The organism is Opitutia bacterium ISCC 52 (assembly GCA_014529675.2).
In the GTDB taxonomy this organism is placed as follows: domain Bacteria; phylum Verrucomicrobiota; class Verrucomicrobiia; order Opitutales; family UBA2995; genus UBA2995.
This window is the reverse complement of record CP076040.1, coordinates 1,960,831-2,018,501: the sequence shown is the minus strand read 5'-3', so window position 1 is coordinate 2,018,501 and position 57,671 is coordinate 1,960,831. Positions and strand designations below refer to the sequence as shown.

Genomic DNA, 57,671 nt, shown 5'->3' with positions numbered 1-57,671 from the left:
AGAATGGGACTCCCGCGTTAAGCGTATCAGGCACAGTTGCAGCCAGCATGTTCACCACGTAACCACCAAAACAAAAACCCACAGCACCCAATTTTCCATTACTCAAATCATGGGTTTTAAGAAATTTAGCAGCTGCAATAAAATCCTGCTCAATCTTGCTACGATCTAAGCCGCTTTGCAGTTTGCGGCCCTCATCATCATTTCCAGGATATCCACCTGCTGGGTGAAGTGCATCCGGAGCCAAGGCGACAAACCCGTCCTTGGCAAGACGTCGAGCGACATCCTTAACATAAGGATTCAAACCGCGATTCTCATGCACCACCAAAACTACAGGAGCTTTGCCTGATAGCTCACGTGGCATTACCAAGTATCCCCGACCTTCACGATGTCCTTTCGGAGAAGGAAAAGTAACATAATTGGCCTTAATATCCGGATCGTTAAAGGACACCTGTTCTGCCGCAAGATAGTCAGGCATCAAGGTCCCAAGTAACACACCCATCGTTAAGGCACCCGTTGAGATCGTTGCCAGTCGAGCCATAAACGTTCTACGATCAATGAAGCCATGGGCATATTCATCATACCAATCAAAGGCTTCCTGAGGAATAGGATGTGTTGTTGGGGTAATTTCTTTTTCAGTAAGAGACATAATAAAAACCAGGGTTGATTTTGATTAATGAAAGGCTAATTCGGTCTATCTAAGCGACAAGAATCATCACGTCAATGCATAGCGGAAATCCTAACGAAACTCACTTCACAATGAACTACTTATTTTCCAGAGGTGAGGGTGTGAGCGAATGTAGATCGCGTCGTCGACGATCGCAGGCGAAGCAAGAGCTTCTTCCTCCAGATCGTTTTCGGCAATAATCGTGGCTCCCGCCCGGTCAACATCGACCACAAAGCAACGGCCTTCTTCGCTCATAATGTAAAGGCGATTTCCAATCTGAACGGGTGAAGCCGAGAAGGTGGCTTTCAAGGATTCCATCCAAAGATGTTCTCCTGTTTCGGCATCGAGACATTGAAGCCGTCCAGCATCTTCCAGCGTAATGATCGTTCCATTCACATAATTAGGAGAAGGTGTCTTGGGCATACTTTTGTGATACTGCCACTCGACATGAGTATCCGTGAGGTCACCTGTTGCTCCATCGACACGTATAGAGTAGAAACTTGGTCGCCCAAAACCCGTGGCCATGTAAATGTGGTTGTTCACAAAGATGGGCCGAGTGGACATTGAAAAGCCCATTTTGTAGCGCACGATCCACATTTCCTTCCCATCACTGGGACGGTAAGAACCTACCATACCACTTCCGGGACTGATGATCTGTGTTTCCCCCTGATAATTAATCACCAGAGGCGTACCGTGAGAGAAATTGTTTTTCACCTTGTGGCTGCGTTCGGTGCGCCAGGCAATTTTACCCGTAGCCAAATGTAATGCCGTGACAACCGGTTCTTCAAAACTATCAGTCGTAAATACCAGCAAATCATTCACTACTACCGGGGAAGCACCATTTCCATTTTTTGCGGTATACGAAATCTTCTGTTTCCAGATCGTTTCTCCCATTTCAAACTTTAATGCGACGGTCCCCATATGCCCAAAGTGAGCGTAAACAACGCCCTCATGAACCACCACAGTCGGACTCGCCAAGCTGTTCTTACCATTTCGATCGGCCGCTTCTTCTTCGGTTCCCTGCAACACGGTTTTTTGCCAAACCACTTCTCCCGTGTCGGCATCCAATTGAAGCACTAACAAATCGTGCATACCATCCACCGGCTCTTCTATCCCGGAAGTCAGCATGATCTTTCCATCGATAACAACCGGGGATGACCAGCCACGTCCGGGAATCTCTATTTTCCATAAAACATTCTCTTCCCGATTCCAGCTCAAGGGTGGGTTCTTGGCCTCGGAGATACCTTGGCCCGTTGGCCCTCTGTAATCTGGCCACTCAGTTGTGGACGCATTGAGTAAGTTAGACTGTAGAAATAGAAAACCTAGGAGTAGAAGGAAGAGGCGTTTCATAAACAAAACTGACTGAAGATGAGAAATTGTTCGCAAGCAAGCCAACAGCTAGATTTTGTGAATCTAAACCATGAAAACGACCCCCGTTACTCCATCTGACCTTAGTGGCTCCGTGCTTTCTGTTCCACCACTTGCTTGGCACGAAGACCTCTCTCCCAATCACGAACAGAATGATAGTCTGATCAAGCATATCGAAGCCGGAGGAGTTACCACTCTGCTTTACGGCGGAAATGCCAATATGCACAACATTGGCCTGACCGGACTAGCAGACCTTTTGCAGCATCTAATTGTAGCCGCTGGTTTTGATAGCTGGGTCATCCCTTCAGTCGGACCAGATTACGGGGGCATGATGGACCAGTTACCCGTGATCAAGGAGCTAGAGTTTCCAACTGCCATGGTATTGCCGATACAGTTCCCTGCTACACCGTCTGGTATCGCAACAGGCATTCGCAAATTTTCCGAACAACTTGGCAAACCCATCATCATTTACATCAAAACCGAGAATTACCTGAGTGTTTCAGATTTGAAGCGTTTGTCAGACGATGGACTACTCGCTGCTATTAAATACGCAGTTCCTCGAAATGATCCCAAGGAAGATGACTATCTCGATTCACTCTGTCAGACCATTGGTCCTATGAATATTGTGAGTGGCTTTGGCGAGCGACCAGCCATTGATCATTTGAAAACCTTTAAATTAGCTGCATTCACGTCCGGCTGTGTTTGCATAGCACCCACTCTTTCGATGAACCTCCTCCGCGCCATCCAAGCGGAGAATTGGGAAGAAGCAACCCGGGTTCACTCTATGATCATGCCGATGGAGGATGAGCGCGAACGCGTAAGTCCAATTCGAGTACTCCACGATGCCATCACACTATGTGGTCTCGCAGACATGGGCCCCATTTATCCCATGCTAAGCGGCATAGAAAAAAGTGCACACGATACCGTTGGCAAGGCGGCCAAGGAACTGCTGGCGCTGGAATTGGACACGAGAAACATTACGCAATGAATAAAGCACCTGATTTCTGCGGGACGATTGGCAACACGCCGCTCATCCGTCTCAATAAACTATCTGAACTCATTGGCTGTGAAATTCTGTGCAAAGCAGAGTTTCTAAACCCAGGAGGATCCGTTAAGGATCGCGCCGCTCTTGGCATCGTAGAAGATGCGGAAAAACGTGGACTGCTAAAACCCGGAGGAACGATCGTAGAAGGAACGGCCGGCAATACCGGTATAGGTCTCACCTTGGTCGGAAATGCGAAAGGCTACAACACGATCATCATTATCCCAAACACTCAGTCTCCAGAAAAAATGGAGCTCTTGAGCAATATGGGCGCCGAGGTTCGGCCAATACCTCCGGCCCCTTTTAGTGATCCTGGAAACTACAATCACATCGCCAAACGTGTAGCCGAGGAAACGGATAATGCTTATTGGGCAAATCAGTTTGATAACACCGCGAATACTGAGTTCCACGCAAAAACCACTGGCCCTGAAATATGGGATCAGACAAAGGGAAACATTACCGGATTTGTCACGGCTATCGGAACCGGAGGAACTCTAGCTGGCGTTAGCTCTTATCTGAAGTCCCAAAATGAAAACGTTCAAACCGTGTGCGTAGATCCTTATGGAGCCTCTATGTGGTCATGGTTCAAACATGGACATTTGGATATCGATGACGGCGATTCAATTGCCGAAGGCATTGGACAGGGTCGAGTTACCGACAATGTGTCCCTCGCAAACATTGATGAAGCCTTTCGCTGCCACGACCGACACATGATGGCTATTTTACGCCACCTGATAAATGAGGAAGGACTCTTCTTAGGCGCTTCTTCTGGCATCAACGTGGGCGGAGCCGTAAAGACCGCCCTGGCCGGAGGCCCCGGTCAGACTATCGTGACCATTCTTTGCGATACCGCACAGAAATATATGTCCCGTCTTTTCGACCAGGATTGGCTGACAGAAAATGATTTACCCCCTGAAAACCTGACCATTCAGGGCATGATAGAAGAAATGAAAGCCGAGCTTTAAAGCTTCGCAGCGATAGCCTTATACCCATCAGCCTGTTCGCTGTTTCCATGCTTCTCCAAACCCTGCGCATAGATCAGGCACTTTCGCTTTAGTTGCCTCTCAGCTAGCACACGTTGTTCATCATTCAAGTGCTCTTCCTCTAGTAATTTTTGCAGCGCCTGAATGCGCCACTTATCAAGCCCCCATTGAGACGACAGTTGATCCTGATGACCTCCATGCTTTTCAATCAAAGCTTCTTTCACTAGCAGTACCGGCATCCGTGAGCAGATCCGCAACCAGAGATCATAGTCTTCACATGCGGGGAGTGTTTCATCAAACAAACCGACTTCCTCAAAAACCGTTTTATGTATCAATACCGTGGATGGAGAAATAGCACAAACTGGCAAACATCGTTCAAAGATCCAACCACCCTGTTTAACATAAGGAGCGGCCACCGGTTTATGCTTTCCTCGATATACCCATTGCTCCTCGGTGTGGCAAACTCTGTAGTCGGGAGACTCTTCAAGCGCACCCATCTGTCTCTCTAGCTTTTCAGCCATCCAAAGGTCATCCGAGTCAAGAAAAGCAATCCAGTCCGTAGTGACTTCCTGAATACCAGCATTTCTTGCTGCACTGACACCTTGATTTCCCTGCTCCAGTATTTTTATTTGCGGATATTCTTTTCGCGCCCAATAAGCCGTCCCATCAGTTGACCCGTCATCAACAAGGATGATTTCTGCAGGGGGAAGCGTTTGATTTATCAAAGAATCCAAGGCCTGCCCAAGCGTCTTCTTCCGATTGTATGTTGGGATTACGACCGTGATTGACATCTATCTAATCAAGAGCCCCAAAGCTACTCTTACTGTCGATCAATCGACCCCAAGCTCTATTCACAATAGAAATCCACTGAGTTATTTTGATAGATCAAATGCCCTGAGTTCTTGGTCATTCCTGACAAAGATATGCTTGTTTGCGTAGGCCGGATGAGACCAAAGGATGTTTCCACTTCGACGAGGAAGAAAGGTAGTCGGCTCGATAAGATGGGTAGAAGATATGCGCTCCCAACCCTTAGGTGATAAATTGGCTATAATCAGCTCTCCTTTTTCGGTGAAGATCCACGTGCGCTCGCCATTCTGAACTAGGAATGCTGTCGCCCAGCGACCCTTTTCCAAGAGCGTCTGATCATTCCAGACACGATCACCGTTGGTGAGATCGAGACATCGAAACTCACCGTAGCTATCAATGCCATAGACATAATTCCCGCGGATTACGGATGTACTGATAATACTGTGAAGTGCATCGGTTTTAATTTCACTTCGCCCGCGACGTTCCCAGATTAATTCACTTTCAAAGGAATCATCCTTTAGCTGGTAGAAATACGATCCGTCGTAAAAGGACGAAAGAAAGATGCGTTGATTATCTGTATCCAAGATGGGATCAGCCACATTGATAGGCATTTTTGCGCGATCGAAGACGTGTTTCCATGCTGGACTGCCATCATCAGGATTTAATGCGGCAAACCAATCCCCCGTCCAAACAAGTACCAAACGTTTTCCAGTTTGCTCAATAAACTTGGGAGCTGAATAAGAAGCCAAACCATCTAAAGCCCTCCAGCTTTCCTCACCGGTATCTTTTTCAAGTGCAACAATACAGGCATCTGGCTGCCCACCCACTTGTAGGTAAACATTCTGATCATCGATAAGTGGCGAAGAAGTAATGCCCCAGACCGGGTTGTTGGCATCGTATTCTTCCAGTAAATCCTTCTTCCAGATCAATTCCCCAGTGCTGGCATCCAAGCAATGAAAGTTGCCCATTGCTCCCAAGGCGTAGGCCTTCCCATCATGAATGGCTACTGCCGCCCTGGGACCCAACGGATAGCTGAGATCTTGGTAAACACAGGGATAGACATATTTCCAAATCTCCTTGCCCGTTTTCTCATCGACGCAATGAATTTGCTCAAGTTGGTCCGGCTCCTCCAAATGACTGGTGAGATACACCCGCCCATTACTCACCGTAGGCCCTGAATAACCGGATCCGACAGGTGTCGACCAAACAGGCTCCAATCGATCGGAGGGAAAAGAGTCAACAATACCAGTCTCTTTCCAGGTGCCGTCACGATCTTGGCCTCGCCACTGTGGCCAGTCCTCAGAGGAGAGAGAGCTAGTAATAAATATAAGAGTAGATACAGTCAGAAACTTGTTCATTTGAAAAATTCAGTAATTAAACGGATTTCAAGAATGCACAGGCGGGACGGCGGTGCTACTCTAATTTTCAGGTGTTAGCCGAAGTACTGCATGTGGATTATTTGTTAGTACGTAAATGGCGCCATCCGGCCCGGTTTTGATGTCACGGACACGACCTTGATTCTTCATTAGGACTTCCTCGAATGCCACCTGATTGTTATGAATTTCCACCCGTTTGATTTCTTCGTAAGCCAAAGCTCCTATCAAAGCCTGGTGTTTCTATTTTCCAAACAACTCCCCCGTGTAGAATTCCAAAGGACAAATCCCGGGAGAAGGAGTCCAATGCGTTACGGGTTGCTCCATGCCTTTCCGTTCAATGGGAAACGGTTCTCCATCGTAGCTTTTTCCGTGGGAAATAATGGGCCAACCATAATTTCTGCCCGAGCGAATAATATTCATTTCGTCTCCCCCCATAGGCCCATGCTCGGTGGCCCAAATTTCATGGGTAACAGGATTTTGGTCTAGGCCTTGAATATTGCGATTGCCAATTGAGAAAATTCCTTTGAGCGCTCCTAGATTCCCAACAAAGGGATTACCATCAGGTATTGTGCCATCAGGGTTCAATCGAAACGCCTTTCCTTGAGGTTTATCCAGCGACTGAACCTTATCAAGATTTGTGCTATCACCTATAGAAAAATATAAGTACCCATCATTAGCAAAAAGCAAACGACTCCCCCATGGCCCCTACCCGGCTGTATATAAAGCTCTACAGTTACAATAAAAATAGCTTCCTGATCCACCCACTGATGTCCTTTTATTCGTCCGCGAATAACCCGCGTTGCCGCAGCCGCTTCCCTTGAATCAGGATCATCTAAAGGATGAACATAGGCAATGTAGATCCATCCATTCTTCTCATAATCAGGGTGCAAGGCCAAATCAAACATCCCTGAATCTCCATAATGGGTTGCTACAGGTATTCCCCGAATGGGCACATCATCCATTACTCCGTCCACCATCCATCGAAGCCCTTCACGACGTTCCGTGATCAACGCTCGCCGTTCGTCCACGAACTCAATACCCAGGGAGCTGAGTCAAATCAGGTTTCAACAAGCACCTCTACCTTGATAATATGATCTTTGGTCTCGAGTGTTTTTGGAAAAGCTCGGTAGTTGGTCGGTGGTTTTTCCTGAGCAGCGATGATATAATCAAGTAACGCCTCGCAATCATCTTCTTTAAGGACCGAACTCCAGGCAATCATGTCTGTATTGGGAATTCCATACATGATGTTCCGCAACATGCGAGGACGATCTCTGCCTTACAGCCAATTATCTTTTATAAGTGGTGCAGATTGCGCTCATTCCATCTTTTTTCCATGACAATTTGCACAGTGAAGCTGATAGAGCTGCTCAGGTGAAAACGACTCTTGCTCAAAGGATCTGCCGCAAAAAGCAAGGAGCAAAGTGGCAACAACCGGAAACGAAGAAAGGAGTCTGGTAAACACGGTCAGATATGAATACCTATATTTCCGGTGTAAGTCGAAGAATGGCATGCGAATTATTCAGTACTACATAAATAGCGCCGTCGGGTCCTGTTTTAATATCACGAACACGGCCGTAAGTTTTCAAGATCACTTCTTCGGACAGTACCTTGGTTTCTCCTACCCGTAAGCGTTTAATTTCTTCAAATGCCAAAGCGCCGACTAGAATATTGTTTTTCCATTTTTTGAAAAGATCTCCGGTATAAAATTCAACCGCGCTCAATGCGGGTGAAGGTGTCCAATACTTGATAGGCTGCTCCATGCCTTCATACTCAGTCAATTCAGTGACTTTGCTCCCGTTGTAGTTGATTCCCCAACTAATAACCGGCCAACCATAGTTCTTGCCGAGCCCAAGGATATTCAGCTCATCACCCCCCATTGGACCGTGCTCTGTCGCCCAGATGGCTCCGTTATCAGGATGCTGATTGATACCCTGCATATTTCGATTTCCAATGGTATAAATGGCTTCTATGGCATCCGAATAACCAACATAGGGATTGTCGGGAGGAATAGAACCATCAGGGAAAATGCGATAGATTTTACCACCTGGTTTTGTCGGGTCTTGAACCTCGTCATTTCGACCCAGGTCACCAATTGAGAAATAGAGATATCCGTCACGATCAAATAACAAGCGACTTCCCCACCGAGTTCCCCGTGTCACATGTTCAGAATCCGGAAGAGCAAATATCACTTCTTCATCCATCCAATTGTGATCTTTTATTTTGCCACGGACCACGCGAGTCATAGCAGGATCCTCACGGGTGTTTGGATCGCCCAAAGAATGAACATAGGAAAAATAGATCCATCCATTGGTAGCATAGTCTGGATCGATCGCGATGTCATACATTCCACCATCCCCTTGCTGGAGAGGCTTGGGAGTCCCCTCAATCGGCTTTGAATTCAAAGCACCATCTACCATCCACAGCAAGCCTCCTCGCCGTTGGCTGATCAGAGCCCTTCGTTCGTCAATAAATTCAATGCTCCAAGGAGAGGAGGTAAATCCTTCCGTAGCTAATGGCTCCACTTTGACAACATAATCCGTCGTCACTAAATGCTTCGGATAAGCTCGCGACACATCAGGGGAAAGATCCTGACTGGCCAGTATATAATCGGTCAGTGCATATCCCTGATCAGAATTAAACACCTGAGACCAGGGAATCATATCCGAATTCGAAATACCATTCATGATGGAACGGTAGATCCGAACCCGATCTCTGCCATAGAGCCAATCCGCCTTTCTGAGTGGTGAGTATTGTGCCCCTTCCATGTTGATGCCATGGCAGGATGCACAATAAGTTTGATACAGCTCAGAGGCGTTGATTTCGGAGCTTTTCTTTTCAGTTACTGGGCTTTGTCCAATAACGGGTAAAGATGTGAACAGAAGAAGTATTAATCGCTTCATGAATCTAGGAAGACAGCGAGAACATTAACGAAGGAATCAGAACTATTAGGAAATTTTCAATCAATGGTGCATATTCTAACAGACGGGACGAGTTCTTTTGAGTTTGCCAATTGATCTCTAAACGAACTTGTTGGCAGCCGAGTGAGTGATCAAACCAGGCCACCAGACGCCAAACGTCAGCACATAGAGCAAGTCACGTATTTCTGGGACAGGATTCGGGGCATTTCTGCGGGTGTTAATGATGCTGTTTTCAGCACCTTTATTCTACTCATTGCCATCCGCGTGTTCGATGCATCCAGCACTCAAAAAAGTATAGTCGCTTCAGCCTTATGGGCAGGCATGTTTCTAATGCCTGTGTTCCTGTGGATGGCTTCCTACTTTAGACTTAGGTGCAATATCGCCTGTGTCATCTACACTTCAACGACGGCTGTCTGTTTTACCGCTAGTGTATTTGCTAAAACCACTGAATATTTCGTAATCGCAGTCACCATATCGATGATCATTGGGGTTCAGGGCTTCACGCTATTACCAAGAATTCTCGCCGAGAATTATCGACCCGAAATTCGAGGCAGAAAAGTGGGCACTACGGTCATGATTGGAGGGATAGTGTTTTTAGTCTGCTCTTTGTCTTTCGGCTACCTAATGGATGCCAGTTTGAGGAATTACGTATGGGTTCTGGCTTCAGCTGCAGCCGCTTATTATCTGGTTGCATTTTGTTACTTCAATTTACCATCCCCTAGATTGAGACGACCTAAAAGCCGTTTCCCCTACCACACGGTTCAGCTGTTCTGGAAAAACACACATTTTGCCAAGCTTTCGCTTCTCTGGTCATTACTGGAATTGGGAAACTACATAATGCTCCCCATTCGAATGGAGTACCTGGCAAATGAAATATATGGAATAAACTTAACTAACAGCCAGATCACCTGGTTATTTGCTATACTTCCGATGACCGTTGCTTTGATAAGTAGTCGGACTTGGGGAAGGCTATTTGATCATTTTCGCCTGGAATCAACTCAGGCCATCATGGGTGGACTCATGATCGTTAGCACCCTGCTCTTTTTCTTCACTACCAATTATTGGATCATGCTTTTGGCGATGGCTATTTTTGGCCTCTCGATGGGCGCGCAGAAAGTCCACAATCACTTATGGATTACTAAGGTTGTTCCCAAGCACACCATCGCAGACTACATCAGCGCGTTTTCACTGCTCAACGGTTTACGAGGTATTTTAGCTCCTGTATCAGCTTATTGGTTACTAAGTGTGCTACAGCCGAACCAATCGGCCTACGTAGCCGTATTTGTCATTGCTGCTGGCACAGCCTGCTTACTGCTAGCCCGAAGATCAACTGCAAGGAACTAAAACCCAGAATTCGGCCGACCGAAAATACCATTCGCCCAAACGCTTAAAAAAATTGAGCTGCCGTGCAACAAGCTGAAGGAGCCAATGGACTTCAATCCAGAAGTCTAATCCAAAGACTTTGCGAACCTTGAGTTGAGGGGATGTTTGTCCAAAACTATCCTACTTTACGTGGATAGTAATCTTTTCCGACATCACAGGTGGGTTGTGAGGCAAATGGATCTTATCGGCAAATACCAGCTGAAGCGTATGCTTACCTGGAGATAATTCCAAAACGGTTTCAGTCTGGCCTTTTCCAAAATGCACGAGGTTTTCAGATGCTGCCAAAGGCAAATTGAAGTCAGGGAGCTCATCCATGTCGATAAGCAGGTGATGATGACCCGTATCTGGAAGATCGATACCAGCTGGAGCAATACCCATGCCTTTTAAGCCAAAGCGTACTGTCAATTTCTCTTTAACTGACTTACCGTCTTTAAGGCCGATAAAATACACCTTAGCTCCTTTTGGTGAGGGAGTTTTTGGCAAGTCGGCAGCAAAAACTGAAGTTGAAAACGCGAGTAGAAGGATAGCACTTAGTAGTTTCATAAAATGTATTTAGAAAGATTGATTCTACTTTGGAGCATATGTTCCTTAGTTTTGAAAGCAAACTAGAAAAACTAAGAACCTCATCAGTCCTCCTTATCTTCAGCCGGATATAGCTCCAGTCGCATGGGGTTTAGGGGCTTTTTCTTTTTCTTGAGCAAATACCTACCCTCTTCGATTTCTGGTGGATATTGATTGTTTTTCAAGTTGGCGTCCGCAAATGCGTTATCCCGGTCCAGAGTCATACGAACGACCTCCTTGTCAGACAGGAAAGGTATCTTAACCACCTCATCATCATAACGCCAGACCTCGACAGGCACCTCAAGCCTGCGGGAATCTCCCTTTTGGAACTCGATATCAAAAACCAATGGCATGACCATTCCACCCTTGTTTCGCACGGAGATGACGTAGGCTAGGTCAGCGAAATCTAGCAACTCCTTCTGCCAATCCTCTAGCTTCTCGATGGTCTTTTCGTAGCTTCCAATTTCCGCACCTGTAGCCTCAAATTTGTCGTAGGTTGAATACCAATCCTGAAGATGACTGTGCTTATCGGCCACAGTATCTATTTCAGCAAGGAAGCGTTCGTAGGGAGTATCAGGTATGGCTTCCTCTTCTTCCTTGCTTAACTGCTTACTTGTTTTCGGGTTCCCATCGTCGAGCCGATAAACATTCACCGATTCAAGCTCCATATCGACATGATCATTTCCATAAAACCAACCACGCCAAAACCAATCCAGATCCACACCACTGGCATCTTCCATCGTGCGAAAGAAATCGGCAGGAGTCGGACGCTTAAAGGCCCAGCGTCGGCCATATTCCTGAAAAGCAAAGTCAAAGAGTTCATGTCCCAGAATACTCTCACGTAGTAAATGCAATCCCAAGGATGGCTTAGAGTAGGATTGGAATCCTCGAGACGTTTGCAAATCAGCCGAGACCATAATGATGGGGTCATCGGAGCCAGCCATGGTCCGGACGGTTCTACGATCTCCCAGAAGATTACTCTCCTGAAGTCGCTTATCCATTAAATTGCCAGCCCGATAATCGACATAGCTATTCAAACCCTCATCCATCCACATCCAATTCCGTTCATCATTATTTACGATCATGGGAAACCAATTGTGCCCAACTTCATGAATAATGACTGAGATTACATAATTGCGGTGACCTTCTGGATAAGTTCCCTTGCCGTCTATATCCCGTGACGTTTGGAAGGAAATCATCGGATATTCCATGCCTCCTTCAGGACCCCAGGCAGACCAGGCCACCGGATAGGGATAGGGAAATACAATTTCAGAATAGACACGGAGTGTGTGCGCTACCGCTTCAGTAGAATAACGCTTCCAAATGGGAACGGCTTCGGCAGGGTATACACTCATCGCCATCACTGTTTTTCCATCCACGTCTACCCCCATGGCATCCCATTGATAGGCACGAGATGCACCAAAAGCAAAATCCCTCACATTCTTTGCGACGAACTTCCAGGTTTTTTGAGAGCGCGGCTTATCGCCGATCTTTTCTTCCGCTTCTTTCGCGGTCACGATATCAACCGTACGAGAGCTATCTCCAGCGTATTCCAAACGATCCAGCATAGAGGCGCTCAATACCTCTGAAGCATTCGCCAATTCTCCAGTGGCAGCGACGATGTAATCACTCGGAACCGTAATTTCTACTTCGAAGTCACCAAACTCCAAAGCAAACTCACCCTGCTTTATGTAGGGCTTTACCTGCCAACCTTGCTGGTCGTAATAGGCGCAGACTCTCGGATACCATTGGGCAAGGTGATAAACATGCTCCCCGTTTTTCAGCTTTCGTTTTCCATGCCGGAAATCGAGCGCTTCGTCTACAATCGAAAATGACCACTCAATGTTAAAAGCAAAAGAAGCTCCTGGAGTTAGATCATTCTCCAAATCGATCCGCATGTTAGTGCCAACGACCGAGTAATCCAGGCTTTCGCCATTCACTCCGCTTACGGATTTCAGTTCATACCCACCTTCAAATTGCTGATTATAGAGAAACTCCCTAAAACCTTCATACTCTAATTCGGCGGGTTTACCGGCAACAGACTCCATATTGGGAGCCTGCATACTTCGCTGACGAATTGAATCTACAGCCAGTGCATTCTGGTCCAATTGCACCCAGATGTAACTCAGCGTGTGCGGAGAATGATTGGTATACTCTATCGTCTCCGATCCATGAATACGGTGATTCTGCTCATCGAGCTCAACAAGGATCTTGTAGTTTGCTTCCTGCTGCCAATAGGCAGGCCCGGGCGCTCCAGATGCTAATCTTGATTCATTGGGAGTTGGTAGCATTTCACCTAATTGTTCAAACAACTCCGCTTGCTTACCAAGCGAATTAGATACGAAAATGCTGAGAAAGAGAAAGGTAAGGAATCTAGCCCTGAGAAGTTGTGATGGAACTGACATTGATAATAGAAGGCATTTGAAGTTGGCAGCGAAACTTTTCTAAATGACCCTAAAAAGTCAATTTATCCCAATCTCGCCTTTGATTTCGACCTAAATCCACAGGAAATATCACGCTCCGTATGCCATTTCATCCCACGCACCCATTCTTCATTTCTTCGCTCTTCATGATTGCTGGAAGCCAAGTCCTCATGGGGCATGATCTATTCCTCAGACCGGAATCTTACCAGGCAAAGCCGAACGATCCATTAAAGGTCATGGTACTAAACGGTTCTTTTGCCGAGAGCATCAACCCGATATCCGCCAGAATTGTTGAGGAGATTCTTATCAAAGGAGCATCTGACGTCACTTCAAACTCAAAAGACACTTGGGACGAAACAAAATCTGAAACGAGCTTTTGGCGCAGGTTTTTAGAATCGAATTCAATTAACCTCAAACACACCAATTCATTCGACGCAGAATTCCCGACCCATGGAACTTGGTCTCTTGGAGTTTCCCTACATCCATCGAGAATAGCGATGGAACCAGAAGAGTTTTTGAACTACCTCAAAACGGAAGCTTATTGCGAAATCAACTTAGCCGACTACGGGATAATCGATGAAGATGACTTGGTAAGAGAGCGTTACATCAAAAACGCAAAGACCATCATTCAGGCTGGCAACAGGCACTCAGAGCAAGTCACTCAGCCACTAGGCCAAAAGGCCGAAATTGTCCCCCTGACAAATCCTTTTGATGCTAAACCTGGCGATATTCTAAGATTCAAGATACTTATCGATGGACATGCAGTTGAAGGGCAAACCGTTGCAGCTGGCAGATTACAGGACAGTGACGAAAAAACGGATGGAGACCGGGTCATACTAACTTCGAACGCCTCAGGAGTTATCGAGCTGCCGGTGACCCAATCTACTGTATACTGGCTCAAATTCATCCACCTTCAGCCTGCTCCTGAGGAAGATACAATGGACTTTAACTCGTTCTGGGGTTCGTTGACCTTCGAGGTGCTTTAGAATTCCAATAAAGCTGATTCGACGACGTCTCAGCTCCTATACAGGTGGGGAACTCCACCTGGGCCCGATACCTGAATCGCAGGCTTTAGTGTATTTGAAGTTACAAGTTTCACCCAAACAAACTAATAAGACAATTTAATCGAATATCATGCTCTAGATGAGATGCTTAGAAGATTTTTAGCCAAATTCCATCATTTAATGGCTGCGAATCAATTTTGAATCAGATATATGGTTTACTCTATAGATCTGTAGGGGGATACCTGATTAATTGAATCGCCCAAAATATAGTAAACTTCTGCCATAAGTCTTCTTACAGCATTTTAATGAAGATGTGATGTCCGTTTTACCCATCATCAGGAAACACTTCCAATAACCACATATGCTAAGGTCTACTCATATACTACTATTCGTCAGCATATGGATTAATTCGCTCCAAGCCCACGAAACTTTCCTTCGCCCCGATAAACACAAAATTGAACCCGGGGAAGCTTTGGGTATGACTGTGGTTACGGGTACTTTCGATCGGAGCGTATTTCCTCAGCCTATCACGACGGTTGATAAACTCAAATATCACTCGGCGAACGGCACTTACGACGTAGATTATAGCGATTGGAATAGCACCAACAGTACGTCAAAGATCTGGAGATTCAAAGAACGCGTGGCCTCTAAACTAGGCGGAACAGATTTAAGAGATACCAGCTCATTCTCATTTACTCCCCAAAATGCAGGAACGCTGATTGTGGGTATAGACTTCAAGCAAGAGCGCATTGCTCAGGATTACGAAGCATTCAATAAGTACATAACAACCGAGGCTCACTCAGATCTGTCAGCTGAAGTGCTGGGCTTCAACGAGCCTTCAGATATAATCGTCGAGGGCTATACGAAAATCGCAAAAACGATCATTCAAGTAGGTGACGAATACACTGAAAACGTTACACAACCCATAGGTCAGCGAATAGAAATCGTACCTTTAATGCATCCATCACGTACCAAAAAAGGCGATACACTTAAATTACAAGCCCTTCACCTTGGCATCCCCCTACAGAACCAATCGATCCTTGTTAGCAGAAAACCGGGAGCATTGAAGAAAAGTATGGACTTGATTACAGTATACAAAACCAACGATGCAGGGATTATCGAATTCCCAGTAACGGACTCAGGGATTTGGTGGGCAAACACAATTTTTCTCGAGCCAACATCAGAGAACCAAGATTTGAACGTATTATCCTTGTGGGGATCTCTGACGTTCGAAATCAATTAACAAATACCATTGCGAAAAATGTGGAACACGAAACTAAATACCAAATTCAGCAGGACATTCTCTAGGATTAGATGTTCAGCATTATCAAGCCCTCTTCTACTCGTCGGCATTCTCTTTTCGGGCAATTGCCTTTTTGCTCATCAACCCGGCAACAGTTCTCTTGTCCTGGAACATCAAGAAAACTCTACTTTCAAGGGAGAATTCCATGTAGCAAATGTAGATGTGGTATCCATTGATTTGATGCTTGAAGACACTCTGCTCCAAACACTTGGAGACAACGCCGTTTTTGATAAAAGTAGCCGAGGCATAACCAAGCTTCCTTTCTTGAAGATAGAATCGGACGGAGCCGAAGTTCCCTTTACGACTTCCTCGCCCGAACAAGTAACGACCGAAGATGGAGTCCACACCATGATCCCTTTCACTACGGGACCAGTAAATGTAGATGCCTTAAGGGTCACCTTCAGCGAATACTTCAAATTCGATCCGCAACATACGATTAACATTGAACTCGAGTTAGCCGAAGAATCGAAGGTTGGTATTATTTCTCTGGATAATAATTCCTGGAAACCAGCAGAAAGCGCTTTCGAACAATTCATTGTATTCACAATTGAAGGAGTTTGGCATATCTGGATTGGTATTGACCATATCCTATTTCTTATCGCCCTCCTTTTGCCATCCGTTTTGAGATTGGAAAAAGGGAAATGGGTTCCTGTTCTAAATTTTAAAGCTGCTTTCTATAACGTACTAAAAGTAGTCACAGCATTCACCATCGCTCACTCTGTTACCCTGACCCTAGCTACCCTAGACATTGTCACGCTCCCTTCTAAATGGGTAGAGGCAGTCATTGCACTCTCGGTCGTATTAGCTGCGCTCAACAACATATACCCCATGGTAAGTGATCGAGTTTGGGCAGTTGCACTGGGATTCGGCTTCATTCATGGATTTGGGTTTGCCAATGTATTGGCAGACCTGGAGCTACCGACTGGAACCCTCGCAATCGCATTATTCAGCTTTAACATAGGAGTCGAGATCGGACAACTAGCCATTGCAGTTGCCTTCTTCCCTCTTATTTTCTTGCTGCGAAAACAGGCATTTTACCAGCCCATAAAATTACGACTGGGATCAGCCGTCATTGGGGTCATTGCCTCACTTTGGATTGTGGATCGTGTCTTCGAACTCGAATTTATGCCCTTCTAAAGCTATACTTTTTTTCGGATCGAAAACCATAGGATATGGCTGGAAAAACAATTAAGCTTTCTGAGATTTTAGAGGGACTGAGGAGTGAATACTCTGATTGCTGCCTACATGAGTTAATTGCCAAAGCAAGCAGACAGCACCCAGATTCTATTGCTGTGCTTTATGAGGGGTCTTCGCTTACTTACCAGGAGCTTGAAACCAGGGCATCGATCCTTTCTTCCAATTTGCTAAAACAGGGGGCAGGTCCCGAAATAATCATCCCAATTTGTTTAGACCGCTCACTTGAAATGATTGCTGGGATCTATGGCATCCTAAAGTCGGGGGCAGCTTATGCACCCATTGATCCAAAATTTCCACAATCAAGAATCGATTACATTCTGAAGGATCTAGACTCCGATATAGGAATAACAACGACTCCACATCTTTCCAAGTTTGAGTCTATCGAAACAAAAATAGATTTACTAAACTTACCTGTACAAGTGGAGGTCGATGGGAAAACTGAATGTCAACAAGTAACCCCAAACAATCTTGCCTACATCATCTACACAAGTGGATCTACAGGTAACCCCAAAGGAGCCTGCATAGAACACAGGAATATAGTCTCATATATTTATGCCCTTTGCGACAGGTTGTCAGTGAGGAGTCCTTAGATTCATGCACTTGCATCTTCCATTGCAGCAGACGCCGGCAATGGACCCATTTTCTCAGCACTGACAACTCGAGGAGCCCTGCATATTCTCTCAGAAGAGCAAACAACCAATTCTCAAAGGTTTGTCGAATACCTAGAGACATATCAACCAGACACCCTGAAGATAGTCCCCTCTTTGTTGGCTACCCTGCAAGGAGACCTAAACCCAGGACAGGTACTCCCAACGCAAGTGCTAACTCTCGGAGGAGAATCCTCCAAGCGAGAATGGGTAGTTGCCTGGAAAGAAGCCGCCGCTGGGTGTGAAATATTCAATCACTATGGACCCACCGAAACCACCGTCGGCGTTGCGACCTTCCAAATCGCAGATGAGATTCCGCAAACCGAAAGCAATTCTTTGCCAATCGGAAAAGCTCTAAACGACACCCAACTCTATATCGTAAATGACAAAATGAAAATCGTCACAGACGGTTCACCCGGCGAATTGCTGACCGGAGGCAGTTTAGTTGGGAGAGGTTATTTAAACAATCCCGAAAAAACAGCGGAAAGTTTTATCCCAGATCCATTCTCAAAAAAGATGAATAAAACGAATACTCGAGATCCTAGACCGGGAATCACGTATTCAGATATGGGTCAAGTTGAGCAAAGCTTCTATCAACTCAGCTAGAAGCTCAAAAACCTGGTGATTTTATAGAAGGCAATTGAATTTCCAATATTGCCCCCATCTACGATTACCATCATAGTTAGAGTTTCATAAATTCTATCATATCAACTATGCCCTTAAAATCGCTTATCGTTGTAGTTTCACTATTTGTTGGATCCTTTGCATATCCCGTTTTAGGGGATACAGATAAACTGAAGAGCCAACTGCAATTATCAATTGATCAATCTTCAGAGAAATATGCAGAAATCGCTCACAAAATATGGGAGTTGGCTGAAGTCGGATACCTCGAAACGGAAAGCTCCCAACTCCTTCAGAAAGCTGCGGAGGAATCTGGATTTTCAATCAAACAAGGAGTTGCCGACATACCCACTGCATTTGTGGCTACATACGGCAGCGGGAAACCTGTCATAGGTATCATGGCTGAATTTGATGCCCTACCCGGCTTATCTCAAACAGCTACTACAGAACGCGACCCACGTATTGATGGAGCTGCAGGCCATGCATGCGGACACCATCTGTTTGGCGCCGCTTCACTTGCAGCAGCGGTTGCGATTAAAGAACAGATTCAAACCGGAGAACTAAAGGGAACCATTCGACTCTACGGGACCCCCGCGGAGGAAGGTGGTTCAGGAAAAGTTTATATGGGTAGAGCCGGTCTCTACGACGATATCGATATCATGCTACATTGGCATCCCAGTTCATCCAACAATGCTTCTGCAGCAACATCTCTGGCAAACAAGTCAGCAAAATTCCGATTTTACGGTGTCGCCGCTCATGCAGCTGGCGCACCCCATAAAGGCAAGTCCGCACTGGACGGAGTTGAAGCGATGAACTACATGGCCAACCTCATGCGTGAACACGTACCGGAAACAACACGTATTCATTATGTGATTACCAAAGGCGGCGAGGCTCCCAATATCGTTCCAGAATTTGCTGAAGTATTTTATTACATCCGACATCCCGACTATCATGTGGTCAGAGAGTTATTTGAGCGACTCGTCTTGACAGCTGAAGGAGCCGCAAAGGGAACGGGCACTGAAATGGACTACGAGGTAATTCATGGAAACTACAACTTACTCCCCAACGAAACTTTAGCGTCCATGATGCACGATAACCTGCTTAAAGTAGGCGGCGTCCACTATTCCAAGGAAGAAACCGCATTTGCTGAAAAACTCTACAAAACCCTGGTACAACCGGAACAATCGGTTGGAGCAGAAAAACAGCTTGCAGAATTAAAACTAAACCACGGTCGAGGTTCAACTGACGTAGGAGATGTAAGTTGGTTGGTCCCTACAGCAGGACTAAGAACCGCTACCTGGGTTCCGGGCACCTCAGCCCATACCTGGCAGGCAGTAGCTGCAGGAGGAACCAGCATAGCTCACAAAGGCATGATCAATGCGGCCAAAACCTTGGCAATGACCGCAGCAGATCTTTATCAGAATCCAAAACTTATTAAAGCAGCCCGAAAAGAATGGAACATGGCTCGCGGCCAAGACTTTGATTACTACCCACTCTTAGGGGACCGCGATCCCCCACTCGATTACCGTAAATAAAATATTCAAGCATGAAACTCTTACTTAGGCTCCTACTCTTTATACTACTTTCAGCATCCATCACCTTCGCCCAGAATCGGGCAGGCAATAAAGGTGCAGGTATTCCTCCTGAAGTTCTTAATACTTATGAGGCCCTTGATTTCAAAGGAATGCCCTATAGATTTCTCCTACCGGATAATTATGACCCTAAGCAGAAATACCCTCTCATTCTCAACCTTCACGGAGCTGGTGGCGTTGGAGATGACAACGAATCTCAAATGCGTAATTGGACTGAAGTCTTTGTCGATCAGTCATGGCGTAAAAAATATCCCTGTGTAGTAGTTGCTCCTCAATCGAGGAGTTCCTGGGCTCTTTTTAATGAGAAGATTCCCAAATTTTCTACAGAGGAGATCAGAAACTTTTCACCGGGATGGAAAGCACTTTTTGAAAGCGGACGCTATTCGTCAGATGCGGTATCAACTGGAAGCCTAACCATGGCCTTCCTTCTTATAGAGCAAATCGCCCGTGATTATTCCATCGATACCAAACGTATTTACGTCATGGGACATTCTTTGGGTGGCATAGGAGCCTGGAATGCTATTTGGGCGGAACCCAATAAATTTGCCGCAGCTATTCCAAGTGCCGGCGGGTTAATGCCTTTCAAAAATATGAGCGCGTTAAAAAGCACACCCATTTGGGCCTTTCACGGCGACGTTGATCCCGTCGTGCCGTTTGATTTTTCCAGCTCTATTTTCGAGAAAATGAAGAAACAGAATGGGAATATGAAGTTCACCATCCTCAAAGACGTGAAACACAACGCCAGCAATTTTGCTTTCTACTACAAAGGTGATAACCAGGAAAAAGGTTACATCACCCACATGAGCAGCGATCGCTGTGATCCTACACCTAGTGTATGGGATTGGTTATTTAGGCAGAGGATTAAGTGATCACCGAGTCGCCACTCCCCCCACCCAGATGGGACTCGACCAAGCCATGGCATCGTTGGCCTGAACGACACGGACGTAGTAATAATCACCTTGCATTTGGCTTTCGTCGGCCAGAGCAAATTCAACGACCTTTTCACCTGTGTTAATGACCCGTCGAAAGGTTACTCGATCCCGATAGACATCCAAAGGAATCGCTTTGCGGGCTTGGCCTTTTTTCAGGTCATCGAAAGACAAAGTAACCGAGGCTCTACCAATTCTGGCGGCGGGTCGAAATCGAGTTGGACTCCCCTGCTCTCTAGCAGGATTGAAACTCAGCTTCACCTGCGCACCGCGTTGGATGTTCGCTAGCTTCAATTTTATAGAACTGGTATCACCCCGCGTTCCCGTGGCGAATAATAGCGCATTCATTTTGTCAGGATCCCGCTCCAGATTACTCACCTCCGGATGAAGGAAATCGCTTCCTTCAAAGGAAAGAATATCTGCCCCTTCTATTTCCAAACGGCCATTCCATCCACGTGTTCCTCGCGGATTATCTTGCGGGTGCATAGGAAAGGATTCGCTGGAAAAGGTAATGTAGAATTCTTCCTCATCCACAAAGTTGCCCGACTTAACCGTTAGGTAATCTTTGTGCCAAATTTCTTCGTCGTTTTTGACAACCGTAATCGAGCTGATGGGTACCGTTCCGATGACCTTGCCTTCGATCTTTCTATTTTTCTGAAAGGGAATCCGCTGTCCCATGCCCTGATTATTTATTGAGACATCGAGAATAATTTTATCACCACTGGTCGCATACGCCTGCAATGACTTCATAGCATCAAAAATACCATCGCGTGATTGATCATTCGTTAAGACTGCGGCCAAACCACCTCGCTGAGAATGATAGTTACCTGACGGAGCGGTATAACCTGGTTGACTCAGGTGATCATCGCTCGCCGCAATAAACCCGACTTCGTGCCCATGATTCAAATACATACGACCAAACCATTCAAAGGTGCCGTGCTTGGACATTATTTCAACCAAGGTCTGCAACTCAGGATCACTCTGACGATAATCTCCTGCCTGGTGTGCATGAGGAATTACCAATACGTCTTTCATCGAGAAGTTCTCGCGCAGCCCTTGGTATAGACTGGAAAGCGTTGGATAGATCTGGTTGGGGATCCGGAAATTATTGTCGGGCGTTCTAAACAGCACATTGTGATGACCACCGAATCGATTTTGAGTCGTCCACTCATAGCCGAGGTAAGCCACGAACCGTCCTGGCTCCGAATAGTCCTTTACGTTGGCTACCAGCTCGTTCCACTCAAAATCATCCATCCAGATATCGTGCTCCGAATGGGTTACAAACTCCAGCCGAGCATCCTCCTTGGCCCATTCCATAAATCGATCCGGCGTACCTATCCCTTCAGCAAACCCGGAATGACCATGGGTGTCTCCCCAAGCAATTTTGGTGGCTGTCTCGGAAACGAGTATCGGATTCCCGGCCCCTTCAATAGATCCATCCTCCGAAACTGCAGTGACATGATAGACACCGGCCTTTTCGAATGCCTGATTCGCAATCACCGTGATCGCCTGGTCCGAAGCACTGACCGTTTGCCATAACTTGCCGTTAGCGTAGACCTTAAATCCTGGAATGGGTCCCTTGGCACGGTTGTAGAATAAATCCTGAGCCCTAACCGAAATATCAAAGGTTTCACCCGGTCGAACCACAGAAGGAGCAAACACATGAACGCCTGCGATCTCCGATCCACTCACAGCAATAGGTTGAATCGGCAAAGCGTAACAATGATCACTGCCATCGAAATCGACATACAAAGGAACCGGTAAGAAATCCGTTGAAGCGCTCCCCATCAGTAAGCCACGACCTCCTCCTGATCGATCACCATAGGTAACCGTAACCACATCCCCTGGATTCAGAGTTCCTTTTTCCACTCTAAAAATAAGCGCCGGGGCCGTACCGCGAAAGGCTCCATGCATTCCGCTCATCGGGAAACCAGCATTCTGAAAGGATACGTCCGGATTCGAACTGCTTATCGAGATATAGTTATCACCAGAAGGATCATCCACTTGGTAAGGACCGTATCCTGGCATGAAGTGCCTGGCGACCAGAATCCCTCCACCTTTCTCAATCGGCTTTGATCCGACATGAAATTCCTGTTTAAACGTTACATAAGTCCTGGCTTCGAAGGGGCCTAGATCAGCCACCACTTCTCCAAGCGCATCGGGCTCCTCATCTACTAAAGTAAGTTCCTTCACGTAGTAGTCTATTGCCGTTGCATTCCTTCTTGATGGAACTGTAGGAAGCACCGGCCGAACGGCGGTCGTGAGATTCACTGGCAGAAATCCCCCTGAAAGCGCATAAGCATTGGACCAGTCCCATAAAATTCTGGCTCGCGGTGTGTAGGTTCGTGGAGTGGTTGGATTTTGCTGAATAGATTGCTTCAACTGCTCAACCTGTTGTCGCAACTCAGGAGTTAAGTAATCCTGGTTGGCCATCTGAGCCGATAACGAATCGTCCAAGAAAATCGCAGATAAAAAGGCAAAGAGAAGTAACCGTGTCGCTGTCACCCCATCAGCATCAGAATATTTACCAGGACTGACAAGCTTTCTTATTTTATGCGTTCAGCAATTAATTTGTAGGAGCTGCTTTAGCTGCGAATCTGAGAAATCAATTTAACCGCAGATGAACGCAAATGGACTCAGATAACTCAGAATTTTGTAACTTTGTATTCCAGTATTCATGCCGGCAACACTTCGGTTGTGTTTTTATGATTACATAAAGTCGCAGCTAAAGCAGCTCCTACATTTTACTCCAACCAACGCACAAGATCAGGATCCTCTAATCCAGGATCGTTTGTCAGGGTGAGCCATTCCTTCAACTCAACCGTAAGTTTACTCACAACCGATTTATAGCTCGCTTCCGAGTAATAGTTCGTCAGCTCATTCGGATCCTTTTCTAGGTCAATCAGCCAGGGCATTTCGTTTATACCGATTACCAGTTTATAGCGATCTGTGATAGCCGCCAACCAACTAGATTGAGTAGTTCCAATACTAAACTGAATAAAGGACCATGGGGCTCTAACCAAGGGATTTTACTTCTGGAAGCATTCCATGCTCGTCCAATGGCAACGGTCGTGGCTCCACTATAATTTCCAAATTATTTCTCTCCCGAGCTTCATCCAGATAGGCGACCGAACATTCCAGCTCCGATACATGAAGCGTATCCTGAATCCACATCAGCTTGGCATTTTCAGGATCGGTCAATCCGATGAGAGGTAGAGCGTTATCGAGTACTTCGCTGTCTGTCGGATAATGGATGGGAATCGCTGCTCCAGCGGCTTCTCCGCCCGTCAAACAATTGATGCGCGTAATCTTCAGGTCTATCTGATCAATCGCTCTTGTGAGCGAAAACTCAACATTACCGACTCCACATCCATTCCCATGAGTTTCTTCAGTTAAACCACGCATGCCAATCAAACGGGTTTGTGGAATCTCTTTTGGACCTGATTTATGATAGCCGTCTTTTCTACCCACTACATTGGTATCAAAACCGGTTCCACTGATGTTTTTCCCGATTTGGTCGATCAACAGTAAATCGATCTGGTCGAAAGGAAGACGAGGCAGCCAACTTCTTGCCAATGCCAATAGTTCTTTCTCCTCTTCTTCAAAATCTTCCGGGGCGACCGCTTGCAGCTTACCCGTTTCATCATAGGCGTTTTCAACAATGGCCAGTCCAGCCACTACACTGCATTTAGCGAGCACTTCGCGCCCTACGCTTCGTACAATCTGACCGAATTCAAAGTCCTTAATCGCACGATGATAGATCTTGGCACCGTTGTGCTTACCAAGACCGATAAGCATCATTTTCATGAGCCCGCTTTGGATATCACCAAAGAAATTGGTATGAGGCTTCACCCGACCACATACAATTACGTGATCCGCCTCAGAGGCATGTTTATCAAAGTGAACCGGAAACCCTTCAGCAGCTTCGCAAACAATGATCGTCTCCATGCTAGCCTTGATGGGGCAGCCACAAAAATCTTCGGTAATACCGTAGCCCTCAATGATACCGCGCTGTCCTTCTGGCGTTCCACCCCCATGACTTCCCATAGCCGGAACAATGAATGGGCTGCCGCCCAAGCTTTTCACATGATCCACAATGCCCTTGATCACCAAATGGATGTTGGCGATGCCGCGGCTACCCGCGGTGATCGCTACCGTTTCGCCAGGTTGAATTTTTTTACCTAAAGTGAGGCTCGATAGCTGAGCATCTACTTCAGCAGCAATATCCTCAACAAGAGGGCGTTCAAAGGTTTGGCGGACACGAAAAATATCTGGGTATTGAGACATGAGTGTATTCTTTAAAGTCAGTTCGTTGGATTATGAGCGAGGATTAAAACAGTTTATATGGCCTAGCCAATCTTTGTTTTTGAGGCTCAGTGATGGAGGGCTAACAGGGGCGTTTTATTTGAACAGAAGGAAACGGAGAAAACGGAGGAGCCAGCAGCGACGTACTTTTAACCGCTAATCTGCGCTTATTTTCGCTGATGTGGTTTAATAAGAATCAGTCATAGAATGAAAAATTTAACTTTTTTACCTTGGTTATCTTCTGTTTAATTTCCCACATTCAGATACTCCTACGGATGCAAGATGCTTAGTTTAAGCCTTCATCCTTCCGCCATCAGCCTCTAAATATGTTGTTCAGGTTCTGCTTCGCAGCCCGGTCTTGTCGCTTCGCTCGGAACTCTTATAAAAGTGCCATTTATTCTCCGCTACCTACGCCATATGGAACTCAAGCAAAAGGCAGGGCGATACCTCCTCTACGCTATCGGGGAAATTTTCCTCGTCGTGGTGGGCATTCTCATCGCCTTGCAGATCAACAACTGGAATGAAGGGCGAAAGCAGGAGCAACAGCGCTTGGAAGTGATAGGGAATCTTAAACGGGATTTTGCTCTAACTTTCGAAGGAACCAGTTAAACATTGGAACAACTAGAAACTATCACAACCAAGTTTGAAGAATTTCTTGAGGCCGCTGGTAGCAATCATACAGACCTCAGTGCCAAAGAACTAAGGACCATAATTGAAGCTGCACTAAAAACAATCGAATATCAGCCCGTTCTTGGTACTTTAAATTCAGCTCAATCAACCGGCGAGATTGGTCTTATCAAGGATTCTGTATTCATCAATTTAATCGCTAGGCTCGAAAGCCACCTCCGAATTTGGAATGACCTTTCTCGAGTATTTCGAGATCAGCGTTTGCTGCTTCAACAACCACAGCTGCGAAAAAAGTTCGGTAGCTTAAGTGGAACCATAAGGACCTCCACGCACTTTAATCCACCCAGATACGCTCTGTCAGAGGAGGAATTTTTTGAAATCATTTACGACAAAGAAGTTTACGCAACATTTGAAACTTTTCATATCTTAAGAATCGCGAACGCCAGCACTCTTAATAAGATAAAGAAAACTACGAAAGAAATACTCACCCGACTGGAGGAAATTTAGTGTAGCACAGGGTTCCTAGCCTTTGTAACCGCAACAAATAAACACTGGCTGGGAAGCCTGATACTATATCATTAAGCGTAGATAAACGATCTAAAATTCTATCACGCAATTATATCATGTACCACATTACCAAATACATCGGTAAGACGGAAGTCTCGACCTTCGTGGCGGTAGGTCAGTCGCTCGTGATCCATACCTAGCAAATGTAGAATGGTGGCGTGTAAATCGTGCATGTGAACGGGATTCTCCACGGCGTATTGACCAAACTCGTCGGTGGAACCGTAAACCATACCAGGTCGAACGCCACCTCCAGCCAGCCAAATTGTAAAGCCAGTTGGATTGTGGTCGCGTCCATCGCCATTCTTTTGGGCGTAAGGGGTACGTCCAAATTCTCCCCCCCACCAGACGAGTGTATCTTCAAGGAGACCTCGCTGCTTCAAATCAGTTAGGAGCCCCGAAATGGGCTTATCCACCGCCATGGCATGCTCCTTGTGCTCAGGCATGTCATTGTGCTGATCCCAAGCTGGGTTATTGGAGTTGTCTGCGTAGTTAACTTGGATGAAACGTACGCCTGATTCGGCCATACGACGAGCCATGAGGCATTGACGACCGTAGTTGTCGGTATGCTTCTCATCGATACCATAAAGTTTCTTGGTTGCCTCAGACTCTTTGGAAAGATCAAGCACCTCCGGTGCATTCGCCTGCATTCGCCAAGCTAGCTCGTAAGAATTGATAACGGCTTCAAGCTCCGTGTTGACTGGTTGGTTCTGACACTGCTCGTGGTTCATGGCCTGCAGAAGGTCAAACTGCTTGCGCTGCTGATCAGGACTCATCGAGGCATTCTGCAAATTATTGATACCGAGATCGCTTGCTTTCATCCCTGCACGTCCCAGTGCGGTGCCTTGATAAACAGCTGGGAGAAAGGCGTTGCCGTAATTGCGAGGTCCACCATTTCCCATAGCCGGACTTAAGCTGACAAACCCTGGAAGGTCTTCGTTTTCAGTTCCCAGACCGTAATTGACCCAGGCCCCGACAGACGGACGAATAAAATTCAGGGAGCCCGTATGCATAAAGAGCGTCGCTGGACCGTGAGCCACCCCTTCGGTATGCATGGAACGAATGATACAGCTATCATCCGTGTGCTTCGCCATCTCAGGAAACAGATCAGATACCCAAGCACCATTTTGACCACGTTGCTTGAAGTCCCAAAGAGATTGCATCACCCGCTGATTGGAACCCATGCCTGTCTTGGCCAGAATTCGCTGGTCAGTGAAGTCGAGCATGCGGCCATGATCTTTGGCTAATCGTGGCTTGTAATCGTAACTATCAACCTGACTGACCCCACCTGCCATGAACAAGAAAATGACTCGCTTGGCTTTTGGAACCAGATGAGGAATCTTTGCCGCTAGCGGATTCGGAACCGAAGCAGCAGCAGCTTGTTGAGCGATTCCCGCGGCTGCCATGTAGCCAAAACCGCATGCCAAATTTTTCAAGGCATTGCGGCGTGACATGGGTTGCGGACAGTTATTCATTGGAGGTATCTAAAATCAATCGTTCCAAATAGAGTTTGAAATACAGAAGACCATTCTTCAACAGATTCACTGGAAAGTCCATCCTGAAGGTATCCACTAATCAAAGTCCGTTCTTGAGCAGAAGGTGTTCGGCCAAGCGTTTGAAGAAATGCTGTGTTTAAGCGGCCTTCAGGATCTTTCTCCTGTTTAAGCAGGTTCTTGGCCGCGTCCCTTGATTGTTCTAGAACAAATGGATTATTCAATAGATAAAGTGCCTGAAGCGCGACGGTGCTCACGTTTCTTTGACCGAGAGAAAAATTGATATTTCCAAAATCAAAGAGCTCAAACAGCTCGTGTCTTTTTACCCGAAATGCCGGTGTATACACACTCCGTCGGGTATCTTTGAATACGTAGTTGTACTCTACGTTCTGAGCGGCAGTATTGTTGGCATTAATTTCACCCGCTCCATCGATGTTGGGGCCAAACATGGTGAGATCTAGGTTTCCATTCACTGCGAGAATGGCATCACGCAATTGCTCCGCATCGAGACGTCTTCGTGGATAATACAAAAGGAGACGATTATCGGGGTCTAATTTAACGGCCTCTTCATCGGGTAACGTCGAAAGCTGCCAAGTTCTTGAGAGAACAATCTCTCGCACCATCGCCTTAATGGACCAATCATTGTCATGAACGCGTGCAGCCAAGTAATCGAGCAATTCCGGGTGTGAGGGCGATTCGCCGGTCGTGCCAAAGTTGTCTACGCTTCGCACAAGACCCGCGCCAAAAAGCCACGTCCATATCCGATTGGCAATGACCCGCGAAGTAAGGGGGTTGTCGGGGCTTACCATCCACTCTGCTAATTCCAAGCGACCGCTAGTAGTGTCGGGTATCGAAGGTGCTTCTCCGAGGGTAGCCACTTGTAAAAATCCACGTGGAACGACCTCACCCTTGCGGCTTTGAATACCACGAATGCGAATCGCTGAATCTGTTGGCTCAGGATCTTCCTTCACAGTCATGGCCAAAGGCCTAGACTTCAGTTTCGCGCTAATGGGCTTAAGCTCTTTCTCCAAGGCCACGATTTCATTCTTTAAATCAGCATAGTATTGCTTGCTCTCTGGACTTTCAGGATCAGTGTCATCGATCAAGAACCATTGCACAGCATCCACCACCACGTAACCATCGGTATCCTTATTGGTGATACGCAGGAAATTGTGGTCACCAGGCTCCAATTCAAACTGCCCGATGGAGCGAAATCGCCCATACTCCGTTAAAGGGTCCCGTTGATCCATCAGTACCTCGGTCTCACCACCTGCATGTCGGATGGTAATCGGGGTTTTACTCGACCTCGTTGCAGCCGGTGAATAGGCGATACGAATATCATAAAGACCAGGGATTGGAATCTTAGGCCTAAATGTCAGCGAAGCTTCACCTTTACTGGAATCCCCATCGTGGTAGTAGCCTTCACCGATGTAGTTTTGAAAGAACTGCGAGAACAACCAATCGCCTTCGACCTCGGCTGAACGCTCATCCAAAATGATTCCTGGAAAGGATCGGCTGGACTTTGGAAGACCTGGAGATGGAACATTCACCGTATGTTGATTACATAGCTTCTGCTCATTCTTTTTAAAAGTAAGCTTAGGCGTAAGCTGTTTCGATAGCATTTCCGCTTCAGCCATTTCCTTAGCTGCCTGTCCCTCCAAAGGCAGTGGCGTAGCGACCCAACGCGCTACATTGTCCGTATAATTGAACAAAGTACGTGTACTTTTAAAAATACCGGCCAAGGCGTAGTAATCAGAGGTCGGTACAGGATCGAATTTATGGTCATGACAACGAGCGCAACCCAGCGTCATTCCCATAAACGCCTTCCCAATGGTATCGATCTGCTCGTCGATGACATCGTATCGAAGAAGCTGCTTATCTTGTTGCTCGTAGTTGGTCGGGCCCAAAGCGAGAAAGGCGGTCGCAGTCAATTGGCGGCTTCGCTGTTTTGGATCCTCGTAAGGAAGCAAATCTCCAGCTAATTGTTCCCTTATGAGCTGATCAAAAGGCATGTCGTCATTAAAGGCTTTGATCACATAATCACGAAAACGCCAGGCATCCTTGAACAATAAAGTCCTGCCTCCCCCACTCGACTCCGCAAAACGAGCGACGTCCAACCAATGACGTCCCCAGCGTTCACCAAAATGAGGAGAAGCCAGGAGTTCATCGACGACGCGCTCAAATACATCGGGCCTAGAATCATTGACGAATGCATCAATCTGCTCGGGGGTTGGAGGCAGTCCGATGAGGGCAAAATAGATGCGTCGTACTAACTGTTCCTTGCTCGCATCGGCCACCGGGTTTAGGCCGGCCTCTTTTTGAGCTGCTACTATGAACTGATCGATAGTCGACCTGGCCCAATCACTCTCTGTTAAGGTTGCCGGAGTGGATTTTTGAACAGCTTTAAACGACCAATGACCTTTTGCCCGGTCAGCGTTGGGAAGGTTCTGCCAGTTATTCGTATTTACCCTAGGATCAAATGCACCCGCTTGTATCCAAAGCTTAAGCTCGTGGATCTCATTTTTGGAAAGAGCAATGGCTTTATGTGAGTCATCGGATAACACCTGAAGCAACAAACTTCCTTCTGCGTCAGATGCTTGAACAGCTGGACCTGTTGCGCCACCGGTTAGCCACCCCTCCTTGCTATCCAAACGCAATCCGCCAGCTTGCTGATCCTGACCATGGCATTCGATACATTTTCCCAGCAAAAGAGGACGGATTTTTTTCTCAAACTGTTCCTGCTCGGGTGACGCAGCAAGGGGCAAGGCCAAGCCTACAAGCACCCAGAGGCTCGAAAAAATAAAGGCAGACGATTTCTTCGCAGGGGCAAACATTGAGAACACCTGCTAAAAAAGCGTGAGAGTATCTATCTGTCGAGGATAATTGGACGGCTTGTTGCTGATCAATTGAAACGGCGCTTTCGGCGATAGCGCCCTACCTTCAGACAGAAAATGAAACCGAGTAAGAGGTAGGGACCGATCGCCGAGCGGTCCGAATACAGAAGAAAAGCAAGGATCGACGGTGTCACCCCGGAGGTCACGCACGCAACTTGCTCCTACAAAAAGACTGCCCCTACTCCACCGGCGTCAGTTTCGTCGGATAGCGACGATAAGCATTCCATTCACCGAGGTAGATGGCGCTTTCACTGTCCACATAGAGATCATGCCCGTGATAAAAAGTAGGAAGGGTTTGGTAGAGCGGTTGGAGTTGTCCGTTTTTATAAACAGGTTTGTTTCCGCCAGGAGCGCTGAGGACTTTCTTTGTTTTGCGATCCATGATGATCAGGAATCCCGACTCCTTCTGTCGCTCACCAGTACCGTTTTCCTTTGACCAGCATACAGCAGTGTAAACTTTGTCGTCCTTGAAAAATAGTTGTCCAGCGTGGGCACCGGGAAGATTCAAGGTTTCGACGTACTCGCCTTCCAGGGTGAAAGCCTTAAGCTTGTTTTCATTGCGCGAAGGCACCCACACAAGCGGCTGTCCGGGATTCGACATATCAATGGAAATCCCATGCGCATTGGTCAGATGTCCTGGATCCCCTTCTTTTCGGCCGCCCCAACGACGCACGAGTTCACCTTCCATGGTCATTTCAAACACGAAATCGGTAGCATAGCCATCAGCGATCAGAATCGTGCCTTGAGGTGTCACCGCAACATCACAGGGCATGAACTGCCTAGCACCAGGTTCACCGATTCCCATCTCAAAAGGCGTAGGCAATGCCTTCATAATGGTGCCATCCGTTTTCATGATCGTCACCCGCCCATTGTTCGGTGTGGCATTCCAGCCTTCAGCTTCGAAGTGCCAGCCACAATCGACGTGGATTAAATACTCCTCACCGGCCTTTTCAAAAAACTCCAGACCGTGACCGCCAACCAGGCCCTTCCCGAATGAGCGCACAAAGGTGCCATCTTTCTCAAAGACAACAAAGGCATTCCAAGGATGATCTGTAACAACATAGATCTGCCCTTCGCGACTTTCCGCTATGGCATGCGCGTTGATAACCGGTGCAACCGAGGGATCCGCTTTCCCCCAATGAAGGTCTACTTCATATTTTAGTCGTTATGCCCCAAGACCAAACCATGAGCATGGGCTTCGTCTTTTCCATGCAATGGAGCTGAATGATCACCATGCCCCTTTAATTGATTAATCCCGCAAATATAGATAAGCAGGCAGGCGATAGATATAAACGTATTGTATTTCATGTAACCCAACAAGGGAGATAGGAAAGGATCAGCAGGGAGATTATTACTCAAAGAAATTGATGTAATTGGGATGTATTTTTCTAGCGTTCAAGTTTTGGAGATATCCAGCGTCGAAGGAGATAGAATCATCCTTCGTGAAGTCTTCAAAGTAAGCAAACTGTCGGCCCTCGCCTAAGCCCCAGGTATCCACCCAGAATCTATTTACGCGTATGGGCGAACTCGATACATTGCGAATGTGAAATCCTTCCCAAATCCAAGGTGATTCATTTCCTTTCGCAGCCCCGCCCACTTGGGAATAAAATACGGGTTGATGATTCTTAAGCCCCTTACTCAAGACCAACTCATTGTCCAACCACATCACTTCGCTAAACCCACCTTTTAGGCGATATTGCCCCTGAGCAGAGGTCCACGTAAAGAATACATGAGATGCTCCAGGAGCAGGGTCATAAAACTTAGAATTATAAAGGAACGCGTTTCTACTTTCGTACCAAGGTCCATAGGCAGCGTAGATATGGTCTTTGAACTCACAATCCGTAACGGTCTGATAGGTACCCTCCGAATTAAATACAAGCCATCCATTGAACGCTTTCTTTGCTCCCGGGAGGTCTTTCATGACACCTGCTTCCGATTGATCGAGACCAATAAAAGTACATCCTCTGGCGATATGATTTTGGTTGTAATAATGACGGGACATTGGAGTTTTTTGACCACTAAAAAGTGCTGATTCGATACCCGAGTTCGCCGAATCACGAATGGTCATATTAACCAATTCCAGGTCAAAGGATCCTGATACCATTGACGAGTTCGTTTGTGAGACGGATCCATCTTTAAGCAGGAATTTTTGAGAACCGCCTCCATTATAATAAACCTCACCGCGCCAGTTCCGCGTATCTACATTGTCGACAACAACGTTTTTTGACTGCGAAGAGTCCCAGGTAGCAATCAACTTGTGAGAGATATCCCACTGGTAGCGCTTATCATCCAATGAATACCATTCTTTTCCGGTATGAACAGGGACAGCCCCACCGTTGATATCAAGATTACGTAAGGTAAAATTTTCTACGTCATCCAAAACAAACATATGATACCTCCGAGCATTCTCGACGAATCCGTCTCGATTGACCTCTTCCAACCAGCTTGTCAGTGGAACCTTTCCCCAAAAAAATAATTCAATAAAGGTGCTTGGCTCGCCCTGAGCATCTACATCGCCAGCAAATGTAATGTTGTCTGCCGTTACATTAAACAGAGCATTTTGTATACGTTTGCCATGTCGGATGGTGGGGATTCCCTCTTTAATTTCGATATCCTCATGCTCAGGCCAGAAGTCGTACTTACCAGCCGGTAAATAGATCATACCTCCCTTTGACTTTCTGGCATCATTGTATGCGGCCAACACTGCAGGGTAATCATTTAAACCATCGTCTGGAATGGCTCCGTATTTTTCAGAGGTCACATCATATACTTGCTTTCTCTTTTCCGGAAGCGCCTTGGTTGTCACCTCACCGTATCGCCAAGCTGAAAACTGAGGGGCGTCGCCATTTTTCCGATACGCGGACATGTTCGTTACCGAAGCTACTCGGTAATAATAAACAGTCTCCTCCTCCAAGCCATCAATATCCACATAATTATCGGCATTAATCCCAAGCCAGCGGAAAGTACCTGCATCCGTATTATCCGCTGCTTGATTAAATTTTAGTTGGGTGGGATTTATAAATTCAGACTTTGTGGATCGTTGAATAAGCCAGGGAAAACCCCATCGTTCATTGTCGTCCCATTTCAGTGCTACATGATGATGCCCAACCTCAATCAGATTCATCGTAATTTCGCCAATCGGTTCAATAACCGGTTCTGCCTCAGCAGCCATTAGCTCCTGTGGCCTCGCCATGGCAACTTCCACGGGCGGAGGAATTTCATCCAAACTCGGCCGATCTTTGTTTACTTTATTACCGGCACGTTGAAGGGAGAAAACAATAACTCCTCCACATGCGGCTACGATCAAAGCAGAGAGGGTGATTTTAAACCGATTACTGATATACGTGACTGACGAAAATATGAACTACTTAGAGACAGTGAATCAACCAAGAGTATCCATTCTTTTTCAAAGCGGTTGCGTAAACAGAACTTTGGGCTTTTCGGCACTGTAATCAGCCGTAAACCATTGCGCCTTGGCCTGCCCGCCTTCGACCGTGATTCCAAGAAATCCACCTTTCCCGCTAAAATACTGGTGATACTCAGGAACTTTCCCTGGATTGCCGCCGTAGTTATGCTGGTCATTTATTGCTCCGGAGCCGAGTTCCATAAGCCCCGTCTTAGGATCTTTAGACATATACTGCCAGTGCCGATCACCACAAATCACAAAGGTGTTCTTTTGAACGCTGAGAAAATCACGTAGTTCCTGTCCTTCAGTGAAAAATACATCGTTGCCGTGGTTGTCTTTTTTGCCGGCTTTGTCCGGCCCAACTAAAGGACCAGGTGAAATGACAAATTTATAAGTAGCATCCGAGGCTTCGATTGTCCGCTTCAACCAGGCTTTTTGTTTAGCTCCTAAAATCGTTTTCTCTGGACCATCCTCCATACGATTGGAAGAGCGATAGTCGCGATTCTCAGTCATCCAGATCTGGACGTCCTTGCCCCAGCGATAGGTACGATAGGTTTTATCACCCATGGGGACTTGTTCCCGAAACAGCTCCAATCCCTGCTCGAATGTGAGATCGCCATACATCTGCCCCGGCCAACAATCATTCTTTAGCGTATCATGATCGTCTTTCATGAAGTAGGAGGTCACGTTCTGGTGAAAACGTTGGTTATTACCGTAGGCGAACATCAGGTTCCATTTCGCACGGGCCTGTGGAATTGATTTGGCCAAAGGTGCTTTGTCGTAATAAACGATGTCTCCGGTATGAACCAGGAAGTCCGGATCGAATTCCAGCATCTGCTCATAAGTCAGATGCCCTTCACGTCCCGAATCGATACTGCGGATCGCCTGACAGGTCGTCACTATAAACCGAATAGCAGATGCGGCATCCGCTTGGGGTGCCGTTTTAAAATGACCAGAGATCGTATTGGAAACTTGATTAGCCAGTGGCTTTCGCGATTCAACATGGTAGGCATACTCCGTACCCGGCTTGAGTCCCTTTAAGCGAAATTGAAAAATATAGTCACTCAAAGAAGATACCGACTCCCAATCAGTCGAACGTTTCAGCCTTCCATCTTTTGGCCAGTAAGTAACGCGTGTCTCACCAGGCATTCCAGGCACCACGTCAGATGACATTGAACCTTCGTCTTTAGCACCCTCCACCAAACCCAGGGTAAAGATAGGAAGCCGTTCGAAATCGGCCTCCGGAGATTGGGTAAGCCGAACCCAAACGATGGCTGAGTTCTGATTCACTTCTCCCACCTTGGCTCCATTGGCGAAATACGGGCCTTCAGCGCACACAAAAGTCGACCCCCAGCAGATCAAAGGTAACAGAATGAATAGTAATTTGTTAGAGCTCATACCAAAAGACATCGTGGTGAAATTAATCAGGCAAGTTTATAGGCACGCGAACCAGGCAAACCGAGATCAGGAGATCTTCCTGAAGGGTCGTCCGACATCCGATATATTGTAATAAACTATTCCAGTTAGAACCAGAAACACCCCTACAGTTTTGAGGAGCGTGAAGGATTCTCCTAGAATTAAAGCAGCACTAAATACCGCAATCGGCAGCTCCACCGAAGCAAGCACACCACCCAGACTGCTTCCAGTTATTGGAAGTCCTTTCATCAAAGTGATTACAGGCAATGTTTGCCCGATGATTCCCAACACTAGCACCATAAGCAATAATGGCAGGTAATCCTCAGGCAATGGATACCAAAGCTCAGTTGAGAATCCAATAATGACCAGGCATCCAACCAAACCCACGGCGGAGGCAGCAAAGGAACGGAACAAAGGGGTGGTGTATTTCGAGACAGAAGGGGTCAAAATGAAGACGATCGAATAGCAAATCGAAGCAGCAAGCGCAGCCCAGACTGCAGCTAACGCCCCAGGCTCCCTGAAACTGGAAAGGATACGTGTGGTCATAACCGCTCCAATCAGAATGAGCCCAATTGCAAAAACTTTTCGCCAGCTGAACCGCTGATGTCTGGCTATCAGTGAGAAGGTATAGACAACCGGCAGGTACATAAACATCAACGTAGCCCCAATCGCTACCGGCCCTAAACTGAATGCCAGGAAAAGAAAATAACCGACACCGATCGTATCAATTCCGATCGCGAAAAGACCAATCCATTGGATGGGTGTCTGGGGCCGCATCACCGCAAAAAAGGAACGGGAAAACAAGAGGAAGAACAAGGTCGCGAATACCGTTTCGAAAAAGAATACCTGGATAAAGGATGGTCCCATCGCCAAGGCAAGTTTGATCAGCACCCCATGGAAGCCCCAGCAGCAACCACTGATCAGTACAAAGGTTATCCCTTTCCAGCGATCTGACTCCATCTAGATTGAGAACCTCATACCAGAGAATAGTCCCACGGCTTGCGCATTGGAGGCTGTTGGGTAGCTGCTGCCTTCTCATCACCGATGTAGGATTCAGTAATCGGATCCCAATGAATCTTGCGGCCTAACCGAACAGCCGTAACCCCCAGGTGACACATCGTTGCAGAACGATGCCCGATCTCAGCATCACAAATGGCTTTCTTCCTGGAACGAACCGACTCCACAAAGTTCTCAACATGGTCATTGCTCACGTAAAGCCGTTCGGCTCCCAAAGGAAGCGGCTCAGTAAGAATATCGGGAATGCTTGATTCCATATGCCCACGCGTTACCCAAAGCCAACCGGCTGTTCCCTGGAAACGAACTCCGTGTAGCTGACCGAATTGGTTCACTACACCCCCACTCCAAGAACTCGCCAAGGTGCTTCGACAACGATGTACCACTCCACTAGGGTAAACGTATTTAAGTTCATATTGGCTGGCAGCTGTATAACCTCCCGGGATCATGTCGGTGAGCATTTTACCTTCTGCCGAAACGGGACCACTGCGCTCAAAACCGGTCGCCCACAAAGCAATGTCATTATGGTGTGCTCCCCAGTCTGTCATGGTACCACCTGAATATTCCCACCAATAACGAAAAGTTCTGTGCCCACGTTGGGGAACAAAATCGACAGCCTTGGTTTGACCCTGCCACATATCCCAATCGAATCCTGCCGGTATGGGTGCTGAATTAAAAGGTCCCTCGTGTAGCCCCGCGGGAAGATACACATCGATTTCTTTCAGCTCGCCAATACGCTTGTTTCGAACCAGCTCACAGGCCAATCGGAACCGTGGATCACTCCTTTGCTGAGTACCCGTTTGTAGGATACGTCCAGTCCTTTTTTCTGCCTCAACCAAATGCTTCCCCTCATCGATACAAAGGGTCAGTGGTTTTTCACAATAGACATCTTTACCAGCGCGCATGGCCGCTAATGAAACGAGGGTATGCCAATGGTCGACCGTGCCACAGATAACAACATCGACGTCTTTTTGCTCCATTACGTCGCGAAAATCTTTGTAGGCACGTGCTTTGGGAAAGTGCTCTTTGACCTTGGCGATTTGCGCATCATCAACGTCACAGATAGCGACCATATCACCGTAGTAGACCATTTCCCTCGCGACACCTGTCCCTCGTCCACCACACCCAACCAGAGCAATGCCCAGTCGGTCGTTCTTCATTTTAGGAACGGCAGTCGTGGATTGAGCCAATAGCTCCTCCTGATACCACAGAGGGAAAGTAGTGGCGGTTGCAGCAAATCCAGCCGTTTTCAGGAAGCGTCTTCTATTCATAAAATGTTTGGGGAAATAAATTCTGCAAGAACCCTTAATCGACCCAATGTGTAAGAGGCAAGCGCAAGGTCGGATTTCTACTACCTACCAACAGCTCCTTTCTCTTTTTCAGTGATGAAAATCAAGTCGGCATAGAGTAGCACAGGCATCTTGCCTGTGTAGATTTCCGGGAGCGACACAGGAAAGATGCCTGTGCTACTATTCAATACTGAATCGTAGGTAAAAACTCCGGCGCCTTTCTCGCCTGGGTCAGCTGTTCAAAGCCGTAGGCAATTTCGATCAGCTCTCCTTCCGACCAAGCTCGTCCCATAAACGAAACACCAAGGGGCAATCCATGAACCGATGCCGCCGGTACAGTGATGATAGGATAACCTGCCCAGGCACAGGGTGAAGAACTGCCTCCTACACCTCGATCCCCATTGACCGGATCACTGCACCAGGCTGGTCCTCCAGTAGGAGCAAAAATGGCATCCAGGTCATGTGAGCTCATTGCCTCATCAATCCCTTCTCGGGTCCGGTCTGTGATGGAGTCACGGATATCCAGGTACTTATCTTCCTGAAGATCTCCCCTGGTCTCAGACAATTCGAGAATGCCCATCTTAAAGTAAGGCATGGCCTCTGCCTCGTTTTCCCGATTGTGAGCGATGATATCCGCCAGCGTTTTTACACCGGAGCTTGGTGAGGCAGTTTCCAGGTATTTATTTAATCCGTCCTTGAACTCATACTGCATGCGTAGAAAGGATTTTCCGCCCATGTCACCGCTATCAGGAACGATCTCATCAAGACCCACTAATACAGCACCCGCTTCTTCCATGCGTTTCAAAATGGATTCCATGGCTGGCTCAACACCATAATGCATGGATAGCTTGGAGGTCCAAACGCCTATCCTCTTTCCCCTGAGACCATCCTCATTTAAAAACTGAGTGTAGTCATCATGCGAGTGTCCTGCACTTTCTTTCGATTTGGAGTCTCGATCATCGACGCCAACAAGAGCACCCATAAACAGAGCCGCATCGCTTACCGAACGAGCCATCGGTCCGGCCGTATCCTGCGAGAATGAAATTGGAATCACCCCACTCCGACTAATGAGCCCAACCGTTGGCTTGATACCAACCACCCCATTAGCGTTGCTGGGACACACTATCGAGCCATTGGTCTCTGTCCCGATGGTAACGGCACATAGATTCGCTGACACCGCCGCTCCGGATCCAGAGCTGGATCCACAGGGATTGCGGTCGAGCACATAAGGATTTTTTGTTTGTCCACCACGACTACTCCAGCCACTTGATGATTTAAAGGACCTGAAGTTAGCCCATTCACTAAGATTCGTTTTCCCAAGCAGAACCGCTCCGCTTTCCCGAAGTTTCTTCACTAGAAAGGCATCTTCCTTCGCATAGTTTCCGATCAACGCCGTCGCGCCAGCCGTGGTCATCATCTGGTCCGCGGTATCGATATTGTCTTTGATCATGACAGGGATCCCGTGCATGGGACCACGAACCATTCCGGCGGCTCGTTCCTCATCCATCGCGGCCGCAATTTCCAGGGCGTCCGGATTGATCTCGATCACCGAGTTCAGTTTCGGACCGTCTTTGTCGATGGCAAGAATACGATCCAAGTAGAGCTCTGTAATTTGCTGGGAACTGAGTTCACCCAATTCCATCTTTGACTGGAGCTCCTGGATCGAAGCCTCCAGAAGCGGAAACTCATTGTAGCTCGCGGTCGGTCCTGGTTCCTCCATTCCTGGCTCTCCGCACCCCGACAGGAATAAAATAATCCAACTAGGAAGAAAAAAGGAAGTAACTGAAAAGGAGTGGCTCATGAAGATCTTAATATACTCAACGCTTTGAAATGATTGCGCTACAATAATTTTGAAGAAATACCAAAGAATAAGGGCCAGCGGGAACTATGGGAAAATCCTTGAATATCCACTATTCTTAGGCCGTATTAGTGAGACTCGAGCTTCGCTTCACGCGTAACGGAAAATCATGTCTTCTGCCACTACCCTACTTCGACCCTGTTGGTTCGCGTTTGCGTGCCTGCTCACTTCTATTGCCCTTCACGCGAACGAACCCGATGTCGGCATCCCTGAGCGAATCAGCTACTATGAACACATAAGACCTATTTTTCAGGAAAAATGCCATGGCTGTCACCAGCCATCCAGGTCGAAGGCGGATTATATAATGACGGACGTGGAATCCCTCCTTGCCGGTGGTGAGGGCGGCGAAGCGGTTGTCATACCCTACAAACCCGAGGAAAGTTATCTGATCGATGTAGTCACGCTCCAACCAGGAGACGAACGTCCTGAAATGCCTGAGAAGGATGAACCTCTCACGCCTTATGAACTAGAGCTGGTAACCAAGTGGATTGCCACGGGGGCCAGTGACGACACCCCGGAAAATGCAAAACAACTCTACGACCGCGACAATCCACCCCAATACGCGGTTCCACCGGTTCTGACTTCCCTTGATTATTCTCCGGATGGTGAGCTGCTCGCGGTTGCCGGTTTCCATGAAGTGCTCATTCACAAGGCGGATGGGTCAGGATTAATCACTCGACTCATTGGATTATCCGAAAGAATCGAATCTGCACGATTTTCGCCGAACGGCGATATGCTGGCCGTTGCTGGCGGACTACCCGGCCGCATGGGTGAAATACAAATTTGGGATATTGCCAAGGGGAGCCTGATTCTTTCCAAGCCCGTCGGATTTGATACCGCCTACGGAGCCAGTTGGTCACCGGACGGAAAGTATGTCGCTTATGGTTTGCCTGACAACACGGTGCATGCATTCGATGTCGAGAAAGAGAAAGAAATTTTCATCATGGGCGGCCATAGTGATTGGATTCTGGATACAGCGTGGTCCGCAGACGGTCAGCACCTTGTATCCGTCAGTCGTGACATGAGTGCCAAGCTTACCCATGTCGAAACCGAACGATTTATTGATAATATAACTTCCATAACGCCAAACGCACTCAAAGGCGGCATGAATGCCATTGATAGCCACCCTGAGTGGGACCACATACTAGTGGGCGGTTCGGATGGAGTTCCACAGATTTACCGAATGCATCGCGAGACAGATCGTAAGATCGGAGACAATGCCAATCTCATTCGCAAATACCCTGCCATGATTGGGCGCATCTGGAGCGCTGCTTTCGCACCAGATGCTAAGAGCTTTGCCGCCGCTTCGAGCCTAAACGGATTGGGCCAGATCAAACTCTACAAGTCAGATTACGATGCAACGATTACTCCTGAATTAAAAAAGCGATTCGAAACAGCCCGACGCAATCCGGATGGAACCAAGAACATCGATCCCAAAATCGAGGAATTTCATACACGTGGAGCAGAAGAACTTCATTCCTTTGATATCGATTCCCCTGTTTTTTCGGTCGCTTTTTCACCGGATGGAAAAACGGTAGCCGCAGGCACCTCGGATGGACGCATCCTATTTGTCGATGCATCGAGTGGTGAAATCCGAAATAGCATTATACCCGTGGAGGTTTCCGACTCGAAATCGTTGGCAAAGCATAAAGTGAAAGAAAATCCAATTAACCTGAAGAAGGGTAAGGCCAACCAGGGATTAAATCCACTCAACGAAAGCCAACAGCTTGTTTCCTTATCCATCTATCCTGCGAATATTACACTGAACGGACCCATGAGTTATAATCAGGTCCTGATTAATGGCGAACTCGCATCGGGCGAAGCGATAGACCTCACACGGCAAGTAGATTGGACCCTCAGTAAGACGGTGGCCTCGGTTGATGATCGGGGAGTCGTTCGTCCTAACACTAATGGTCGTGGTACCTTGACCGCCAGTTTCAATGGCAAAAAAGCCTTCGCCAAAATTTCAGTAAATGGATTCAAGGATGAATATACCCCCGACTTTCTGGTAGACGTGAATCCGATTTTAACCCGTTTGGGTTGCAACGCTGGCACCTGCCATGGAGCCAAGGATGGTAAGGCAGGATTCAAACTAAGTTTGCGTGGCTACGACAATCTCTTCGACGTGCGTGCGTTTAGCGACGATCATGCGGCCAGAAGAGTGAACTTCGCTTCCCCGGATGATTCCCTCATGCTACTCAAAGCAACCGGTGCCGTACCCCATGAAGGTAGTATGGTCACCGAAATCGGCTCCAATTATTACAACACGATTCGCCAGTGGATCTCAGATGGTGCTCAGTTCGATGCGGATTCAGAAAAAGTGGAGCGCATTGAGCTCCAACCACAAAACCCGGTGATTCAATCCATTAGCTCCAGCCAACAAATCCGTGTCATTGCTCACTACCCCAATGGATCTCAGCGTGATGTCACCTTGGAATCTTTTGTTGAGATCGGTAATACAGAAGTAGCCTTTGCTGATGATTTTGGCCTCATAGGAACCCTGCGACGTGGCGAGGCCCCTATCCTTGCTCGCTATGAAGGCGCTTACGCAGCGACCACTCTTACAGTAATGGGAGATCGCACAGGCTTTGAATGGAAAGAACCTGACACCTGGAACGACATCGATAACTTAATCGCCGCCAAATGGCAGCGCATGAAAATCCTCCCATCTGGACTGTCATCGGATGAGGCATTTGTGCGTCGCATTCATCTAGACCTAAATGGACTGCCACCAACCCCTGAAGCCATCATCTCCTTTCTCAAAGACGATCGCCCAACCAAGCTGAAACGTTCCGAAATGATCGATTCTCTCATCGGATCACCAGAATTCGTGGACCATTGGAGCAACAAGTGGGCTGATATGCTTCAGGTGAATTCTAAATTCCTTGGCAAAGACGGGGCGCAATTATTCAGAAACTGGATACACGACCAGGTATCCGAGAACCGGCCTTACGATGAATTCGTTTATTCGATACTGACAGCCAGTGGCTCTAACAAAGAAAACCCTGCAGCTTCTTATTATAAGATTCTAAGAACTCCCGAAGAGCTCGTTGAAAACACTACTCACCTGTTTCTAGCTACCCGGTTCAATTGCAACAAGTGCCACGACCATCCATTTGAAAAGTGGAACGTCGACAATTACTATCAGACGGCCGCTTTCTTTTCTCAAATCGGGCTTAAGCGAGACCAAGAAAACGCACCCGAAAAAAATATTGGCGGGAGCGCGGTCGAAAACGCCAAACCCCTCTATGAGGTCATTTCAGATCTCACCGAAGGCACGGTTACGAATATCGTAACCGGCGAGATAGCGAACCCAGCTTTCCCCTACCCGGCTACGTCGAAGGCAATAAAGGATGAAAACAACCTGCAACCGTCCAGACGAAAACAGCTCGCTGCCTGGATCACTGCGGAAGATAATCAATTCTTCGCCAAGAGCTATGCAAATCGTATCTGGGGATATCTCACTGGAACTGGGATCATTGAACCCATCGATGACATACGTGCCGGCAATCCTCCAACCAATCCAGAACTACTGAACTACCTGACTGATTTCTTTATAGATTCCGGGTTCGACGTAAGAGCTTTAATAAAGGAGATCTGCAATTCGCGTACCTATCAGCTATCGATTCAAACCAATCCGTTTAACGAAGATGATGAGATTAACTACTCTCATGGAAAGGCGCGCAGACTTCCCGCCGAAGTTATTTACGATGCAGTTCATGCTGTCACCGGATCTACTCCCAACATCCCTGGCGCTAAACCCGGCATGCGAGCAGCGCAACTGGCAGATGCCAAACTCGATACTAAAAGCGGTTTCCTGGCGAACCTCGGGCGACCGACAAGGGAATCCTCCTGCGAGTGCGACCGCACCAACGACGTACAACTAGGTGCAGTCATGTCTCTGCTCAGTGGTCCGGCGATTGCAGAAGCGGTTGGCGATCCAAGAAATGCGCTTGCAGAGCTAGTGGAGCAAGAGCCAGAGGATGTTCATTTGATTGAAAAGATCTACTTACGGATCCTGAATCGTCAGGCGACGCAAACAGAGGTAGCGTTGGTTAAAAAGAGCTGGGAATTAATCGAACAGGATCATGCTGACCTCCTCCGGCAGTTAGCTGAGATGGAGAGCGATTGGGTCTACAAAAAGTCAGTATTAGAATCCAATCGCTATCAGAACATGACCTTAGCTCAGACAGAAATGGATGACTATATGCCTGAATACCAAAAGAAGCAGAGCATCGCCAAACAAGAGCGCAAGCAACTCATAGCCTCTAACGAAACTCGATTAGATCTGTTTGATTCAGAAATCCTTACCCACAAAACCAATCAGACAATCGGATCTATTACGACGGATCGATTCCAGACAGAATGGAAAGCGCTCACCCCATCCGATGCAAAAACAGGAGCTGGAAAGGCGAAGCTTGAAGTTAAGGATGACGCATCTGTTTTGGTCTCTGACTTGAATGGAAGGAATATTGATTACGTAATAACGATTCCGGTTTCGTCACAAACCCTGACGGGTCTCATGCTGGAGACGCTTACTGAGGATTCCATTCCTGGGTTTGGTCCTGGACTCCGTGAATCTGGAGAATTCGTAGTGAGCGAAGTAAAAGCGAGCTTCTCAACGCTCGAAGATCCCAAACCAAAAGATCTGGTACAACTTAGCTTCTCCGAAGCCGCGGCCGATTATGTCGCTGAAGGCTACGATGTCGCCAAGTTGATTAACGGTGCCAATGAAAGAAATGACAAAGCCTGGTCAGTCGCAGGAGCAGGTCGACAACCTCATTGGGCCCGCATGAAACTCAGTGAACCATTGGAAATTGACGAGGAAGGCGGATACCTAACGGTGACCATTGTTTGTCGTTACTCAGACGGTGACTGGCCACTTGGTAAATTCCGTTTACTAGCCACCGACTCGAGCGACCCCGTTAATCTCGGTCTGCCTGAAGCCATCGCTACGATCCTGCAAAAACCTTCAGACCTTCGAAATGAGGAAGATGGCCATAGCCTCGAAGCATGGGTTAAATTTCAAGACCCAGATTATTTAAACAGGCGCCATGAATGGCTGGTAGCCAAGCGACCAATACCGCTGGATCCCAAAATGGAATTACTCAAAGCCGCATTGGCCAAGGCTGAACTTCCGGTTAAGGACGATCCTGTGTTAGTTCAGTTACGAAAGGATGCGCAATACTCCAGCCAACAAGCCGGCAATACCAGACTGACAGCTGCCCAGGATCTCGCCTGGGCCCTGATCAATAATTCCGCCTTCCTCTTTAACCACTAATTCCGTCTTTCTCACCAGGTGTTTGCAAATGACAAATCATTTAAGAATAAAGCATGAAACTGGATTGAGTTATTCCAACCCTAGGAAGGCTCTATTCACAAACACCTTCGGGCTGACATGCCGAATATTCACTCCTCCAACCTTCAGTCAGGCACAGCAGTGCGCTCCCTTGCTTATCAGAGTTCAATGTCGACATCTCAACTCCGTGAGAAACCCGGAATCCCAATCGGACCTTACAGGTTTTGGAAAAGAAAGGACGTGCGCTCACTCGTCTATCGGTCGTCAAAAGCAACATCTTGCTCCTGTCAGCCCTCCGAAATCTACGTCGAAACTCGTGGGTATATGGAAAAACTGTAGAAGCGGGTTTATCCCGCGATCGCACAAAAGAACTTCAAACTATCAGGGCGTAATAACTCAATAAGAACCATTTTAACTCAACCCAAACACTACCATGTTCAGAGTACCAGGACCTAAAGGAAAAGACCTCTGCGATTCGCATCTCAATACCAGTCGACGTGATTTTTTACGTGTGGGTGGAGCAGGTATGCTAGGACTAACCCTCAACTCTGTTCTCCGTGCTCAATCGGCTTCGGCTTCGAGTGAGTTTGCTGGTGGGCCAGGCTGGGGAAAAGCAAAGTCCGTCATCATGGTTTACCTCCAAGGTGGCCCCAGCCATTTAGATTTATGGGATCCGAAAGAGAGAAACTCAGTGCCGGACAATGTGCGATCGGAGTTTAATAACATTTCCACTAAGATCCCGGGTATCCAATTTACGGATATCCTGCCAAAGCTGGCAAAAGTGAACGATAAATTCACTATGATACGATCCATGAGCTACACGCCCAATGGTTTATTTAACCATACGGCAGCGATCTACCAAATCATGACCGGATATACGACTGACAAGGTAAGCCCATCCGGTCAGTTAGAACCACCGACTCCAAAAGATTTCCCAAACTTCGGCTCCAACATTACACGGCTTAAACCAACGGACGAACCCATGCTTCCTTTCGTCATGCTTCCCCGCCCCCTTCAAGAGTCGAACGTGGTCAATAAAGGTGGAACTGCAGGATTCCTGGGCAAAGCTTACGACCCCTACTATCTCTTTCCTGAAGGCGATGACATGAAACACGATAAAATGGATGGCATCAAAGTCGATGACCTCCAACTACGACCCGATGTATTCTCGGCACGACTACGTCGCCGCGCGAGCCTTCGAGAAGCCATCAACGCGCAAATGCCAATTATCGATAAAGCCGTAGAAGACTACAACATCGATGAGTTTTATGATCAGGCCCTGAACCTTCTGGTTAGTGGACGTGCTCGTGACGCTTTCAATATTCAGGCAGAGGATGAAAAATTGCGTGACAGCTATGGTCGAAATACGTTTGGGCAGAGCTGTCTTTTGGCAAGACGACTGGTAGAGGCTGGCACACGGGTTGTTGAAGTCGTTTGGCCGAAAGTCGCCAATTCCGATAATCACAGTTGGGATCACCACGTAGGCCTGAGCAAACGCATGAAGGAACAATCCGGCCCCATGCTGGACCAAGGCCTCAGCACACTCTTCGAAGATCTCGATGACCGAGGATTACTCGACGAGACTCTCGTTGTAGCAATTGGTGAATTTGGACGAAGCCCGGAGAAAGGTGTATCCACTTCTGGCAATACCAACAGTGCGGATGGACGGGACCACTGGCCTTACTGTTACACCAGCGTCATTGGTGGAGCAGGTATCAAACGGGGTTATGTTCATGGCAAGTCCGACAAGACTGGCTCAGCGCCCATAGAAAAACCGGTTCACCCTACCGAAATTCTGGCCACGGTCTACCACGCCATGGGCATCGATCCGACCACCATCGTTTACAATCATCTCAATCAACCTCGTGAGTTAGTAAAAGCCGAACGCGTTTCGGCGCTATTTGCTTAAACGAATTCATTTGAGCCTAGCTTTTTCTGGTAGCATCTGAAAACGATCGATTATCCGCTCACTGCTTCGGCCAATAGAGCGTCACCTTAATTTTCTCTTGTTAGAAAAACAGATCCGTGCAGAACAAAGATTGTCTTCCCTAATGATCTCAATCGTCAGCATTCCTAAACACCTCTACCGCTATCTGCTCATCCTGCTATTCCTAGCTCCCGCTGTCGATCTTTATAGCCTCCCAAATGATTCTGAGGTTCTAGAATTTGTAGATTCCTACTGTATCAAATGCCATGGTGGCGAAAAAGTAAAAGGAGACACAGACTTCACCTTGATCAAATCTGAGAAGGACTTTGCCACGCATTTCGAAATCTGGGAAACCGTCGCCTATGTACTCGCTTACGAAGAAATGCCTCCTGAAGAGGAAGAAAAGCGTCCAAGTATCGAAGAAGCACAAGGAATCATTGATTGGTACGAAGAACGGTTCATCCATACCGTTGAAGCCCGACCTGCTGAATTTAAGCCGAGACGCCTATCTGCGCCTGAGTATCGAAACACCTTAACGTCCTTGTTTGGTTTCGAACTGGAGAATACGGTGATGGCCGCGGAGCAAACGCGAACAGAAAGTTCCCTGGCCATAAAACTGCTTCCTGTTGACCCGCCTGGTGAAAGTGGATTTGTCAACGACACTCATGGCGTAAGCTTGGATGCCAACACCTGGGAGCAGTATGTTTACTTGGCAGAAAGGGCTTTAAGCGAACTGTTTACGCCAAAACGAAGAGATGCTCTGGCAACAATAATAGGTCAGTCACTTCCGCCGCATTTTGAAACCAAGGATTTTAACCAGAAGCAGGCCAGATCGCTGCTTAAGCATTTCAGTCTTCAAACATACCGCCGTCCTCTGGAGAGGAAGAGCGCCGAAAAGATCCTTGCGTCAATCAAGGGGCTCAAAGGTGAAGCCCTGGTCCAGGCAGCCAAGGATGAGATCAAAGCCCTCCTGGTATCCCCTTCCTTTCTTTACCGAGGGCTATTAATGGAAGGGATATCAGGGCAACAACAAGCAGTAGATTCCTATGAACTGGCCGAACGCTTATCTTACTTTCTGTGGGAAGATATGCCGGATGAAGAATTACTTCGGGCAGCCAAACGAAAGCGACTAAGCACGCGCTCCCAATTGGAGGCTCAAGTGAACCGCATGCTCGCGTCCTCCAAATCGATATCTCTGGCAGAAAGTTTTGGTGCTCAGTGGCTGGGCTTGGCAGACATTGATAATGCAGACAAAGACGTCACCAAACGGGATGCTCTAAGAAGTCAGCCAATAGATTTTCTCAATTACCTTTTTACTGAAAATCGACCTGTCATAGAGCTCATCGACTCAAAAGTCGCATTTGCCAATTATATCACTGCGGGCTATTACCCTAAAAACAGATCGCAGCTGGTGAAATACCAGAAACCCAAAGGGATTGAACGGCAGCTCGTGCCCAATCAGCGAATGACGCTGCAAGAGTACGATGGTCGCGGCGGTATGCTAACCATGCCGGGCATTCTCGCGATGAATCGAGGGCCTATCCTCAGAGGAACCTGGATGCTTCGACGCATTCTAGGCGAACGACTCGGAGAACCGCCCGCAGACGTTCCCGCGATTCAGGCTACACTGCCGGACGAAGACCTCACGTTTCGCGAACGATTTGAACAACATCGCAGCGACCCAACCTGTGCCCGATGCCACGATCGGCTCGACCCCTTAGGATTTTCCATGCAAATCTACGATGACGCCGGCCTCTACAAACTAGCTGACGATTATAAACCTCCCAGACGCAAGAAAGAGCATGATGACACGCTCGACGTATTGGATAGTTCGGGACGCTTTCCCAGTGGAGAAAGATTCGAAGATTACGAAGGGCTAAAACAGATTCTTCTTAATTCCAAGCGGAAGGACATCATTCACAATGCGGTTGAGCAGACTTTGGCATACGCGCTTTGTCGAAAGCTTGAGGCCTTTGATCGTCCGACCATTGATGCGATTACCGAAAAGATTGACGAAAACAACGGTTCATGGCGTGATCTCTTTGTTGAAGTGGCATTGAGTCTGCCATTCAACGAAACAATTCTTCCCTGATACTTTCCACCCAAGAACTCCTACCTTATTCAAAATGGCCCGAAATTGGAAAATTGATCGCAGGACATTTCTCAGAGGCGTCGCCGGAGCTGTGCTTCCCCTGCCATTCCTAAATTTGATGGATGCAAGCACCACCCATGCTATCGGCAATACAAAAACAGCCAGTAAAGTCCCCCTAAGGTTTCTTACTTTATTTAAACCCAATGGAGTTCACCCTCCTTCCTGGAATATCAACGGTGGCACCGAATTTGACTTTCGCATGTCTCCACTCATGGCCCCTTTCGCCAAGCACAAGGAAGACCTGCTCATATTGGACAACATGGGGGATTTTGGTTTTTCCTCCCATGCCAATTCGACACGTCGATTCCTGTCTGGTCACCATGAGAATAAGGACAGTGCCTCAGTAGATCAAATGATCGCCGACAAGGTCAGTGATGGCACAGCTCATCGATCACTCGAACTTACTACGGAAGGACTATTTACGGGGCAATTTGGCTGTAGCTATATCTCATACGACAAGGACGGAGGTGCCATACCGCGAGAAAGCGATCCTCAACTCGTATTTGATCGACTCTTCCGAAATCCCCTGAGCGACCCCAATCAACGTCAGCGAATGAGCAGCCTGCTCGATCGTGTTCAAGACGATACCAAAGCGTTGATACGCGATGCCGGTTCTGAGGATAAACAAACCTTAGACGAGTATCTCACTGTGGTTCGAGATACCGAACGAAGAATCGAAAACATAGAGAAATCAAAACCGGTTTCCCCCATAGATCTGGCCGATCTCCAACGTCCACCCGTGGGCGGAAATCTCAATGAACAAGTCGACACGATGATTGACTTGATTGCATTGGCTCTGTGGACGGATTCTACCAGGTGCATCACCTATATGCTGGGTAATAGCAACAGTCGCATGATCTTTGACTTCTTGGGAGTAAATGAACAACACCACTACCTGTCTCATTTCTTTAGAAACTTCAGCCGAAAGAATCTAGAATCTCTCCTAAAAATAAGCCTGTGGCATATGGAGAAATTTGATTATCTCCTTACTAAGCTGAAAAGCTACAAGGATCAGAATGGAACACTGCTGGACAATAGCATTGTGCTCTTTGGTTCAGGGATGGGACACAGCGACAACCATACCGCCCAACGTATTCCGATCATTCTCGCAGGCAATGGTCAGGGGCGCCTTAAAACAGGCAGGTATATTCGTTACGCAAAAAACCAAGAGGTGAGCAGCCTTCACCTTTCCCTGCTAAAAACGTTTGGTGTTGATGCCGAAAATTACTCCTCTTCCAGCAACCCACTACCTGGCTTAGACGGAGGACACTTCAAAGAGTTCAAGGAGCAACCGTTCAACAGCTGGGTGAAACATTCTACGGAAACTATTACGGCTCAAGGTCGCTTGCGCATGTCCGATAATCTGGATGAGGCAAAGATCTTCTATATCGATGTTGAAGGTCAGGAATCTGTGAAAATAGAAATCTCATTTCGCGATTTCCATGACTTCAATTTGGCCTACCACGTTGGAACTCCTATCACCCTAACAGGAAACGGTTCTGCCGTAGGTACCCAATTATTAATTACAAAAGTAACGGAATTGAAGAGCTTATTCGGTAATAGTAAACCGGGCACTCAAAATGGCTAGATTAAGTCGACAGAAGTAATTGCTCTCCTATTTCTTCTCCATTACGTCAGACAACAATCGATTTCTGAAGGAAGCTACAATGATCACTCCTCTGATCATTTGTAATCAGTCAATCATTGAACCCAATTTACCGAAGAGCAAAACAAGAGAATTATAGCTTCCGGAAAGGCCGAAGCTTAGCCCAATCAAATTGAACACCAATCCCGGGATCATCAGGTGCAACTGCGAGCCCATCCTCCAACACCAAAGGACGCGTTGTGTATTCATCAATGGGAAAGCTATGATGCTCTAACCATCCTGAATTCGGTTGTGCAGCGAGTAAGCTGACATGTAGTTCATGCATTCCATGGGAGCATAAAGACACGCCATAGAAACGAGCCATCTCTGCAACTTTTAACCAACCAGTAATGCCCAGGCAATTAGAGGCGTCCGGTTGAATAAATGACAGTTTCGACTGAGCAAATGCATAACTAAACTCAAGCATGGTATGCAGGTTTTCACCCATGGCTAAGGGGATCTTGGTAGCATCTGCAATTTTGCCAAAGCCGGCATAGTCATCGGGCAAGGTAGGCTCTTCGAACCAGAATATATCGTAAGGCTCCATCGCCTTGGAGCATTCAATGGCACCCGTAACCGTCATTGAATAGTTGGCATCCACCATAAAAGGCACCTCATCACCGATTTCCTTTCGGACTGCAGCGATGCGCTCTATATCTTCAGCAAAGTCGTCTTTTCCGATTTTTATTTTTACGGCATTAAACCCATTATCCAAAGCATTTCGAACACTCTCGGTAAGTTGCGGCACAGTATAGTCTAGATCAATCCCGCCATGATAAGCCTTACAGGTTGGAGCCTCTCCACGCAAATATTGCCAGAGTGGCTTTTCCGCCTGCTTGCAGCGAATATCCCAAAGAGCGATGTCCAAAGCCGATATGGCAAATGAAGCAATTCCACCACGGCCAACGTAGTGAATGTACCATTCGCAAAATTCGTTAATACCTTCGACATTGGTTCCATCCTGACCTTTCAGAGCAGGGTCAAGGTCTTGATCAATTAAGGCTTGAACAGCAGTACCACCTCTTCCTCCAGTATATGTATATCCAGTACCAGAACTTCCGTCATTCAGGTAAATACTGACCACTATCAACTCAAAATGCGTATGAAGCCCATGCTGCGCATCATATAGCGCTTCCTTTAATGGAACATTGTAGAGTTTGGATTCGATTCTGGAAATTTCGGACATGTGACAAGTAAGTCTTATGAATTAACGTCCCATCCATCCTCCATCTACCAGCAGCGTCGTTCCATGAACATAGTTCGCAGCATCAGATGCTAGAAATAATACAGGACCCTTAAAATCCTCGGGCTGTCCCCAACGTCCAGCAGGAATACGGCCGAGAATCTGTTCACTTCGAACAGGATCGTCCTGAAGTGCCTGCGTGTTATCAGTTGCAATATAACCGGGGGCGATCGCGTTTACATTTACACCTTTACCAGCCCACTCATTCGCTAAGGCCATGGTCAGTTGCCCGACACCCCCCTTGCTCGCAGCATAGCCAGGTACCGTAATACCTCCCTGAAAGGTCAGGAGTGATGCGGTAAAAACTATTTTCCCACTTCCACGTTCGACCATTTCTTTTCCAAACTCACGTGAAAGAACAAACTGGGCATTCAAATTCACCTCCATGACCGTATCCCAATATTCATCAGGATGTTCGGCTGCCGGTTTTCTGAGAATGGTCCCTGCATTATTAATAAGAATGTCGACCTGAGGGTGTTTTGCTTTCACGTCCTCGATAAACGAATACAGAGCTTTCCTATCCGAAAAGTCACAGTTATAGCCTGAAAATGATCGACCGAGTGCCTGAATTTCCTGCTCAACAGCACTGCCCGATGTTTCCATATGCGCAGCTACGCCAATAATATCAGCTCCGGCCTCAGCGAGAGCCACGGCCATCGCCTTTCCGATACCACGACTACAGCCCGATACCAGGGCAACTTTTCCAGTTAAATTAAATGGTTCCATGTTGTTTACATCAATCCTTCAAGAGGAAGTACGATAGATCCAATAATGCTAAAAATCAAACCAACGGTAGCCATGATCGTAGCCATGACTGAGAAATTCATTAAGGTCTCACCTTCGGTCATGCCACTCATTTTGTTAATGACCCAGAACCCACTATCGTTCATCCAAGGCACCGGTTTAGAACCGAAACCAATCACCATAGCCAAGTAGATCGGATGAAAAGCTAAATCCCCTGCCATAGGACCGAGAATACCGACTGAGGTAATCATCGCCACAGTGGCTGATCCCTGCACAGTCCGAATCATGGCTGTGAGAATAAAAGCCATCGGTAAAAACCAAAAACCATTGCCTACTCCCAGAGATGCAACCACTTCGCGAATGCCGGATTGTTGCAACATTCCGCCGAAAGCTCCACCAGCGCAAGTTATCATCAAAACGATACCACCACTGGCAAGGGCTGCTTGCATGGCTTCTTTGACAGCATTATTACCACCCTTCATTTTAAAGAGTGTAAAGAGGCCAATACAGGCACCAAGAGTCAGCGCTACATTCTTATCACCTAGTAAGCCAACCAAGTTAGATAACCACCCAGGGAGATTCATGCCTGCTGCACCAGCACCTCCAGTTAAAATCGTTTTACCCGACAAAAGGACCAAAGGAAGAACGATAGGCGCCATGGACAACCAAAGATTGGGAAGATTCGATTCATCAACCTCATCCCAACTTTGCATTTCGGTATCGCCACCTTCTTCCAAATCGCGGAATGGAATGGGTTTTTTCTTATTAATCCACTTGGCATAAAGCATGCCACTAAACGCGGCGATACCCCCAACGATGATTCCAGAGATCATCATCATGCCGATATCTATGCCGAGTTGCTCAGCTACAAATAAGGGTCCGGGCGTAGGAGGTATCTGAGAGTGTGCGATAGAACCTCCAGCAATGATCGCCAAAATGTATAGGCCATAGTTGCGTTTGGTGGAGGCAGCCAGGGCCTTTGCCAAGGGCACCATCAAATAAAAGACCGTATCAAAGAATACCGGTATACCCAGAAAGAAGCCGCTAGCGCCCATCGCTGCAGGAGCGCGTTTTTCTCCGAGGGCTTTCAAAATGGCTCGGACAATCCTAAGAGCTGCACCACTATCCAAAAGGGTCTTCCCAATGATGGATGCCATGCAGATTACAATTCCGATCTTTCCACACGTTACTCCGAACGCAGTCGCAACTCGGAGCCCGAAGGGTGAGTTCGCCAGACTGGTCGCCTCAGCGACCGACTTCCCTTCCCCCTGCCAAAAAGCCGATATCAGCTCGGGACTGGAAAAGGCCGCAACCGCCATGGCAGCGAGGGTCAGCGTAAAGAACGCATGGAGTTTAAATACCAGGATGCCAATAAAGACAATAGCAACCCCAATGAGAAGAACGAAGAGTGGGTCCATAGAGTGTAGACTTTGTTAGGAGATGGCTGCAATTGATGCACAAATTCCAGCGGTAATCCAAACAAATAAATCTCAACTCTTCGATCTAATAAAACTTGCTGACTTTTCTCAAATCAGTCCGCCCCTCGCGCGGGTGGTTTGACATTTCTAAGTGGAAGCATCTCTCCAAGATACCGTTTCACAAAATCAAACTCACTCTGACCTGCCAAATTGGTAAATTCCTGAGGATCGTTCCGGTGGTCATAGAGCTCCTCGGACCCATCCGCATACCGAATATATCTCCAATGAGCTGACCGCACAGCATGGTTCTTTAAACCCTGTGTCGTAATAACTCCACGGTTCGTTTCCACTTCGGGGTTTCGAAGAAGCGGAAAAAGGCTGGTACCTTCAAGGTGCTCCGGAGCTTCTAGCCCACAAAGATCGGCTATGGTCGGATAAAGATCCAACAAACTAACAGGCTGAGAAATCCGCGTACCTGCTTTCTCATTACGAGGATCCACAATAATCAAAGGCACATTCGTCGTCTGCTCCCATAGAGCGAACTTCTCCCAATGATGTTTTTGCCCGATGTGGTAACCATGATCCGACCATAGTATAATGATGGTATTATCAGCAAGCGGTCCATTTTCTAAGGCTCGCAATAAACGTCCGACCATCGCATCCGCAAATGTCATGGAAGCAAGATAGGCCTGCATGGCATGGCTGCGCAGGTTCTTATCCAGAATCCAGTCGTCCCATCTACTTCGAACCATTTTTCTTCCGGCTGCCGGCAAATCATCCAAGTCATCTTCAGGCTCCGGCAAAAACTCAATTTCATCGAGTGGATGCTGATCGAAATAAGATTGAGGTGTCCACCATGGCCAATGCGGTCGGTAAATACCTACTCCGAGGAACAGGGGTTTGTCGTGAGTCTTTGACAATTCTCCTTCAGCCCAGGAAACCACCTTGGCATCCCCCATCTCGGCATCTTCAATATCCAGGGGCGCCCAATCCCAACGACCTTGATAAAACATCTTTGTAGTATTAACCGGCCAGGATGCTGGTTCGACCTCGGGCGGCAGCTGTAGATTCCGCGAAGGGAAATAACCATCCCAGGGCTCAGGATCCAGATGTCCTTCGTAAGCAGATTCTCGAAGTGTATGCGCATGGTAGAGTTTACCTCCACGCACCGTCTTGTAACCTCCGTTTTGCAAAGTAACCGGAAGAGTCTCCAGATCCTTGGTAATATCCATTTTGCGCCAATCATGCCCATTGGCATAAATCCCCGTGCTCGAAGGCCTCAACCCGGTAAACAAACTTGATCGCGATGCATTGCAACCTGGTGCTGAACAGTAAGCATTGGTAAAGAGCATCCCCTGCTTCGCCAATTGATCCATATGTGGCGTTTTGACTCCTGGATGGTTATCCAGAAAACCCACCCAGTTATTCAGGTCATCCACTGCTATAAAAAGCACATTGGGACGCTCAGTCTGCGCAGCCAAAGAAAGCGACGCAAATAACAGAAGCAAACAGCCTGCTTTCTTGAAAGGTATCATGGGGTTCGTTTGGGTTCAGGAAGATTCTTAACAAAACCGGCGTCCATACGCTCGAGTTCAGCAAGCATCTTGGATCTCAATGCAGTTAAAGTCGATCGATAGGCTGGATCCAAGGCCAGGTTCGTTAATTCGTGTGGATCATTTTCGATGTCGTACAATTCCTCGATTTCATTCTCAACCAACGTCTGGATGTATTTATACTTTCCATACCTCGTAAAAATCCACCAATCCACATTCTGGTTAGGAATTCCCTGTTCTGGATCGACCAGAGTCAAGCCTCGATCCGTTTGCGGTCCAAAGCTGCGACTGAAATTCTCCTGAATCAACGGACGATCCCAGGTGATAACCGAGTCCTCCAGCAAGGGTCGAATATTGTCTCCATGCATTCTCCAAGGAAGATCAATCCCTGCGTAATCAAAAAAGGTAGGTACCAGATCAATCACATTAACCGGATGATCGATCACTCTTCCCGCCGAGGTACCATCGGGCAATCGAACAATAAAGGGCACCCGAATATTATCATCATAAGGAGCCACCTTTATCTCCATACCATGATGCCCCATCGCGATCCCCTGATCAGAGCTGAAGGCGATGATGGTATTATCGAGTTGGCCCGTAGCTTTCAAAGTCTCCAAAAGGTCAGCGACACCCTCATCAATAGAAAGCACCCCTTCGTTGTATTTCTGGACGAGCTTTGGAAGCGGCAGCTGTTGCCTTTCGTCTACAGGGACACCATCCGGACCCGGCGAGAACATCGAGTAGTTCTGCATATAGGTTGGCTTGGTTGGTCTCGGTGGATAGATATCCCCAGGCACCGGGATAGAATCCACGTCACTGTAATCACCCTCATGTCGATCAGCCGGAGTAAAGGGCGCATGCACGGCATCATAACAAAGCCAGAGCATCCAGGGCTTCTCGTGGTCTCGCTTCACAAAATCGACGGCATAGTTCGTGTAATTATCCGTGGAATGCCCACCTACGGGCGTGAAGTCGCCTTCATCGAATCGAAGTTTCTGGCCCCGAAAGTAATCCCCGCTTTTCTCACCACCCAGTCGTTCCCAGATAATGGAGTGATCCCACACCTGCCCATGACGATAGTCAGAAGCCAGATGCCATTTCCCAATCACCGCGGTGGTGTATCCATTGTCTCTAAATACCTCAGGCCACATGCGAAAGTCCTCCGTCTGATTGATCTTAGGATATTCAACGAAATCCAATCCCTGGATGCCATGCAGATGCTTACCGGTTAGGAACATGGCCCGACTCGGAGCACACCACGGGCCCGCAAAGGCGTGTTTAAAGCGTATTCCCTCTTCGGCCAGACGATCAATGTTAGGAGTTTTAATCCACTGCCTGGAATCTTCGTAAGCCGAGACCGTCCGGTGAGATTGGTCATCCGTGAAGATAAAGAGGATGTTGGGTTGCTTCTGTTGGGCTTTCAGCAGACCAAAGGATGAGCAACATAGAGTCAGGAAGAAGAGAGAGAATCGATGAAGAATCATAAAAACCTAATAGTGTGACATTCTCTACCAATTGAAGAGGAAAAAATGATTGGAACAGTTCAGGCAACATGAGGCCGTACGTTTAAGTCATTTACCCTGCCCTTAATATCGACTAAATACTAAGATTTCCTCAGGTAGATATAATAGGCGCCATTCGAATCACCCGACTCGAGATTCAGCCAGGCCTGTATCTTGTGTTCGCCTTCCGGCAAATAGACATTGAACCGTACTTCCTTATCACCGGGAGTCACAGCGAGGGTCTGATCATAATCCGCAGCCTTTAAGCGAACGGACCTTACTTCCATTACTTTCGTGGGCTCACTGGTCCGAGCATTAATACTATGAAGCGAAGGATCATAAGGCCCCAGCTCAACCGCTGTATTCATAGCTGCACCTGCATCCATAGGCCACCGGTGAACAGAAATCTCGTAACTGCCGCTTTCAACAATATCCACTGCCCAAAATCCATTTCCCTCCATCCCGGTTCGAACCATGTGTTGATTGTAAGGAATCGTATCACCA

General features: G+C 47.4%; 45 protein-coding genes (2 of these 45 only partly in view). 16 read left to right on the top strand and 29 right to left on the bottom strand.

Features of this window, described 5'->3' with window-relative positions; translation table 11 throughout:
- On the bottom strand, window positions 1–646 hold the 5' portion of the coding sequence (locus GA003_08595) for a dienelactone hydrolase family protein (GenBank protein QXD30004.1). The gene continues 263 nt to the left of window position 1, outside the view; the window shows 646 of its 909 coding nt (coding positions 1–646); the start codon lies at window positions 644–646; the stop codon falls past the left edge of the window.
- 105 nt (window positions 647–751) lie between these two features.
- A complete protein-coding gene (locus GA003_08590) occupies window positions 752–2,014 on the bottom strand; it encodes a PQQ-like beta-propeller repeat protein (GenBank protein ID QXD30003.1) in 1,263 nt (420 codons plus the stop codon).
- A 70-nt stretch (window positions 2,015–2,084) separates the two neighbouring features.
- Between GA003_08590 and GA003_08585 the strand changes: the two genes are divergently transcribed.
- Window positions 2,085–3,020, top strand: coding sequence for a dihydrodipicolinate synthase family protein (locus GA003_08585; protein ID QXD30002.1), 936 nt, complete (start codon window positions 2,085–2,087; stop codon window positions 3,018–3,020).
- Window positions 3,017–4,039 (top strand): cysteine synthase A, encoded by a 1,023-nt coding sequence (locus tag GA003_08580; GenBank protein QXD30001.1) that lies wholly within the window; start codon window positions 3,017–3,019, stop codon window positions 4,037–4,039. The genes GA003_08585 and GA003_08580 overlap by 4 nt, the downstream gene beginning before the upstream one ends.
- Here GA003_08580 and GA003_08575 read toward each other — a convergent pair.
- The 7 genes from GA003_08575 to GA003_08545 form a co-directional block, all read right to left on the bottom strand.
- The gene (locus GA003_08575) at window positions 4,036–4,848 is read right to left on the bottom strand and encodes a glycosyltransferase family 2 protein (GenBank protein ID QXD30000.1); all 813 of its coding nucleotides are present in this window, start codon (window positions 4,846–4,848) and stop codon (window positions 4,036–4,038) included. The genes GA003_08580 and GA003_08575 overlap by 4 nt on opposite strands.
- An 81-nt stretch (window positions 4,849–4,929) precedes the next feature.
- On the bottom strand, window positions 4,930–6,222 hold the full coding sequence (locus GA003_08570; GenBank protein ID QXD29999.1) for a PQQ-like beta-propeller repeat protein: 1,293 nt from the start codon (window positions 6,220–6,222) through the stop codon (window positions 4,930–4,932).
- A gap of 60 nt (window positions 6,223–6,282) precedes the next feature.
- Window positions 6,283–6,456 (bottom strand): PQQ-dependent sugar dehydrogenase, encoded by a 174-nt coding sequence (locus GA003_08565; GenBank protein ID QXD29998.1) that lies wholly within the window; start codon window positions 6,454–6,456, stop codon window positions 6,283–6,285.
- Window positions 6,457–6,480: 24 nt separating this feature from the next.
- Entirely contained in the window at window positions 6,481–6,927 is a 447-nt protein-coding gene (locus GA003_08560; protein QXD29997.1) for a PQQ-dependent sugar dehydrogenase, read from the bottom strand.
- Window positions 6,888–7,268, bottom strand: a complete 381-nt coding sequence (locus GA003_08555) for a PQQ-dependent sugar dehydrogenase (protein ID QXD29996.1) — start codon at window positions 7,266–7,268, stop codon at window positions 6,888–6,890. The genes GA003_08560 and GA003_08555 overlap by 40 nt, the downstream gene beginning before the upstream one ends.
- Before the next feature lie 29 nt (window positions 7,269–7,297).
- The gene (locus GA003_08550; protein QXD29995.1) at window positions 7,298–7,498 is read right to left on the bottom strand and encodes a hypothetical protein; all 201 of its coding nucleotides are present in this window, start codon (window positions 7,496–7,498) and stop codon (window positions 7,298–7,300) included.
- Between the two features lie 220 nt (window positions 7,499–7,718).
- Complete coding sequence (locus GA003_08545) at window positions 7,719–9,140, bottom strand: PQQ-dependent sugar dehydrogenase (GenBank protein ID QXD29994.1); 1,422 nt, start codon at window positions 9,138–9,140, stop codon at window positions 7,719–7,721.
- A gap of 141 nt (window positions 9,141–9,281) precedes the next feature.
- Here GA003_08545 and GA003_08540 point away from each other — a divergent pair, with 141 nt between their 5' ends.
- Window positions 9,282–10,502: an MFS transporter gene (locus GA003_08540; protein ID QXD29993.1), complete on the top strand. Its 1,221-nt coding sequence runs from the start codon at window positions 9,282–9,284 to the stop codon at window positions 10,500–10,502.
- A 159-nt stretch (window positions 10,503–10,661) separates the two neighbouring features.
- Here the strand turns inward: GA003_08540 and GA003_08535 are convergent, their stop codons facing one another.
- Complete coding sequence (locus GA003_08535) at window positions 10,662–11,084, bottom strand: DUF4399 domain-containing protein (protein ID QXD29992.1); 423 nt, start codon at window positions 11,082–11,084, stop codon at window positions 10,662–10,664.
- Window positions 11,085–11,167: 83 nt separating this feature from the next.
- Entirely contained in the window at window positions 11,168–13,507 is a 2,340-nt protein-coding gene (locus GA003_08530; protein ID QXD29991.1) for a M1 family metallopeptidase, read from the bottom strand.
- 119 nt (window positions 13,508–13,626) lie between these two features.
- Between GA003_08530 and GA003_08525 the strand changes: the two genes are divergently transcribed.
- The 7 genes from GA003_08525 to GA003_08495 all read left to right on the top strand — a co-directional run bounded on the left by GA003_08525 (window position 13,627) and on the right by GA003_08495 (window position 20,758).
- Entirely contained in the window at window positions 13,627–14,511 is an 885-nt protein-coding gene (locus tag GA003_08525; GenBank protein ID QXD29990.1) for a DUF4198 domain-containing protein, read from the top strand.
- Window positions 14,512–14,890: 379 nt separating this feature from the next.
- Window positions 14,891–15,772, top strand: a complete 882-nt coding sequence (locus GA003_08520; protein ID QXD29989.1) for a DUF4198 domain-containing protein — start codon at window positions 14,891–14,893, stop codon at window positions 15,770–15,772.
- A 240-nt stretch (window positions 15,773–16,012) separates the two neighbouring features.
- Window positions 16,013–16,969, top strand: coding sequence for a HupE/UreJ family protein (locus GA003_08515; protein ID QXD29988.1), 957 nt, complete (start codon window positions 16,013–16,015; stop codon window positions 16,967–16,969).
- A 35-nt stretch (window positions 16,970–17,004) separates the two neighbouring features.
- Window positions 17,005–17,619 (top strand): AMP-binding protein, encoded by a 615-nt coding sequence (locus GA003_08510; GenBank protein QXD29987.1) that lies wholly within the window; start codon window positions 17,005–17,007, stop codon window positions 17,617–17,619.
- A complete protein-coding gene (locus GA003_08505) occupies window positions 17,620–18,282 on the top strand; it encodes an AMP-binding protein (protein QXD30380.1) in 663 nt (220 codons plus the stop codon).
- Window positions 18,283–18,389: 107 nt separating this feature from the next.
- Entirely contained in the window at window positions 18,390–19,832 is a 1,443-nt protein-coding gene (locus GA003_08500; GenBank protein QXD29986.1) for an amidohydrolase, read from the top strand.
- 11 nt (window positions 19,833–19,843) lie between these two features.
- Window positions 19,844–20,758, top strand: a complete 915-nt coding sequence (locus tag GA003_08495; GenBank protein QXD29985.1) for a dienelactone hydrolase family protein — start codon at window positions 19,844–19,846, stop codon at window positions 20,756–20,758.
- On the opposite strand, the gene GA003_08490 is transcribed toward GA003_08495, so the two are convergent.
- From GA003_08490 to GA003_08480, 3 genes are all read right to left on the bottom strand, one after another.
- On the bottom strand, window positions 20,759–23,323 hold the full coding sequence (locus GA003_08490; GenBank protein ID QXD29984.1) for a DUF3604 domain-containing protein: 2,565 nt from the start codon (window positions 23,321–23,323) through the stop codon (window positions 20,759–20,761).
- Between the two features lie 239 nt (window positions 23,324–23,562).
- Window positions 23,563–23,841, bottom strand: a complete 279-nt coding sequence (locus GA003_08485) for a DUF4976 domain-containing protein (protein ID QXD29983.1) — start codon at window positions 23,839–23,841, stop codon at window positions 23,563–23,565.
- Entirely contained in the window at window positions 23,834–25,105 is a 1,272-nt protein-coding gene (locus GA003_08480) for a DUF362 domain-containing protein (GenBank protein QXD29982.1), read from the bottom strand. Before GA003_08480 ends, GA003_08485 begins: the two co-directional genes overlap by 8 nt.
- Window positions 25,106–25,510: 405 nt before the next feature.
- Here GA003_08480 and GA003_08475 point away from each other — a divergent pair, with 405 nt between their 5' ends.
- Window positions 25,511–25,732, top strand: coding sequence for a hypothetical protein (locus tag GA003_08475; GenBank protein ID QXD30498.1), 222 nt, complete (start codon window positions 25,511–25,513; stop codon window positions 25,730–25,732).
- Between the two features lie 3 nt (window positions 25,733–25,735).
- Complete coding sequence (locus GA003_08470) at window positions 25,736–26,257, top strand: hypothetical protein (GenBank protein ID QXD29981.1); 522 nt, start codon at window positions 25,736–25,738, stop codon at window positions 26,255–26,257.
- A 101-nt stretch (window positions 26,258–26,358) separates the two neighbouring features.
- Here the strand turns inward: GA003_08470 and GA003_08465 are convergent, their stop codons facing one another.
- The 9 genes from GA003_08465 to GA003_08425 form a co-directional block, all read right to left on the bottom strand.
- Window positions 26,359–27,789: a DUF1501 domain-containing protein gene (locus GA003_08465; protein ID QXD29980.1), complete on the bottom strand. Its 1,431-nt coding sequence runs from the start codon at window positions 27,787–27,789 to the stop codon at window positions 26,359–26,361.
- Entirely contained in the window at window positions 27,786–30,641 is a 2,856-nt protein-coding gene (locus GA003_08460; protein QXD29979.1) for a DUF1553 domain-containing protein, read from the bottom strand. The genes GA003_08465 and GA003_08460 overlap by 4 nt, the downstream gene beginning before the upstream one ends.
- A 238-nt stretch (window positions 30,642–30,879) precedes the next feature.
- Window positions 30,880–31,704 carry a 6-bladed beta-propeller gene (locus GA003_08455; GenBank protein QXD29978.1) on the bottom strand — a complete coding sequence of 275 codons (825 nt, stop codon included), beginning with the start codon at window positions 31,702–31,704 and terminating at the stop codon, window positions 30,880–30,882.
- Between the two features lie 155 nt (window positions 31,705–31,859).
- The gene (locus GA003_08450) at window positions 31,860–32,060 is read right to left on the bottom strand and encodes a hypothetical protein (protein QXD29977.1); all 201 of its coding nucleotides are present in this window, start codon (window positions 32,058–32,060) and stop codon (window positions 31,860–31,862) included.
- Window positions 32,053–34,008, bottom strand: a complete 1,956-nt coding sequence (locus GA003_08445) for a hypothetical protein (protein ID QXD29976.1) — start codon at window positions 34,006–34,008, stop codon at window positions 32,053–32,055. Before GA003_08445 ends, GA003_08450 begins: the two co-directional genes overlap by 8 nt.
- Window positions 34,009–34,107: 99 nt before the next feature.
- Complete coding sequence (locus GA003_08440; GenBank protein QXD29975.1) at window positions 34,108–35,505, bottom strand: alkaline phosphatase D family protein; 1,398 nt, start codon at window positions 35,503–35,505, stop codon at window positions 34,108–34,110.
- 66 nt (window positions 35,506–35,571) lie between these two features.
- Window positions 35,572–36,483: a DMT family transporter gene (locus GA003_08435; GenBank protein ID QXD29974.1), complete on the bottom strand. Its 912-nt coding sequence runs from the start codon at window positions 36,481–36,483 to the stop codon at window positions 35,572–35,574.
- A 14-nt stretch (window positions 36,484–36,497) separates the two neighbouring features.
- Window positions 36,498–37,808, bottom strand: a complete 1,311-nt coding sequence (locus tag GA003_08430; GenBank protein QXD29973.1) for a Gfo/Idh/MocA family oxidoreductase — start codon at window positions 37,806–37,808, stop codon at window positions 36,498–36,500.
- A gap of 202 nt (window positions 37,809–38,010) precedes the next feature.
- Window positions 38,011–39,627 (bottom strand): amidase, encoded by a 1,617-nt coding sequence (locus GA003_08425; protein QXD29972.1) that lies wholly within the window; start codon window positions 39,625–39,627, stop codon window positions 38,011–38,013.
- Window positions 39,628–39,793: 166 nt separating this feature from the next.
- On the opposite strand from GA003_08425, the gene GA003_08420 reads away from it, so the two are divergent.
- The 4 genes from GA003_08420 (at window position 39,794) to GA003_08405 (ending at window position 50,650) form a co-directional block, all read left to right on the top strand.
- Window positions 39,794–44,965, top strand: a complete 5,172-nt coding sequence (locus tag GA003_08420) for a DUF1553 domain-containing protein (protein ID QXD29971.1) — start codon at window positions 39,794–39,796, stop codon at window positions 44,963–44,965.
- Between the two features lie 451 nt (window positions 44,966–45,416).
- Entirely contained in the window at window positions 45,417–46,892 is a 1,476-nt protein-coding gene (locus GA003_08415; GenBank protein QXD29970.1) for a DUF1501 domain-containing protein, read from the top strand.
- 142 nt (window positions 46,893–47,034) lie between these two features.
- Complete coding sequence (locus tag GA003_08410) at window positions 47,035–49,002, top strand: DUF1592 domain-containing protein (GenBank protein QXD29969.1); 1,968 nt, start codon at window positions 47,035–47,037, stop codon at window positions 49,000–49,002.
- 34 nt (window positions 49,003–49,036) lie between these two features.
- Window positions 49,037–50,650, top strand: a complete 1,614-nt coding sequence (locus GA003_08405) for a DUF1552 domain-containing protein (protein QXD29968.1) — start codon at window positions 49,037–49,039, stop codon at window positions 50,648–50,650.
- Between the two features lie 151 nt (window positions 50,651–50,801).
- On the opposite strand, the gene GA003_08400 is transcribed toward GA003_08405, so the two are convergent.
- The 6 genes from GA003_08400 to GA003_08375 all read right to left on the bottom strand — a co-directional run.
- Window positions 50,802–51,893 (bottom strand): mandelate racemase/muconate lactonizing enzyme family protein, encoded by a 1,092-nt coding sequence (locus tag GA003_08400; GenBank protein ID QXD29967.1) that lies wholly within the window; start codon window positions 51,891–51,893, stop codon window positions 50,802–50,804.
- A 21-nt stretch (window positions 51,894–51,914) separates the two neighbouring features.
- Window positions 51,915–52,676, bottom strand: a complete 762-nt coding sequence (locus GA003_08395; GenBank protein QXD29966.1) for an SDR family oxidoreductase — start codon at window positions 52,674–52,676, stop codon at window positions 51,915–51,917.
- Between the two features lie 5 nt (window positions 52,677–52,681).
- Entirely contained in the window at window positions 52,682–54,112 is a 1,431-nt protein-coding gene (locus GA003_08390) for a GntP family permease (protein ID QXD29965.1), read from the bottom strand.
- 113 nt (window positions 54,113–54,225) lie between these two features.
- Entirely contained in the window at window positions 54,226–55,647 is a 1,422-nt protein-coding gene (locus tag GA003_08385) for a sulfatase (GenBank protein ID QXD29964.1), read from the bottom strand.
- Window positions 55,644–57,149 carry a sulfatase-like hydrolase/transferase gene (locus GA003_08380; GenBank protein ID QXD29963.1) on the bottom strand — a complete coding sequence of 502 codons (1,506 nt, stop codon included), beginning with the start codon at window positions 57,147–57,149 and terminating at the stop codon, window positions 55,644–55,646. The genes GA003_08385 and GA003_08380 overlap by 4 nt, the downstream gene beginning before the upstream one ends.
- A gap of 119 nt (window positions 57,150–57,268) precedes the next feature.
- Window positions 57,269–57,671, bottom strand: the 3' end of a protein-coding gene (locus GA003_08375) for an arylsulfatase (protein QXD29962.1). 1,445 nt of this gene lie beyond the right edge of the window; only the last 403 of its 1,848 coding nucleotides appear in the window; its start codon lies beyond the right edge, outside the window — the gene reads right to left on this strand; it ends in the stop codon at window positions 57,269–57,271.

Coding starts and splice junctions, on each gene's coding strand:
- GA003_08500 (QXD29986.1), top strand. CDS start 18,390: ATGCCCTTAAAATCGCTTATCGTTGTAGTTTCACTATTTGTTGGATCC.
- GA003_08480 (QXD29982.1), bottom strand. CDS start 25,105: ATGTCTCAATACCCAGATATTTTTCGTGTCCGCCAAACCTTTGAACGC.
- GA003_08495 (QXD29985.1), top strand. CDS start 19,844: ATGAAACTCTTACTTAGGCTCCTACTCTTTATACTACTTTCAGCATCC.
- GA003_08465 (QXD29980.1), bottom strand. CDS start 27,789: ATGAATAACTGTCCGCAACCCATGTCACGCCGCAATGCCTTGAAAAAT.
- GA003_08570 (QXD29999.1), bottom strand. CDS start 6,222: ATGAACAAGTTTCTGACTGTATCTACTCTTATATTTATTACTAGCTCT.
- GA003_08405 (QXD29968.1), top strand. CDS start 49,037: ATGGCCCGAAATTGGAAAATTGATCGCAGGACATTTCTCAGAGGCGTC.
- GA003_08520 (QXD29989.1), top strand. CDS start 14,891: ATGCTAAGGTCTACTCATATACTACTATTCGTCAGCATATGGATTAAT.
- GA003_08410 (QXD29969.1), top strand. CDS start 47,035: ATGATCTCAATCGTCAGCATTCCTAAACACCTCTACCGCTATCTGCTC.
- GA003_08460 (QXD29979.1), bottom strand. CDS start 30,641: ATGTTTGCCCCTGCGAAGAAATCGTCTGCCTTTATTTTTTCGAGCCTC.
- GA003_08440 (QXD29975.1), bottom strand. CDS start 35,505: ATGAGCTCTAACAAATTACTATTCATTCTGTTACCTTTGATCTGCTGG.
- GA003_08390 (QXD29965.1), bottom strand. CDS start 54,112: ATGGACCCACTCTTCGTTCTTCTCATTGGGGTTGCTATTGTCTTTATT.
- GA003_08530 (QXD29991.1), bottom strand. CDS start 13,507: ATGTCAGTTCCATCACAACTTCTCAGGGCTAGATTCCTTACCTTTCTC.
- GA003_08415 (QXD29970.1), top strand. CDS start 45,417: ATGTTCAGAGTACCAGGACCTAAAGGAAAAGACCTCTGCGATTCGCAT.
- GA003_08515 (QXD29988.1), top strand. CDS start 16,013: ATGCTTGAAGACACTCTGCTCCAAACACTTGGAGACAACGCCGTTTTT.
- GA003_08380 (QXD29963.1), bottom strand. CDS start 57,149: ATGATTCTTCATCGATTCTCTCTCTTCTTCCTGACTCTATGTTGCTCA.
- GA003_08420 (QXD29971.1), top strand. CDS start 39,794: ATGTCTTCTGCCACTACCCTACTTCGACCCTGTTGGTTCGCGTTTGCG.
- GA003_08525 (QXD29990.1), top strand. CDS start 13,627: ATGCCATTTCATCCCACGCACCCATTCTTCATTTCTTCGCTCTTCATG.
- GA003_08425 (QXD29972.1), bottom strand. CDS start 39,627: ATGAGCCACTCCTTTTCAGTTACTTCCTTTTTTCTTCCTAGTTGGATT.
- GA003_08550 (QXD29995.1), bottom strand. CDS start 7,498: ATGTTGCGGAACATCATGTATGGAATTCCCAATACAGACATGATTGCC.
- GA003_08545 (QXD29994.1), bottom strand. CDS start 9,140: ATGAAGCGATTAATACTTCTTCTGTTCACATCTTTACCCGTTATTGGA.
- GA003_08385 (QXD29964.1), bottom strand. CDS start 55,647: ATGATACCTTTCAAGAAAGCAGGCTGTTTGCTTCTGTTATTTGCGTCG.
- GA003_08395 (QXD29966.1), bottom strand. CDS start 52,676: ATGGAACCATTTAATTTAACTGGAAAAGTTGCCCTGGTATCGGGCTGT.
- GA003_08590 (QXD30003.1), bottom strand. CDS start 2,014: ATGAAACGCCTCTTCCTTCTACTCCTAGGTTTTCTATTTCTACAGTCT.
- GA003_08510 (QXD29987.1), top strand. CDS start 17,005: ATGGCTGGAAAAACAATTAAGCTTTCTGAGATTTTAGAGGGACTGAGG.
- GA003_08435 (QXD29974.1), bottom strand. CDS start 36,483: ATGGAGTCAGATCGCTGGAAAGGGATAACCTTTGTACTGATCAGTGGT.
- GA003_08580 (QXD30001.1), top strand. CDS start 3,017: ATGAATAAAGCACCTGATTTCTGCGGGACGATTGGCAACACGCCGCTC.
- GA003_08575 (QXD30000.1), bottom strand. CDS start 4,848: ATGTCAATCACGGTCGTAATCCCAACATACAATCGGAAGAAGACGCTT.
- GA003_08585 (QXD30002.1), top strand. CDS start 2,085: ATGAAAACGACCCCCGTTACTCCATCTGACCTTAGTGGCTCCGTGCTT.
- GA003_08535 (QXD29992.1), bottom strand. CDS start 11,084: ATGAAACTACTAAGTGCTATCCTTCTACTCGCGTTTTCAACTTCAGTT.
- GA003_08430 (QXD29973.1), bottom strand. CDS start 37,808: ATGAATAGAAGACGCTTCCTGAAAACGGCTGGATTTGCTGCAACCGCC.
- GA003_08400 (QXD29967.1), bottom strand. CDS start 51,893: ATGTCCGAAATTTCCAGAATCGAATCCAAACTCTACAATGTTCCATTA.